50 protein-coding genes, 4 tRNA genes and 4 pseudogenes (2 of these 58 cut by a window edge) are annotated in these 55,507 nt (G+C 72.2%); 27 read left to right on the forward strand and 31 right to left on the reverse strand.

Annotated elements, in window-relative coordinates; translation table 11 throughout:
• Both ACH4PY_RS04535 and ACH4PY_RS04540 read right to left on the reverse strand, forming a co-directional pair.
• Positions 1-550: the 5' portion of a guanylate kinase gene (locus tag ACH4PY_RS04535; protein WP_398175794.1), read on the reverse strand. The gene continues 11 nt to the left of window position 1, outside the view; only the first 550 of its 561 coding nucleotides appear in the window; the start codon lies at positions 548-550; its stop codon lies off the left edge, out of view.
• A 27-nt stretch (positions 551-577) separates the two neighbouring features.
• Positions 578-1,045, reverse strand: a complete 468-nt coding sequence (locus ACH4PY_RS04540; protein WP_398175796.1) for an NUDIX domain-containing protein — start codon at positions 1,043-1,045, stop codon at positions 578-580.
• A gap of 111 nt (positions 1,046-1,156) precedes the next feature.
• Here ACH4PY_RS04540 and ACH4PY_RS04545 point away from each other — a divergent pair, with 111 nt between their 5' ends.
• Together ACH4PY_RS04545 and ACH4PY_RS04550 are read left to right on the forward strand one after the other, a co-directional pair.
• Positions 1,157-1,819 (forward strand): HAD family hydrolase, encoded by a 663-nt coding sequence (locus ACH4PY_RS04545; protein WP_398175798.1) that lies wholly within the window; start codon positions 1,157-1,159, stop codon positions 1,817-1,819.
• A gap of 104 nt (positions 1,820-1,923) precedes the next feature.
• Positions 1,924-2,784: pseudogene (locus tag ACH4PY_RS04550) on the forward strand (hypothetical protein).
• A gap of 18 nt (positions 2,785-2,802) precedes the next feature.
• Here the strand turns inward: ACH4PY_RS04550 and ACH4PY_RS04555 are convergent.
• From ACH4PY_RS04555 to ACH4PY_RS04590, 8 genes are read right to left on the reverse strand one after another with little or no spacing between them, the layout of a single operon-like run.
• Entirely contained in the window at positions 2,803-3,366 is a 564-nt protein-coding gene (locus ACH4PY_RS04555) for a histidine phosphatase family protein (protein ID WP_398175800.1), read from the reverse strand.
• Positions 3,359-4,120, reverse strand: a complete 762-nt coding sequence (locus ACH4PY_RS04560) for an SDR family NAD(P)-dependent oxidoreductase (protein WP_398175802.1) — start codon at positions 4,118-4,120, stop codon at positions 3,359-3,361. Before ACH4PY_RS04560 ends, ACH4PY_RS04555 begins: the two co-directional genes overlap by 8 nt.
• Positions 4,105-5,241, reverse strand: coding sequence for a hypothetical protein (locus ACH4PY_RS04565; protein WP_398175804.1), 1,137 nt, complete (start codon positions 5,239-5,241; stop codon positions 4,105-4,107). The genes ACH4PY_RS04560 and ACH4PY_RS04565 overlap by 16 nt, the downstream gene beginning before the upstream one ends.
• Positions 5,238-6,401, reverse strand: a complete 1,164-nt coding sequence (locus ACH4PY_RS04570; RefSeq protein ID WP_398175806.1) for a glycosyltransferase family 9 protein — start codon at positions 6,399-6,401, stop codon at positions 5,238-5,240. The genes ACH4PY_RS04565 and ACH4PY_RS04570 overlap by 4 nt, the downstream gene beginning before the upstream one ends.
• Entirely contained in the window at positions 6,398-6,973 is a 576-nt protein-coding gene (locus ACH4PY_RS04575) for a phosphoribosyltransferase family protein (protein ID WP_398175808.1), read from the reverse strand. Before ACH4PY_RS04575 ends, ACH4PY_RS04570 begins: the two co-directional genes overlap by 4 nt.
• Positions 6,974-7,020: 47 nt before the next feature.
• Entirely contained in the window at positions 7,021-8,832 is a 1,812-nt protein-coding gene (locus ACH4PY_RS04580) for a DUF4254 domain-containing protein (protein WP_398175810.1), read from the reverse strand.
• Positions 8,829-9,485, reverse strand: coding sequence for a hypothetical protein (locus ACH4PY_RS04585; protein WP_398175812.1), 657 nt, complete (start codon positions 9,483-9,485; stop codon positions 8,829-8,831). The genes ACH4PY_RS04580 and ACH4PY_RS04585 overlap by 4 nt, the downstream gene beginning before the upstream one ends.
• Positions 9,486-9,491: 6 nt before the next feature.
• A complete protein-coding gene (locus tag ACH4PY_RS04590) occupies positions 9,492-9,959 on the reverse strand; it encodes an NUDIX domain-containing protein (protein WP_398175814.1) in 468 nt (155 codons plus the stop codon).
• Between the two features lie 238 nt (positions 9,960-10,197).
• On the opposite strand from ACH4PY_RS04590, the gene ACH4PY_RS04595 reads away from it, so the two are divergent.
• The 4 genes from ACH4PY_RS04595 (at position 10,198) to ACH4PY_RS04610 (ending at position 13,730) form a co-directional block, all read left to right on the forward strand.
• A complete protein-coding gene (locus ACH4PY_RS04595) occupies positions 10,198-11,277 on the forward strand; it encodes a hypothetical protein (RefSeq protein ID WP_398175816.1) in 1,080 nt (359 codons plus the stop codon).
• Positions 11,278-11,295: 18 nt separating this feature from the next.
• A complete protein-coding gene (locus tag ACH4PY_RS04600) occupies positions 11,296-11,886 on the forward strand; it encodes an isochorismatase family cysteine hydrolase (protein ID WP_398175818.1) in 591 nt (196 codons plus the stop codon).
• A gap of 4 nt (positions 11,887-11,890) precedes the next feature.
• Positions 11,891-12,802 (forward strand): FAD-dependent oxidoreductase, encoded by a 912-nt coding sequence (locus ACH4PY_RS04605; RefSeq protein WP_398175820.1) that lies wholly within the window; start codon positions 11,891-11,893, stop codon positions 12,800-12,802.
• Positions 12,803-13,016: 214 nt separating this feature from the next.
• Positions 13,017-13,730 (forward strand): SDR family NAD(P)-dependent oxidoreductase, encoded by a 714-nt coding sequence (locus ACH4PY_RS04610; protein WP_398175822.1) that lies wholly within the window; start codon positions 13,017-13,019, stop codon positions 13,728-13,730.
• Positions 13,731-13,751: 21 nt separating this feature from the next.
• On the opposite strand, the gene ACH4PY_RS04615 is transcribed toward ACH4PY_RS04610, so the two are convergent.
• The 6 genes from ACH4PY_RS04615 to ACH4PY_RS04640 all read right to left on the reverse strand — a co-directional run bounded on the left by ACH4PY_RS04615 (position 13,752) and on the right by ACH4PY_RS04640 (position 19,836).
• Positions 13,752-13,985 (reverse strand): DUF397 domain-containing protein, encoded by a 234-nt coding sequence (locus ACH4PY_RS04615; RefSeq protein ID WP_398175824.1) that lies wholly within the window; start codon positions 13,983-13,985, stop codon positions 13,752-13,754.
• Between the two features lie 166 nt (positions 13,986-14,151).
• Positions 14,152-15,846, reverse strand: a complete 1,695-nt coding sequence (locus ACH4PY_RS04620) for a relaxase/mobilization nuclease domain-containing protein (RefSeq protein WP_398175826.1) — start codon at positions 15,844-15,846, stop codon at positions 14,152-14,154.
• A 7-nt stretch (positions 15,847-15,853) separates the two neighbouring features.
• The gene (locus tag ACH4PY_RS04625) at positions 15,854-16,822 is read right to left on the reverse strand and encodes a hypothetical protein (RefSeq protein WP_398175828.1); all 969 of its coding nucleotides are present in this window, start codon (positions 16,820-16,822) and stop codon (positions 15,854-15,856) included.
• A gap of 296 nt (positions 16,823-17,118) precedes the next feature.
• Complete coding sequence (locus ACH4PY_RS04630) at positions 17,119-17,964, reverse strand: DUF2637 domain-containing protein (RefSeq protein ID WP_398175830.1); 846 nt, start codon at positions 17,962-17,964, stop codon at positions 17,119-17,121.
• A 137-nt stretch (positions 17,965-18,101) separates the two neighbouring features.
• Positions 18,102-19,037, reverse strand: a complete 936-nt coding sequence (locus tag ACH4PY_RS04635) for a hypothetical protein (RefSeq protein ID WP_398175832.1) — start codon at positions 19,035-19,037, stop codon at positions 18,102-18,104.
• A gap of 325 nt (positions 19,038-19,362) precedes the next feature.
• Positions 19,363-19,836 (reverse strand): hypothetical protein, encoded by a 474-nt coding sequence (locus ACH4PY_RS04640; RefSeq protein ID WP_398175834.1) that lies wholly within the window; start codon positions 19,834-19,836, stop codon positions 19,363-19,365.
• Between the two features lie 346 nt (positions 19,837-20,182).
• Between ACH4PY_RS04640 and ACH4PY_RS04645 the strand changes: the two are divergent.
• Both ACH4PY_RS04645 and ACH4PY_RS04650 read left to right on the forward strand, forming a co-directional pair.
• Positions 20,183-20,384: pseudogene (locus ACH4PY_RS04645) on the forward strand (helix-turn-helix domain-containing protein); the annotation flags it as partial.
• A 405-nt stretch (positions 20,385-20,789) separates the two neighbouring features.
• A pseudogene (locus ACH4PY_RS04650) lies at positions 20,790-21,911 on the forward strand (LacI family DNA-binding transcriptional regulator); the annotation flags it as partial.
• A gap of 270 nt (positions 21,912-22,181) precedes the next feature.
• Here the strand turns inward: ACH4PY_RS04650 and ACH4PY_RS04655 are convergent.
• Positions 22,182-22,255 (reverse strand) — tRNA-Pro (locus tag ACH4PY_RS04655).
• Positions 22,256-22,272: 17 nt separating this feature from the next.
• Positions 22,273-23,238, reverse strand: a complete 966-nt coding sequence (locus ACH4PY_RS04660; RefSeq protein ID WP_398175836.1) for a metallophosphoesterase — start codon at positions 23,236-23,238, stop codon at positions 22,273-22,275.
• 74 nt (positions 23,239-23,312) lie between these two features.
• Here ACH4PY_RS04660 and ACH4PY_RS04665 point away from each other — a divergent pair, with 74 nt between their 5' ends.
• Positions 23,313-23,774: a GatB/YqeY domain-containing protein gene (locus tag ACH4PY_RS04665; protein ID WP_398175838.1), complete on the forward strand. Its 462-nt coding sequence runs from the start codon at positions 23,313-23,315 to the stop codon at positions 23,772-23,774.
• Positions 23,775-23,855: 81 nt separating this feature from the next.
• Here ACH4PY_RS04665 and ACH4PY_RS04670 read toward each other — a convergent pair whose 3' ends face one another.
• Positions 23,856-26,138, reverse strand: a complete 2,283-nt coding sequence (locus tag ACH4PY_RS04670) for a transglycosylase domain-containing protein (protein ID WP_398175840.1) — start codon at positions 26,136-26,138, stop codon at positions 23,856-23,858.
• 375 nt (positions 26,139-26,513) lie between these two features.
• Here ACH4PY_RS04670 and ACH4PY_RS04675 point away from each other — a divergent pair, with 375 nt between their 5' ends.
• Complete coding sequence (locus tag ACH4PY_RS04675) at positions 26,514-26,846, forward strand: WhiB family transcriptional regulator (protein WP_398175842.1); 333 nt, start codon at positions 26,514-26,516, stop codon at positions 26,844-26,846.
• A gap of 96 nt (positions 26,847-26,942) precedes the next feature.
• Here ACH4PY_RS04675 and ACH4PY_RS04680 read toward each other — a convergent pair whose 3' ends face one another.
• Positions 26,943-28,280, reverse strand: a complete 1,338-nt coding sequence (locus ACH4PY_RS04680; protein WP_398175844.1) for an ArsA family ATPase — start codon at positions 28,278-28,280, stop codon at positions 26,943-26,945.
• Positions 28,281-28,293: 13 nt separating this feature from the next.
• Positions 28,294-29,436 (reverse strand): ArsA-related P-loop ATPase, encoded by a 1,143-nt coding sequence (locus ACH4PY_RS04685; RefSeq protein ID WP_398175846.1) that lies wholly within the window; start codon positions 29,434-29,436, stop codon positions 28,294-28,296.
• 174 nt (positions 29,437-29,610) lie between these two features.
• Here ACH4PY_RS04685 and ACH4PY_RS04690 point away from each other — a divergent pair, with 174 nt between their 5' ends.
• From ACH4PY_RS04690 to ACH4PY_RS04710, 5 genes are all read left to right on the forward strand, one after another.
• Positions 29,611-29,775, forward strand: a complete 165-nt coding sequence (locus ACH4PY_RS04690; RefSeq protein ID WP_086020382.1) for a DUF4177 domain-containing protein — start codon at positions 29,611-29,613, stop codon at positions 29,773-29,775.
• Positions 29,772-30,239: a RidA family protein gene (locus tag ACH4PY_RS04695; RefSeq protein ID WP_398175848.1), complete on the forward strand. Its 468-nt coding sequence runs from the start codon at positions 29,772-29,774 to the stop codon at positions 30,237-30,239. The genes ACH4PY_RS04690 and ACH4PY_RS04695 overlap by 4 nt, the downstream gene beginning before the upstream one ends.
• A 72-nt stretch (positions 30,240-30,311) precedes the next feature.
• Positions 30,312-31,256 (forward strand): NUDIX hydrolase, encoded by a 945-nt coding sequence (locus ACH4PY_RS04700; RefSeq protein WP_398175850.1) that lies wholly within the window; start codon positions 30,312-30,314, stop codon positions 31,254-31,256.
• Positions 31,253-32,086 (forward strand): MBL fold metallo-hydrolase, encoded by an 834-nt coding sequence (locus ACH4PY_RS04705; protein ID WP_398175852.1) that lies wholly within the window; start codon positions 31,253-31,255, stop codon positions 32,084-32,086. Before ACH4PY_RS04700 ends, ACH4PY_RS04705 begins: the two co-directional genes overlap by 4 nt.
• A complete protein-coding gene (locus ACH4PY_RS04710) occupies positions 32,083-33,324 on the forward strand; it encodes a cytochrome P450 (protein WP_398175854.1) in 1,242 nt (413 codons plus the stop codon). The genes ACH4PY_RS04705 and ACH4PY_RS04710 overlap by 4 nt, the downstream gene beginning before the upstream one ends.
• A 69-nt stretch (positions 33,325-33,393) precedes the next feature.
• On the opposite strand, the gene ACH4PY_RS04715 is transcribed toward ACH4PY_RS04710, so the two are convergent.
• Together ACH4PY_RS04715 and ACH4PY_RS04720 are read right to left on the reverse strand one after the other, a co-directional pair.
• Positions 33,394-34,932, reverse strand: a complete 1,539-nt coding sequence (locus tag ACH4PY_RS04715) for an ABC transporter permease (RefSeq protein WP_398176090.1) — start codon at positions 34,930-34,932, stop codon at positions 33,394-33,396.
• Positions 34,933-34,994: 62 nt separating this feature from the next.
• Entirely contained in the window at positions 34,995-35,921 is a 927-nt protein-coding gene (locus tag ACH4PY_RS04720) for an ATP-binding cassette domain-containing protein (RefSeq protein ID WP_398175856.1), read from the reverse strand.
• A 154-nt stretch (positions 35,922-36,075) separates the two neighbouring features.
• On the opposite strand from ACH4PY_RS04720, the gene ACH4PY_RS04725 reads away from it, so the two are divergent.
• Positions 36,076-36,579, forward strand: a complete 504-nt coding sequence (locus ACH4PY_RS04725) for a GbsR/MarR family transcriptional regulator (RefSeq protein ID WP_398176092.1) — start codon at positions 36,076-36,078, stop codon at positions 36,577-36,579.
• Between the two features lie 12 nt (positions 36,580-36,591).
• Here the strand turns inward: ACH4PY_RS04725 and ACH4PY_RS04730 are convergent, their stop codons facing one another.
• On the reverse strand, positions 36,592-37,383 hold the full coding sequence (locus ACH4PY_RS04730) for a diacylglycerol kinase (RefSeq protein ID WP_398176094.1): 792 nt from the start codon (positions 37,381-37,383) through the stop codon (positions 36,592-36,594).
• Positions 37,384-37,576: 193 nt separating this feature from the next.
• On the opposite strand from ACH4PY_RS04730, the gene ACH4PY_RS04735 reads away from it, so the two are divergent.
• Positions 37,577-38,860, forward strand: a complete 1,284-nt coding sequence (locus ACH4PY_RS04735; RefSeq protein WP_398175858.1) for an adenylosuccinate synthase — start codon at positions 37,577-37,579, stop codon at positions 38,858-38,860.
• Positions 38,861-38,925: 65 nt separating this feature from the next.
• Here ACH4PY_RS04735 and ACH4PY_RS04740 read toward each other — a convergent pair whose 3' ends face one another.
• Complete coding sequence (locus ACH4PY_RS04740) at positions 38,926-40,629, reverse strand: protein kinase (RefSeq protein ID WP_398175860.1); 1,704 nt, start codon at positions 40,627-40,629, stop codon at positions 38,926-38,928.
• Positions 40,630-40,891: 262 nt separating this feature from the next.
• On the opposite strand from ACH4PY_RS04740, the gene ACH4PY_RS04745 reads away from it, so the two are divergent.
• Complete coding sequence (locus ACH4PY_RS04745; protein ID WP_398175862.1) at positions 40,892-41,590, forward strand: GntR family transcriptional regulator; 699 nt, start codon at positions 40,892-40,894, stop codon at positions 41,588-41,590.
• A gap of 55 nt (positions 41,591-41,645) precedes the next feature.
• On the forward strand, positions 41,646-42,299 hold the full coding sequence (locus ACH4PY_RS04750; RefSeq protein ID WP_398175864.1) for a hypothetical protein: 654 nt from the start codon (positions 41,646-41,648) through the stop codon (positions 42,297-42,299).
• A 39-nt stretch (positions 42,300-42,338) separates the two neighbouring features.
• Here the strand turns inward: ACH4PY_RS04750 and ACH4PY_RS04755 are convergent, their stop codons facing one another.
• Positions 42,339-43,217, reverse strand: a complete 879-nt coding sequence (locus ACH4PY_RS04755) for an SLATT domain-containing protein (protein ID WP_398175866.1) — start codon at positions 43,215-43,217, stop codon at positions 42,339-42,341.
• Positions 43,218-43,409: 192 nt separating this feature from the next.
• Here ACH4PY_RS04755 and purD point away from each other — a divergent pair, with 192 nt between their 5' ends.
• Together purD and ACH4PY_RS04765 are read left to right on the forward strand one after the other, a co-directional pair.
• Positions 43,410-44,669 carry a phosphoribosylamine--glycine ligase gene (gene purD, locus ACH4PY_RS04760; RefSeq protein ID WP_398175868.1) on the forward strand — a complete coding sequence of 420 codons (1,260 nt, stop codon included), beginning with the start codon at positions 43,410-43,412 and terminating at the stop codon, positions 44,667-44,669.
• 606 nt (positions 44,670-45,275) lie between these two features.
• Positions 45,276-46,907, forward strand: a complete 1,632-nt coding sequence (locus ACH4PY_RS04765; RefSeq protein WP_398176096.1) for a hypothetical protein — start codon at positions 45,276-45,278, stop codon at positions 46,905-46,907.
• On the opposite strand, the gene ACH4PY_RS04770 is transcribed toward ACH4PY_RS04765, so the two are convergent.
• Entirely contained in the window at positions 46,900-47,517 is a 618-nt protein-coding gene (locus tag ACH4PY_RS04770) for a TetR/AcrR family transcriptional regulator (protein WP_398175870.1), read from the reverse strand. The genes ACH4PY_RS04765 and ACH4PY_RS04770 overlap by 8 nt on opposite strands.
• A gap of 148 nt (positions 47,518-47,665) precedes the next feature.
• Here ACH4PY_RS04770 and ACH4PY_RS04775 point away from each other — a divergent pair.
• From ACH4PY_RS04775 to ACH4PY_RS04785, 3 genes and pseudogenes are all read left to right on the forward strand, one after another.
• Positions 47,666-49,202 (forward strand): annotated as a pseudogene (locus ACH4PY_RS04775) (MDR family MFS transporter).
• Between the two features lie 240 nt (positions 49,203-49,442).
• Positions 49,443-50,942 (forward strand): N,N-dimethylformamidase beta subunit family domain-containing protein, encoded by a 1,500-nt coding sequence (locus ACH4PY_RS04780; protein WP_398175872.1) that lies wholly within the window; start codon positions 49,443-49,445, stop codon positions 50,940-50,942.
• 85 nt (positions 50,943-51,027) lie between these two features.
• The gene (locus ACH4PY_RS04785) at positions 51,028-51,939 is read left to right on the forward strand and encodes a phosphoribosylaminoimidazolesuccinocarboxamide synthase (RefSeq protein WP_398175874.1); all 912 of its coding nucleotides are present in this window, start codon (positions 51,028-51,030) and stop codon (positions 51,937-51,939) included.
• Between the two features lie 58 nt (positions 51,940-51,997).
• Here ACH4PY_RS04785 and ACH4PY_RS04790 read toward each other — a convergent pair.
• From ACH4PY_RS04790 to ACH4PY_RS04805, 4 genes are all read right to left on the reverse strand, one after another.
• Positions 51,998-52,073, reverse strand: a tRNA-Gly gene (locus ACH4PY_RS04790).
• Positions 52,074-52,269: 196 nt separating this feature from the next.
• Positions 52,270-52,345: transfer RNA gene (locus ACH4PY_RS04795), tRNA-Gly, on the reverse strand.
• Positions 52,346-52,428: 83 nt separating this feature from the next.
• Positions 52,429-52,500: transfer RNA gene (locus tag ACH4PY_RS04800), tRNA-Gly, on the reverse strand.
• A 141-nt stretch (positions 52,501-52,641) separates the two neighbouring features.
• Positions 52,642-52,959: an Lsr2 family protein gene (locus ACH4PY_RS04805; RefSeq protein ID WP_398175876.1), complete on the reverse strand. Its 318-nt coding sequence runs from the start codon at positions 52,957-52,959 to the stop codon at positions 52,642-52,644.
• 424 nt (positions 52,960-53,383) lie between these two features.
• On the opposite strand from ACH4PY_RS04805, the gene purS reads away from it, so the two are divergent.
• The 3 genes in view from purS to purL are tightly spaced (each overlapping or abutting the next) and all read left to right on the forward strand, a layout consistent with a single transcriptional unit that may run on beyond the window.
• Complete coding sequence (purS, locus tag ACH4PY_RS04810; protein ID WP_031516589.1) at positions 53,384-53,629, forward strand: phosphoribosylformylglycinamidine synthase subunit PurS; 246 nt, start codon at positions 53,384-53,386, stop codon at positions 53,627-53,629.
• Positions 53,626-54,330 (forward strand): phosphoribosylformylglycinamidine synthase subunit PurQ, encoded by a 705-nt coding sequence (gene purQ, locus ACH4PY_RS04815; protein WP_398175878.1) that lies wholly within the window; start codon positions 53,626-53,628, stop codon positions 54,328-54,330. Before purS ends, purQ begins: the two co-directional genes overlap by 4 nt.
• Positions 54,327-55,507, forward strand: partial view of a phosphoribosylformylglycinamidine synthase subunit PurL gene (gene purL, locus ACH4PY_RS04820; protein ID WP_398175880.1) — the 5' portion only. It continues 1,078 nt past the right edge of the window; only the first 1,181 of its 2,259 coding nucleotides appear in the window; its start codon is at positions 54,327-54,329; its stop codon lies beyond the right edge, outside the window. The genes purQ and purL overlap by 4 nt, the downstream gene beginning before the upstream one ends.

A 55,507-nucleotide genomic window follows, 5' to 3' on the forward strand; every position in this document is an offset into this window, starting at 1 on the left:
GTGTGGCGCTGCGGACGAACGCATCGATCTTCTGGGCTGCCTCCCACGGCGTGACCAGATCCGTGTCCACCCGAACCTCCCACCCGGCCTGGGGATACGAAGCGAGGTCCTCCTGAGTGGCATCCCACGCTGCCAGCCGGGCCGCCGTGTCCGTATCGCCCCGACGCCGCGATCGCTCGGCAGTGGATGTCCGGGAGCACCACAGGAGTACGCGCACCCAGCGCACCGGGGAGAGGGCGGCCACCTGCTCCACGCCCGCCACCTGGCCGAGATGGACGATGGCAACCGTCCCGCCCTCCAACGCCTGGTCAAGCCCGGGCCGGTCGACGACGTAGACGTTGCCGTACCGCTCGTTACGGTAGATGACGTCGCCGCTCGCCTCCAGGTCGGCCAACTTCGCTGCTGTGCCCATGCGGTAACCCGCCGACTTCCCGCTGCCGACCTTGAGCCGCTGGAAGGGCACGTAGAGCGCGTCGAGTTCGGCCAAAGCCGTAGTGACCGTGTCCTTGCCCGCCGCCGGCGGCCCGTACAGCAGAATGCCCGACCTCATGGGAACAGTCTGCGGCGCCAACCGCCTTTACGCACCGGCCATCCCGTGTTCGAGGTACTGCGTCTCGCCGCATGCTCGTGCGGCAAACGCCGCGTGGATGCGCCGGGCGAGGCGGGGGATCAGCACCGTGTCGAGGTCGTCCTGAGCGTGGAAGGCGTAGGCGTCGATCTCCTTACCGTCAGGGCGGATCACCGCTTGGCCGTCCTCCCCGAGGGTGCCGCCGTCGAAGACGAAGAGCAGCTTGTCGCCCTCGGACGGGTGGGGCGCCCAGTCGGCGACGAGGAGGCGTCCGATGGGTGCGGCGAGGTCCAGCTCCTCCTTCAGCTCGCGGGCAGCGCCTTCCCTTGGCGTTTCCCCGGGGCGGAGATAGCCGCCGGGGATTTCCCAGCCGGGCTTGTAGGTGGGGTGAACGAGGAGCACGCGGCCCGCCTCGTCGAAGAGCAGCACGCCTGCTGCGGTGCGGGGCTGGGCCAACGCTTCTTGGGGCTCGTTCATGCGGACGACTGTAGTGGCCGAGCTGAAGGCGCCCCGTGTGCTCGATGGGGCGTGCATGGCCCGCAACTGGCGCCTGGGCGCAGGACGACCGCGGCGGTTACGCTGCCGCGCATGATTCGCGCAGTGGTGTTCGACGTCGGTGAGTGCCTGGTCGACGAGACCAGGGAGTACGGCACGTGGGCGGACTGGCTGAGGGTTCCCCGGCACACGTTCGCGGCGGTGTTCGGCGCGGTCATCGCTCAGGGGCGGGACTACCGTGAGACCTTCCAGGTCTTCCAGCCCGGGTTCGACCTGGCTGAGGAGCGGGACCGACGTGCGGAGGCGGGGAAGCCCGAGTGGTTCGGGGAGGACGACCTGTATCCGGATGTGCGACCGACCCTGTCTGCCCTGCGTGAAGCCGGGCTGTGGGTTGGCATCGCCGGCAATCAGACGGTCCGTGCCGGTGGGATTCTGCGGGCGCTCGATCTGCCCGCCGACCTCATCGCGACGAGTGACGACTGGGGAGCCGCGAAGCCGGACGTCGCCTTCTTCGAGCACGTCATCAAGGCCGCACCCGCTGCTCCCGGCGAGAGCCTCTACGTCGGCGACCGGCTGGACAACGACATCCTGCCGGCGGCGCAGGCGGGAATGCTGACCGCGCTCATCCGCCGGGGGCCATGGGGAGTCATCCAGCAGCACGACCCGGCCGCGGAGACGGTTGCGACGATGCGCATCGACTCTCTTGCCGAGCTGCCGGAGCTCATCGTGCGGTTCAACGCGACGGCCGGGAGCTGAGGCTCAGCCGGTTGATCGTCGGTGAGCGTGGCTGGCTCGCGCTTCCGTAGCCGGAAGCCGAGGGAGGTATCTGGGGTCGCGGCGGCGGCGCTACGTTCGCGGGTATGACTCCTTCGGCATCTTCGACCCGCGCGGTCGACTTGCGCCAGGAACCCGTGGACGAGGTCATGGAGCGGGTCGAACGCGCGCCTCGGACCTCTCTGGACCGGGACTCCGTGGTGTGCAAGCGGCGGACCGTCGGAGCGCGGTCGGACCGTGGTACGTGGGTGCGGATCGAGCGTCGGCCGTTCGCTCGGATCGGGGTGCAGGGGTGGAACGGGACGGAATCCGCCGCCCTGCTGGCGGGTGTAGTCCAGCCGACATGGCGGTCTGGGGTGTCGTGGCGGGATGACGCCGAGAGCGTCATGTGGCGTGCGGACGAGATGGACCTCCTGCCCGGTAAGCCGGTGAAATCGGGCGGCGTACTGACCGATGCTCCTGAGCTGCCCGGCGAGTGGTGGGTCGCGCTGAACTCCTCCCTGGACGCTCTGGCCGGCGTGCACACCACGAGGGTGGCGTCCCCCGACACCGTCGTGATCACTCAGACCCACGTCAGCGAAGTGACCCAGTCGGCATTTCCGGGCGCTCCATCGGCGACCGTGCAGGAGTGGCGTCCTGCACACGGCGATCTGAACTGGCCAACGTGACGGGACCGCGGTTCTGCCTGTTCGACTGGGAGGACTGGGGCATGGCCCCCCGTGGTCTGGATTCGGCGTCGCTGTGGACGCAGTCCCTCGCCGTACCGGAGCTGGCCGATCGTGTGTGGACGGAGCGTCGGCAGGATCTGGAAAGCCGGGAGGGCAAGGTGATGGCGCTGTTCGCGTGCGCGAAGATCGCCGGACCGTACGCCCACCCTGGGGGACCCTCGTCTTCTGCCTGCTCCGCTCGCGGCCGAGCAACTGGTGGAGGAGCTGCAACGCAACTGACGCCCGGTCCGTCGTCGTTCACGGCCTGGTGGCGGCCCTGATGGCGCGGGCAAACAGCCACTCCTGCCGGAAGACGGCTTCGGGGTTCTGCGCGCGGGTGTCGAGGCAGGTCAGGGCGCTCAGAAGCACGCTGTGGGAGACGGCCAGCACGTCGCCGTTCCGATCTCGGCGGACCTCGGCGAGGTACTCGGCGCAGCGGCTGGCACGGTCGTACAACTCGGCGAGGCTTTCGCCGTCTCCGCAGGCCAGAGAGGGGTGGGTGGCGCGTTGTGCACGCCAGGCGCGGTACTCGGCCGGGTACGTGTCGGGGGTGTGGCCGATCACCATGCTGGGGGCGTGCCATTCCGCGAGGAGCGGGGTCGTGTCGACGACGGGGATGCCGGTGAGCTGCGAGAGAAGGTGGGCGGTCTGGCTGGCGCGTAGGAGGGGGCTGGTGACGATGGCGGTGATCGCTGAGGGGAGGGGGAGGGCCCGGTGAACCTGGGTGCGGCCCTCGGCGGAGAGGGGCGCGTCGGGTGGGGCGTGGTGGCCAGGGCGGTGGTCTTCGTAGGCGGCGTGGCGCATGAGCCAGAGGTCAGCCAAGGATCCAGCCTCCGTCGACGCGCAGGGTCTGGCCGGTGATGAAGCCGGCGTCGGGGCTGGCGAGAAAGGCGACGGCGGCGGCCACGTCGGACGGTCGGCCGCGGCGCTGGACACACTGGCGGGCGAGCTGGCGGGTAGCCATGGCTTCCGGGTCGGGGACGACCGCGGCTTCGGCGGGAACGGCGATGGAGCCTGGGGCCACGCAGTTGGCGGTGATGTCGACGGGGCCGAGTTCGCGGGCAAGAGCGCGAGTGAGTCCTTCGAGGCCAGCTTTGGCGCTGATGTAGGCGGACAGATCGTGGCGGCCGGCGGTGGCGAGGACAGAGCCGATGGTGATGACGCGGCCCCAGCCACGCGCGGCCATGCCGGGGGTCAGCTCCTGGGCGAGCAGGTAGTGGGCGGTGAGGTTGGTGGCCAGCATCTCGTCCCAGACGGCCGGGGTGGTCTCGGCCCAGCTTGTACGGGGGTAGGCGCCGGCGTTGCTGACGAGGATGTCGACGGGGCCTGGCCGGGCGTGGGCCTGGCGGCACAAGGCGCGTATCGCGTCGGGGTCGCGGAGGTCGGCCTCCAGCGGCCGGGCGGTACCGCCGTCTGCCGAGATCTCCTCGGCAAGGGCGTTGGCGGCGTCCCAGCAGTCGAGGTGTGCGAGGACGACCGCGGCTCCTTCGGCGGCCAGGCGGCGGGCGACGGCTGTGCCGAGCCCGCCTGCCGCCCCGGTGACGAGTGCGGTGCGGCCTTTCAGCGAGCCGGGCATTGTGCCTCCTCGATGAAGAAGTACGTGGTGGGGTCGAAGGACGGGCTCATTGCCTCGGCGAGGCGGGCCAGGACGAGCAGTCGGTCGGAAGGTGCGAGGTCGGCCAGGTTGTAGACGGCAAGGATGCGCACGGCCAGGTAGGGGCGAAGGAGTTCGCCGAGGTCGGCATCCGGCCAGAGCTTGTCGGCGAGGGGCCGTACGAGGCGGCACCAGTACGCCGACGCGGCGGCCCGTCGGGGTGCCGAGAGGCGTGGTGTGTAGTCGATGTGGACGGTGCGGGCCGAGTGGTTGACCCGCGCCCCCTCCAGGCGAGGTCTGTTGGCGTCCACCTGAGAGAAGGTGGCCGGGTGGTCGGTGAAGGCCGCCGGGTTGTACGTGGGAACGAGCCAGCCGCCGAGGGCGGTGACGTACCAGAGGAAGTTGGCGAACTCGCCCAGAATGCTGTTGAGGCCGGCGGTGTCGTAGTCGAGCCAGGCCAGGGGATGGGCGAGGTTCACGTCGGTGGGGTCGCCCTGGGTGAGCGCGGCCCAGACGGGTTGGTCTCGCGTGAAATGGGTGCGCAGCTGTCGCAACACAGCTGTCCAGCCGAGCATGAGAGGTCGGCCGTTGGCCACGACGACGTACTCGGCGAGGCGGCTGACCGGCAGATCGATGATGCCTTCGGCCACGGGGAAGTCGGCGTCGGCGTAGTACATGTCGAGGCGCCCGCCGGGGGCGGCGCGGTCCCAGTACAGCTTGCGGACGACCTGCGCGGACGGCACCTCCTTCGCCGTCTCCAGAATGGCGTCGCGGTAGGCGCTGGTGAGTTCGTCCATGTACCGCAGGATTTCGGCCGCGGTTGCCTTCCCGTTGAGCAGATCGAGCAGCAGCCCGTGGTCGGGACCGCCGGGCAGCCGCTCGTACGCCAGCAGGTAGCCGCCCGGGACTCGTAGGTGGGCGTGAAGTGCAGGCACGCGGTAGTGCTCGCGCAGGCGGGCATGGCCGCGTATCTCCTGGCGGGCTTCGTCGCGATTCCGCGTGTACTTCACCAGCAGCGGACGGCCGCACCAGTCGACCGGCACGAGGAGGTTGCGGGTGGCGCGGCGAAGGGGGCCGATGCGCCAACGGCGGTGCGCGGTCACCGGTCGGCTCCGGTGAGGAGATCTCCGCAAACCCGCGCCAGAGCGGCCGGGGTGATGACGTCCAGGCCGACGTCTGTGGTCGGCGCGATCCGATCCCGCACCGGGCACAGGTCGCCTTGGTGCATGCGCTCGGAGAACGGTGTCGCGAGCGCATGGTGGTGGGGCAGACCGGTCCGCCACTTGCTGTGGGAATGGCGGGCATACAGGCCGATGACGGCCGGGCCGCCGCCCTCTGCGGTGCGGCTGAGGGCGGCGAGGTGGGTCAGCCCGGTGTCGTTGCCCATGACGAGGTCGCAATACGGGAAGACGTCGGCCAACTCGTCGGCAGGAACACCGTCGAGGTGGAGCGCCCTCACCCCGGGCCCGGCCTGCGCCGCGGCGATGCGTACGCATCCGTCCGTGCTGCCGCCGACCAGCAGCAGGCGCACCTGGGCCTGGCCGCCGTCGGCGAGTTTGACGGCGACCTCCGTGAACCGCTGTGCGGTGTAGTCCTTGCGCTCCGGCCAACTCGTCGCCGTGATCGCGGCCAGCGTGAGGCCGTTGAACCAGCCCGCCGAGTGGAGCTGCTGTGCGAGACGGTTGGGCGTCGTGCAGAGAACGGGGGCGAACGGGGCATCCGCCGTCAGGCGTATTCCGAGACGGCGTTCGACGGCGAGGTAGTAGCGGGCCGGCATGTCGGGAAGGGCCTGTCCGCCAGTGGCCCAGCACGGTGGCGCGGCAGGGTCGCAGACGACGCTCGCATACGCCTCGGTCTGGTGCCGTGCGACGGATTCGGGGTCTCCGATGACGGCGTACCTGCCGTGCGGGGGCTGTGTCAGCGGGCCCGTGACCAGGCCGCTCCGGGCGATCAGCGCCGCGTACGGCCCCTCTGCGTGGAACGGCCGGGACGCGTGCGGCCGTGACTGGTCGAACCAGTCGCGTACCGCGCGCACGGTCGCCAGCGCCAGAAGTGAGTCACCGAGCTTTCCCCCGAAGGAGACCAGGACCTCGTCGCACTCAGCGAGGCGGTCGGCGAGTTCGGCCGAAGCGGGCATTGGAAGGGGCGTACCCGGCGCGAGGCGCTGCCGGTCGTAGCCGAGCGGGGTCGTATGTACCGCGTCCTCGTCGAAGACCTCGGCTCCCGGGCAGAAGCGCACGCCGTTCGTCACCGGCGCGGTCACCGCGTGGGCTCCAAGCTCGTCAACGCCACCAGCGGCATGTCCAGGCCGGCGAGCAGTTCCCGGGCGCCCTGGGTGACGTCCTCCACGAGGCAGGCGGCGGCGAGCGGCTGGGCCCCGGCCTCGCGCAGGCGGCGTGTCAGGTCCGCGAGGGTCCGGCCCGTGGTGACCTCGTCGTCCACCAGGACCATGCGCTGGCCGGGCGCGATCCCGTACGCGAAGACGTCGGTGCGCATCGCGTGCGGCTCGCTGAAGCGCACTGCCCCCGCAAGGGGCAGCTGGAGCTTCCAGGCGATCTTGTACGGCAGTGCGGCGGCCGAGGCGAGCGAGACGGTGGGGAGGATGCCGCCTGCGTCCAGGCCGAGCAGGAAGTCCACGGCATCCAGCGTGGTCGGGACTTCGGCCAGGACGCGGTTCCAGAGCCGGGCTCCGGCAGCGGCGAGCGTGTCGGGGTGGACCGCGTCCTCCAGCCCGTCGAGCGAGTGGATGACGCGCTCGCGGCGGCTTGCAGGGCCGACGCCGAGGCGTTCGACGACGCGGGCCGAGAACGGGGGGACGGCGAGGGTTTCGGGCATGGCGAAGCTCCCGGTGAGAGGTTTCGAGTCGTTGGAAAAGGTGGTGGTCAGGCGGCGAGCTGGGCCGCGTACCACTCCAGGAGGGCGTCGATCGCCGGCAGAGTTCGTGCCAGGGCCTGGCCGCGTGTGCCCTCGCGCCAGGCGGAGACGGTCTCTACCAGCGTCGGAACGGGCACGACGGGCAGACCGGGCAGGCGGGTGGCGGCGGCCAGGATCTGGTCCGGTCCGGCTTCCCAGACGCCGTGCTCGCGCAGCAGGAGCCGGCTGGCGAGCACCAGGTGCCGGTAGAGCGGCCGCAGAAGGTCCGGGGTGGCGGTCGCGCGCAGCCTGCGCAGCGTCAGCATCACCTGCGGCAGCTCGTGCACCGCGGCCAGAGCGAGGGCGTCGGTCGTGATGTGCGGCAGCTCCAACTGCGGATCCGCGTACAGAACCGGTCCGTCGGACTGGAGCTGGTGCAGGACGAAGGCGACACGCGGTGTGAGCCGGCCGGCGAACAGCTCGTGCGGCGTCGCCAGGGTCAGTCCGACTGTTGCCGCGCCGTCCAGGTCCCGCTGGTAGGCGCGCAGCGCCTCCGCGACGGGTGCTGCTCCCGTGTGGTCGGCGACGACCAGGAGGTCGAGATCGGACCAGCCGGCCATCCAGGTTCCCTGCCCGGGACTGCCGGTGAGAGCGACCAGCTGCACGGCGGGTGCATGCGAACGCAGGCTGTCGACGAGGTCGGAGGTGGCTGCTGCCACGGGCTCCGGAAGACCGAGCCCGTACGGACTTCTCGTGCGCGGTCTCGCCGGGACGGGCGGTGTGACGATCTTGCGCAGTCGGGCGCGGAGTTCGACGATGCTGCCCGAGTTGTCGATGAGGTGGTCCGCGAGGGCCGCCACCTGGTGGGCGCCGCGGCTCATCTTGACCTCGTCCTTCGCGGCGACGGCGTGTGCCGCCATCCCGGACCGCCCCACCCGGACGGCGAAGGGGGCGTCCAGGTAGACGGTCTGGAGCCGGACGCCCATGAGCTTCTTCAGCTCGGCGATCGATGCCTCGTCGTGAACGGATTCGATGGTGACGAGCCGGATGTCGACGTGGGCGTCGGCAAAGCGGTTCAGCTCGTCCAGGAGCAGTTCCGCCTGCCGGCGCGGCGAGAGGGCGTACGGGTCGGCCAGGCCGTGGCGTGCCGCTGACTGCCGCAGCAGATAGCCGATCTTGAAACGCTGCGCCCCGCAGACTCGGCGGACGAACTCCGCACTGGTGCTCTTGCCGCATTCGCTGAGGCCGCCGAAGGCGATGACCTGGGCGAGGCGGGGGCTGGGGGTGACTTCGGAGGACGCCACATCGTCCGCGCCGTACAGCTTGTAGCGCGCGGGAGCCGGAAGGCGGCGTGCGCCGGCGATCACGTCGGCGGTGAGGGAGTCGAGCGCCGCGTGCAGGTCCTCACGCTGCCGATGCAATGCCGGCACACGGCGCTTGGCCAGGTCGTCACGGTCCGTGGCCTGCTCGCTGTGCCAGATGCGCAGCGTCAGTACGGAAAGGCGGTCGAGAACGGAGGCAAGGGTCTCCGTGTGCAGAGGCGTCTCGGCCGGTGCGGCTCCGGTGAGGACGCCCAGAACCTCGTCGGCGCGCTCGGCGAGGACGTTGCGCTCGGCGTTGAGCTGGTCGATCTCTCGCTTGAAGTCCGCGACTCGGTCGGCCGACAGACCGACCGTGCGTACCCGGTCCTCGGTCTGCCACAGGCGGGAGTTCACCGCGTGGAGACGGGCGAGGGCGTCGTCGAGGCGGCGCAGCTCCTTGTCGGGCAGGCCGGCGGCAGCGCGGGCGAAGCCGGGCGGAAGGAGTAACGGGGGCGGGCCCCCGGTGATGGCGGCAGTCATGCGTCGTCATCGTCCTTTCGTGGGTGAAGGAAGGGAAAGCCGAGGCCCGTGACGATCTGCCGATGGACTTCGACCAGGTCGTGGCCCTCGCAGTCCACGACCAGGCTGTAGACGCTCTGCTCCGCCTGGTGGCACAGGACCGCGTGCAAATGCCTCTGGTAGTCGGGGTAGACCCCCGTCCACGAGCCGGTCTCGCGAACGCTGGTGATCGCGTAACTGCGGTCCGCGTCGAGGGAGGGCAGCAGCAGGACCGAGGTCTCCCTCGGGGTGAGGAAAGACGCAGCGATCTGTCGTACGGTCCGGAGGGCCTCATCGGCGGAGAGGCCGTCCTTGACGATGCTGGTCGCCGCCGCCACCGCGGTGAGCATCGGCAGGCCGCGGTCGAGCAACCCCGTGCAGGAAGGCCTCCGCGCTGCGGCGCGCTTGAGGTGGCTGCCGAGCAGCATGGTGGTCAGCTCCACGGTCGTCGACTTCTCGAACCACCAACTCGCGTAGTCCTCTGCGGCGGCACGCTCCCAGGGCTCCGGGTCGTGCTCGTGGACGGCGCCGAGCAGCTGGAAGCCGTCCCAGCGGGCTGCGAGCCGCTGCAACTGGGTTGTCTTTCCGGCGTTGTCGGGCCCGTTGATGCTGACGAATTCAGGTAGGGCCGCCACGTCCTGTCACGCCTTCCGGACGGGCACGTCGAGGATGGAGACGATCGCCTCGATGTTGTCGGCGACGAATTCCGCCAGCTCGGGCGGCATGAGGTCGAGCTCGCTGACAGCCTCGGCGGTGAAGGGCACCCGGACGATGTCGTAGGAGCCGCGCTCCGGCTTGGAGAACTCGGCGCCCGTGCGCATGTTCAGGTCCATCCCGGCCAGGCGCGCCGCAAAGATGTGCTGAACGCCGATACCGCCCTCCAGACGGTCCGTGATCAGATGGATCAGCTCGGCCCTCTCCAGCGTGCCGCCCAGCTCCTCGAAGATCTCTCGGTGCAGCGCGGCCTCGATGCTGTCGTCGTCCTTCTCGACGCCGCCGCCGACGGTCACCCAGTACGGGTCCCGTCCGGGCTTGGTGCGCTTGATGAGCACCAACTCGTCCCCGTCGAGCAGAACGGCGCGGGCATTGCGCTTGACGATCTCGGGCATGCGGAGAACTCCTCGCTGTGGATGGGGCTTTCGAGGCCGACCGGCGCCGACCGCTGGAACAGCATGCTGCACACCGGTGACCGGAAGTGACGTACGGATGCCGCACAAACGCTGTACCGCTGCCGAACACGACTCGTTACGCTGGGTATTTCGCCGTGCGGGAGGGGACTGAGCGGCCATGGTCGCGGTGCAGACATGGACGGGACGGGAGACACGGCTGCTTCGTGCGGCCATGCGGATGAGCATTCGGGACTTCGCTGCGCATCTGGGGGTCAGCGATCGCGTCATCTCCAAGTGGGAGGCGGGTGGGGAGGGCTACACACCGCGCCCCGACTCGCAGGCGCTGCTCGACACCGCTCTGGCGCGGTCTTCGGACGAGGCCCAGGAACGATTCGCCGAAGCGCTGGGCACGCCGCCGGTCGTTGCATCCGAGGCGGCGCACATCTGCGTCGACTCCCACAAGTTCCTCCCCGTTTTCGTCGGGACGGAGCAGGCGCGATGCCTTCGGCAGGGAATGAACACAGCCTCGCAGGCCAGCTGGCTGGAGTCGTCCTGGGCTCGTGTGGATCACCCGGACGAAGGCACCGTCTGTACCCTGCACGCCTTCGCCTGTGGCGTCGTCGTTTTCCACCTCGTCCAGCAGCAGACACCGCAGTCGCTGACCGAACTGGCCGTGTGGCGGTACCGCTCCTACGCCTCCGACCTGCCCTGGGCCGGTTCCGTGACGCGCGACCTGCTGAACACCGGTCCCGGCGAGCAGCCGGACCCCGAGTACGTCCTCTCCCTGTACTGGGTGACGTCGGGCCCGTGGGCCCCCGGCCCGGAGTTCGATACCGCGCTGCGGCTGCTGTCCACACCTTCGGTGCTGGTCGACCGCGGCACGCCCAGCGGGTCCGAGGCGCTGCACCCGTCTGTCGAGCAGTCCTTGATGGCCACGGGATTCGACCACCCCGACATCGTCTCTTTCGGCATACGCGGTGTCTCCACGGGTTACGCGGGTTGGTCCGGCGTCGCCTACGCGGCTCACTCGCAGGAGCGCAGCCTCACGATCGACGAACTCGTCGCCTGCGAACTCACCGTCCAGGCACTGTGGTGCTTCTCCCGCCAGGTCCAGCAGCTTGTGGAGGACGGCCAGGACCCCTCGACCCACGACGACTTCGGCTGGCGCTTCCTGAGGGCTGCCTCCTCCCGTCTCACCACCGCCCGAGCGCGGGAGACCGCGCAGCATGTCCTCATGAGAGAGGCCATCATGAAGACGAGCGGGCTCGCGGAACGACTGCGCGCCGCGCAGGACGCTCTCCGGGACAGTGTGGGCTGACGACGGGAGAACAAGGCCATGGATGCCACGGATGCCGGGGTGAACATCGACGGCGCGGCCCTGATCGTTGTCGACGTGCAGAACGGCTTCAGCAACCACCACAGCCGGCACGTCGTCCCGGTGATCTCCGGCCTTGTGTCACAGTGGTCCGCCGCGGGCCGTCCGGTCGTCTTCACCCGTTATCGCAACTACCCCGGCAGCTCCTTCGAGCGGTTCTTCCGCTGGAGCCGGTTGCAGAGCCCACCGGAGACGGACATCGTCCCGGAGCTGACGGAGCAGGCTGCATCCGCCTTCGCCGTGCTCGACAAGGCCGGGTACTCCCTGTTCACCGACGAGGCGGTCGCCCTCCTCGCCGAGACGGACTGGACCGATCTCGTCTTCTGCGGCATCGCGACCGAGAGCTGTGTCCTGAAGTCTGCGGCGGACGCCTTCGAGCGCGGCTACGCACCCTGGGTCCTCGTCGATTCCTCCGCCAGCGACGCAGGCCTCCCGGTCCACGACGCCGGCCTCACCGTGGCCCGCCGCCTCATCGGCCCGCGCCAACTGATCACCACCGACGACCTCTTGGCCCAACTCACCCCGAGGCTCGAAGCCCCGGTGCTGGAATAGCTCCATGACAGCGATCACGGACCTGGTCATCGTCGGTGGCGGCCCCGCGGGCTGCGCGGCAGCGGTGATGGCCGCGAGCGTCGGGATGCGGTCGATGCTGATCGAGCCGGAGGCTCTATGTGCCAAGATTCGGCACATTGCCGCCGTCAACAACGTTGTCGGCGGCCACACCAGTGGCCCGGAACTCGCCACTGCCATTGCGGAGGACGTTGCTCGGACGGAGCTGTGTGAGGTGGATCTCGGAGCGCGGGTGAACGAGGTCCGCGCCTACGACGACCGAGTCGCCGTCACCACGGACACCGGCCGTACCGTCAATGCCAGTTACGCGGTCGTCGCCACTGGAGTAGGCCCGATTCCCGTCTCCGCTGTTGCGTGGGTGACGGTGGCCTCCGACATCGACCTGCCCACCCTCTGGGGTGCGAAGGCCCCCGATGCCGCAACCCGCTCTGTGCTTGTGCTCGGCGCTGACCGGCCGTTGGGCACGTTCCTGCGCGCTCACCCGGCAGTCGACGTGGCGGTGACGGTCGCCTACCCGCCGGAGGACGACTACAAGGTCGACGAAGTGCGTGGCGATCCCCGGGTCACGCTGCTGCCGGTCGCCGACGCGTCGGTGAGTGAGGGCGGCGGTGGGGCGTTCATCGCCGAGTGGGTCGACCGTGCAGGTCGCTCCGGCTCCCGGACGGTCGACGCGGTGTACGCGAACCTGGGCAGCGCACCCGTGGCTCCGCCGGGTGACCTCGCGCCGGAGGCGTCCGGCTACTGCCCTCCCGACCGCCAGCACCCCCGCGTCCTGGTCGCCGGGGATCTGCGCTCCGCCCGCTTCCAGCGCATCATGGCCGCCACCGGCTCCGGCAGCGAAGCGGCCCTGCGGGCGTACTACGGCCTACGAGGCGTGCTGTCCATCAGCGACATGTAGCGGCGCCACCATTTGCAGTCACCTCTTCCGCCGTGTGACGGAGGTACCTGAGAGGGCGAGCCCGCGATCAGCCTTCTCCTGTCGGCTGTCGAGCTCAACCGAGAAGCCCCCTCCCAGCGGAACATCGTGCGCGCGAAAGCCGTCCGGGGCTGCCTTCCGTTCGATCCGACCTTCGAGCCGAGCAACTCGACACCGGCCTCGCCACACTGGTCGCATGACCGATCGCACGCTACGCCGAGTCGCGCTGATATCCGGCGGCAACCGGGGCCTCGGCCTCGCCATCGCCCGCCGCCTCGCCGAGCAAGGGCTCCACGTCGTCATTGGCACCCGGGACGAACTCTCCGGACGGGACGCGCTGGAGGCGTTGTCCAAGGAAGGCCTCGACGCCCGTTCGCATCAACTCGACGTCACCGACCCCGCGAGTGTCGCCCGCGCCGTGGCCGACGTCGCGAACAGCGCGGGAAGACTCGACGTCCTGGTGAACAACGCGGCCGTGGCGATCGACCGAGGCCAGCCCGCCGCCGGGCCGGACTTCGAAAGGGTCCGGGCGACGCTCGATGCCAACCTCGTCGGTGCCTGGCGACTCAGCGCGGCCGCCGTGCCCGAGATGCGCAAGAACGGCTACGGCCGCATCGTCAACATCACGAGCCATCTCGGCTCGCTGAGCAACATGGGCGCGGGGAACGTGTCCTACCGGGTCTCCAAGGCAGGCCTCAACGCCCTGACAGGCGTCATCGCCGCGGAGCTCGAAGGAAGCGGGATCCTGGTCAACGCCGTCTCGCCGGGGCGCATGGACACGAGGATGGCCTACGGGGAGACCGACCGCTCGGCCGACGACGGCGCCGACACACCGGTGTGGCTGGCCACCCTCCCGGACGACGGCCCCACCGGCGGCCTGTTTCACGAGCGCGAGCCGCTGCCGTGGTAGTCCACCCGGCTGCTCCGCGTCTCAGTCCAGTGAGAAGTCGGCCTGGCCGCCCTTGACGCCGGACACGAACGCGGCCCACTCCTGGCGGTTGAAGATCAGCGCCGGTCCGCCGGGAGCGGTCGACTGGCGTACGGCGACCCCTCCGTCCGGCAGCGGTTTGCTTTCGACGCAGCCACCGCCGTTCGGACCGCTCCACTCCTTGCGCCAACCGTCCTCAGCCGGTGCAGAGCCGGGGGGGCCGTGGAGCAGGATCACGATGTCGAAGTCGGAGGTTGCGGTCCGGCGGACCGTGAAAACGCTGCCGCCGAGGAAGGTGGCTCGGGCATCGGGGTGACCTCGGCCATGGCGCGGGCTGCGTGGGTCTGCTGCACGATCACCAGTGTTCCGGTGGCCGGCTGTGGGAGATGGCCGGCGTTGGTGATCACCTCCTTCGAGTCGGTGCCTGGCTTGGGAGGGGAAGCGCGGGGGCGGTAGGTGGAGGGGGCGGGCGCTGGCTTTGGCGCTGAGGTGCGGGCGTCGGGGCTGCGGGGAGGCCAGCCTCGTGGCGGAGGCGCCAGAGGAGGACGTCGGTCAGGGAGCCGGCCGTTGTGAGTTCGCGGTTGTCCACAGCCCTGTGGAGGAGAGCGACGGGGTCGTGGCCGGTCTGGGCGGCTTCGGTGAGGGTGGCCGCCAGGGCTGGCCAGTTGGGTTCGGCCTGGATGCGGGCCGCTTCGTTGGGCAGCACCGTTTGGACGGTTGCCGCCGCCTGGTGGCGGGCGGGGGCTGGGAGCGTCTGGCCCGTGGCGCGCAGTGTGGTGAGGGGCGCGGTGGCTGCTGCCCCGTAGGCCGTACGGAGGTGGGTGGCCGTCTCGTGGGCGGCTGCTGCTTGTTGGGCGTGGCCGCGGGCGGCGTGCCAGTGGGCTGCCATCACGGCGGCCGTGATCAGGACGCCCACGAGCATGGCCGTTGCCGCGCCGTCTTCGCCCTTGCCGAGGGCCGGGCCGGACTGGATGAGGTCGCGGGCCGCCTTGCGTAGGGCCTGGTTGTGGGTGTTCGCCGCCTGGATGTGGGAGCGCGTGGCTCGTTCGAAGGTGCGAGCTGCCGCTTGGAGTTCGGTGCGAGTGTGGGCCGCGCTCGTCTGGGCGAGGGCGTCGAGGACTTCGCCGATGCCGGTGAGCTGGTCGGCTGCGGATCCGTCGCTGTCCTGGGCCAGGATACGGAGGGCGTCTGCTGTGGCTGTGGTTCCGGTACGGCGGGCGCGGGCTGGGTCGGTGATTCCTGCGACGGAGGCGTTATCGCTGGCGGCCAGGCGTTCGCGGATGCGGGGGAGGGACAGGTCGGGGGCGAGCTTCGAGCCGGAGAACCAGATGGGCTTGCCGTCGCGGTTGCGGTCGCCGGGGAGCGCGACTGTGAAGCCCGTGACGTTGCCGGAAGGGGCCACGCGCTTGGTGGTCCGTACGCCCTGCGCGGTGAGGCGGTGGAAGAACTCCTCCTCCGTCGTCGCTCCTGCCAGGGCGCGGCGGACGGCGTCGCGGAGCTGGTCGCGGGCGGGACGGTCGAGGCCGCGGCGGTCGGCCTTGTGGCGTTCTGCGCTGGTGGCGCGCTTTGCCGCGGTGCCGTCGCCCGGGTGGAGTTCGCGCAGGCCGTAGTCCTTCTCGATGGCTCGGGCCTCGGTCTGGACGGCGCGCTTGTCGAAGTTGCGGCGGGCGGTGCGGCCGTCCTCGCGGACTAGGGTGGCGGCGATGTGGATGTGGTCGGGCGCGTGGCGTACGGCGACCCAGCGGCAGGCCTTCGCGTCGCCTTCGGGCGCGATGCCGGCGGCGTGCACAATGCGGCGGGCGACGGTGGCCCACTCGGCGTCGGTCAGCGGGCGGTCGTCGACGGCGGTACGGACGGAGCAGTGCCAGATCGTCGTCTTCGGGCGCTGCTCGTGGGGGAGGGACTTGACCGGGAGGTCGAGCTGGCGGGCGAGCTTCGTGATGGCCTCGCGGACGGCGGTGGGGCCGGGGTCGGGCGCGAAGCCGTTCCAGGAGGCGACCATGTGCTGGTCGGTGTGCTCGTTGGCCTTGCCGGGGCCGTAGAGGTACGTGAGCAGGCCGTACGTGCCGCCCGTGCCTGTCGTGATCTTCGGGATCACCGGTTCGCTACTTCCCCGCCATGTCGGCTGCCGTGGTGTCGACGGCGTCGAGGGCGTCGCGGACTAGTGCGAGGGCGCGTTGAGCCTGAATGTGGAGGAGGTCGGGGGCGGTGAGGTGCGGGAGGAGCTGGGCGAGGTTGTTGCCGACGGCGGCGAGCTGGCGGTTGGCGTTCATCAGCTCTTCGAGCTGGCGGCGCGTGTCCGCGATGGCCGCCCGCGGGTTCGGGGTGCGTGCGGCCAGCAGTGCGGCAGCTGCGGCGTACCCGCCGGGCTTGAGGCCGCAGGCGCTCGCCGCGGTGGTGAGGTCGGCCCATTCGCTGTCGCTGAAACAGGGGTGGGTGCGGTTCCGGCGGGCGGTCTGAGATCGCTGTCGGTGGTGGTGGGTGATGTCGGCGGCTGGCCTCAGGGGGTGGGACGACTGTTTCGTTGCGGCCGTGGGGAGGGTGGTTACGGCCGAGGTGACGCGGGCGACGGCGAGGGCGACGCGTTCGAGGAGGCGGACGGCCGGTTCGGGGTTCGGGGAGCCGCCGGAATTGACGAAGTGGGCCAGGGAGTTGAGCTTGCCGCCGATCGCGTGGAGGGCGGTGTTGGCCTCCATGAGGGCTTCGAGGCGGCGGCGTTCGTCGCCGAGGCTGGTGCGCCGGTCGGCGCGGGAGTAGGCGACGGCTGCGGCGCTCGTGAAGCCGCCGGGCGTGAGTCGGCAGGCCCTGGCTGCCGCGGTGATCTCCGTCCATTCGTCGTCGCTGAAGCAGGGGTCGACGCGGTGGCGGCGCGGTACGGCGAGGCGTCGGCGGTGGTGCGCGATGGCTTCGGTGGAGTTGAAGGTCGAGGGGGCGGTGGGGTGCGGGGTGGGCGCGGTGTCGTCGTAGGTCCTGCTCGGCACCCCTGGGCCGAGAGCCGACGCCGCCCGCTTCGGGAGGGCGGCGTCGGGCGGGTCCGCCACCCCTGGGGCGGGCGCCTTCCCGGGATGACTCATCCCGGGACAACTTGCTCCGCCAGGAGCAGGGGTAGTAGTCGGCTCCTGGTGGCGACAGCGGGAGATTTCCGCAGGTGGGCAGACACGTCGGCTCGATTCGGCAAGCTGCGATGCAGCGTTGGGCAGGCAGCCCTGTCAGTGGCCGGGGCTACGGTGCGGGGTGTGTGGGCCGGACGGAGATCGTGAGGGACTCGCGGCCATAGGGGGTGGGTGGGAAGGTCCCCGGCAGCCAGCTCGGGACTGGATTGGGTATCCGTGACCCCACCCCCTTTCACTACCTCGGGGCCGATGCTGGGTCAGTCGGTTGGTGGGTGCGGCCGGGCTGCTTGGTCTTTCCGCAGGCCGGCGACCGCTTGGGCGACTCGGTCGTTGCCGGCCGAGAGACCGGCGGCCTGGATCGCCTCGCGAGCCTCGGCCCGGCTCACCTGGGCCGAATCGGGGTACGCGGTCGCGATGACGGTCGCCAGTTCGTCGATGCTGGCGTCGGCTCGTCGTCCGGGGCGTCCGGTGCCGGTCCGGGTGCGTGGACGGCTCGGCGCAGTACGGCGGGTGGGCGCCGCTTTCCGGCCGGAGGTTTCGGCCGGTGCCTTCCCGCTAGGCGCGGGCGAAGTGGCCGCCGGAAGCTGCTCCGTAACGGCCGGACCCGGGCTCGGGGTTCCAGTCGAAGCGGATTCCGGCGAGGGAGCGTGCCGCGTGACCAGGATGTGGAGGTGCGTGGCGCCGCCGAGGGCCAGCGGGGCGATCGTGGAGAGCACCCCGACGGGGGCGTTGCCCAGGACCAGGGTGTGGGTGCCGGGGGAGTTCAGGCGGATGGCGTGCAGGGCGTTGGCCCACAGGCTGGCGGTGCTCGCGGCGGCGAAGAGCGTCCAGGCGTAGCGGCGGGCGCTTGGCGGTGCGTCGCGCAGGAGGAGGATCGCGCGGACGCCGTAGCCGATGAAGCCGTCGATGATGATCGGGAAGAGGTAGGCGAGGACGGGCCGTACGTGGGCGGCCAGGGCGACCTGGCGCAGGGCATCGAAGGACAGCGTGCACGCGGAGCCGCCCAGCAGCAGGATCGCGAGGCTGTCGAGCGGTCGGGCGCGGCGCCGTCGGGTGCGCTCGGGTATCGGGGCGGAGGGCGTTGGCGACACGGACGTGGGCATGCGGGACTCCAGGCATGGCGGTGGGCGGCGCAGCGCGCGCGTCGGCGCGGGCAGGCGGCAGCGCCCGGCGGTTCGGGGGAGAGGCGCGCGTCAGGGCAGGGACGGGCGCGGGGCGGCGTCGGCCGCGAAGGAGGAGGTCAGGCTCTTGCGCCGGTCAGCGTGCCGGGACGGCTGGTGAGGGCGGCGCGGACCAGGGCTCGGCCCCGGGCGGTGGTGCGGGCGCGCTCGTCTACGGCGTCGGGCGGTGGGGCGTCCGCTGCGGCGCAGGTGCGGCAGGTGCCCTCGTACGGGATAGGGCGCGCGCAGCCGGCGCACTCGTGAGAGCGGGGCTTCGGCGGCGCGGTGGTCGGCTCTGGTGCCGGGGGCAGCTTGCGGGTGAGGCGGTCGCGCAGGAAGGCCGACGCGCTGTGGACCCGTTCGGGCAGGCCGCTGAGCAGGGCCGGGGAGAGGTCACGCGGGCCGAGGCCGCGCTCCAGCCAGGGCGTCACCAGGGGTGCGAGCGTCATGGCCTCTGCCGCGCCGAGGCGCAGGCGCGGCTCTGCTGCGGTCATGCGGTGGAGGAGAGCAGCCGCTTCGGTGCTCGTCGCGTTCGGCGGCTCGGCCTGGGCGAGGGGCGTGGACGGGATTTCCCGCCGCCCTCCCCGACCCGCGCCGGGTACGACGCCGGTCGGTGTCCGCTGCGCGGGGAGGGTGGGTTCTTTCCCACGGTCCTTTACGGGGTGGGCGCCACGGTCGGCGGTGGCCGGTCGACCGGAGCCCGGACGTACGGCCCCCGGTCCCACCTGCGGGGTGTCGTACACGTGGGTCTCGCTGGCGAAGGTGCCGTCCGGGCGGCGTACCCGTTCGACGCGGTAGTAGCCGAAGGCGGTCAGCTCGCGCAGGGCCTTTGCCACCGCGAGGCGGCCCTGGGGGCTGGTGTCGGCCATGTGGCGGCCGTCCTCGCGCCAGCCGTCGGGGCGGGAGAGGAGGTCGGCGAGCAGGCCGCGGGCGGTGTAGGACAGCCGCCGATCTTGTAGCAGCGTGTTGGGCAGGACCGTGAAGCCGCGCGCGTGGCGGATACGATGGATCTGCATGAGGAGGTACCACTCCTTGTGCCGGACCCCGGAGCGTTGGCGCGCTGCCGGGGTCACCCTATTAAGTTCACTGGTGACAGAACGTACCACGCGGTTCGCCCAAGATCGACTGCTCTTGGGCGTCTTGTTGCCCGGCGGAACGTTCCTCCCGTGAGCGAGGAAGACGCCGCGGGTCTGAAGCGTGCGCATGGCGTCCTCCCTCGGTGGGTGGCCGGGGCTCGGCCCGGCGGTGGGAGCGGCACGGTACACCCTTTTCCCGGACTGGTCTCAGCTGCCAGATCCGTGCATTGTCGTGGGCCCTGATGCACGTTCACGACCTGGTCGGTCAATCCGTGGTGAAGGGGGCGTATCCGATCGGGACCTGGGTGACCTGGAGGTCTGAGAAGACCAGGGTGAGGCTGTGCGCGTTGGTCTCCAGGCGTACCTCGTGGAAGTCGATGCCAACGGCCTGCCTCCAGCGACGGGTCGTCTCCGACTCGGGAAGGATCGTGGCACCCGGGTAGAGGCCGTGCCACTTCACGCCCCAGACATATCCGTCGAGGTCGACGCCTGTCTCGTGGTCGATGAGGCGCTCGTCCAGCGAGATCCGCCAGACGTCGGGCCGCACCGTGGTCTCACACCGGGCCTCGACGCAGTACCTGAAGAGGTATCGGAGGTGGGTCGGCTCGATGCCTGTGCTGGGATCCGCTGTCGCGTAAACGATCACCTCGTAGTCGCGCAAGTAGCTGGTGTAGCCGTGGTGCACGACGGCGGTGTCGAAGGCGTCGTCCAGCCGCTGTTCGAGCAGTACGGGATCCATGTCGCTGTTCTACTGCACGCGATCCCCTCCGCCAGGGGCGTGTCCGGGTTTTCGTGCTACCGTCCCGCGACGACCGCCCGACCAGGGCGAACTCGTACGCGAATCCGCTTCCGCACGGCCGTGACCGCGAGGTACAACAGCACCTCCGCCAACCGACCGCCCGTGCACGTAGCGCCGAGAAGGGAGGGCTCATGCGCTCGTCGGTCCCGTCGCGCCCGGCCCTCAATCGGCGTTCCAGAACGCTGGTCTGACCCGACTCAGTCGATGCCTCTCGGGTTCGGGGCGTCTTCGTCCGACCATCCCCTGACTGCTGACGGCACACGCCCGCGCCGTCATGAGGTTTGCCATGCCTCCTCCCCCTCCTGACGACCTGCCCGCGCTCTACCGGCCCGCCCAGATCGCCGACGTCCTCGGCTGCTCCGAGTGGTGGGTCAAGGAGCAGGCCCGACGTCGCCGGATTCCGTTCACCCGGCTCGGCGGTAGCTACCGCTTCACCGCCGAACACCTGGCCGAAATCATCCGCATCTTCGAGGAACGGCCGCTTGCCCCGCCCGACGCCGGCACCCTGCCCTCCGCCCGGGCGCCGTACCGACCGGCCCGCGCCGCGCCGGTTGCGGCCGAGCCCCGGCTCAACGCCCGGCCGCCGCGGCGACGGCGGGCACCCGCAGGACCCCAGACCACCACACCGGAAGGAGCCAGACATGGGATACGGCGAGAAGCGCGGCGACTACTGGCGCGCTCGATACAAGGTCGCGCCCGGCAAGTACCGTACCCTCGCCGACGGCAACGGCGAGCTGCTGCGCTTCCGAACCAAGCGGGCTGCCGAGCAAGCCGCCAACGAGGAAGAGGCGAAGGTACGCGGTGGGCGGTGGCATGACCCGGCCGCCGCGCGGATCACCTTCGGGGAGTACGCCAACCGGTGGTACGCCGCACAGGACCTGGCCCTCTCCACCATGCAGAACTACCGGCGGCACATCGAGGAGCACCTGCTGCCGTACTTCAACGACCTGGAGGTCGGCGAGATCAACCGGCACCACGTCGAACAGTGGGAGCGGCGGGAGCGGGGGCGGGGATACGCGGCCGCCACCCTGAAGACCTGGCGCAGCACCCTGCATCTGATCCTCGGGGACGCCGTGGACGACGGGCTGCGCGAGACGAACCCCGCCGCCAGGCGCCGAGGGCGCGGCAAGCGCGCCGGGCGTTCGCGCAACCGCGGGCCGGAGAAGGTGATCACCGACGCGCTCGGCATCGTGCTCATCGCCGAGCGCGCCGCGCTGCTCACCGGGCGGGACGACGAGTTCGTCGCCCTCGTCACCAAGGGCTACACCGGCATCCGGTGGGGCGAACTCATGGGTCTGGAGACGCAGTTCATCCGGCCCGGCTCCCTCCGCGTCGAGTGGCAGCTCTACGAGCTGGACGGGGGCGAGTTCCACCGGTGCCCGCCCAAGGACGACTCCTACCGGACCATCGACACCCCCGACTTCCTGACGGGGCTGCTCTCCCGGCACGTCGCTGCCAAGCGGCCCGAGCCCTGCGGCTGCCACGGGCTGCGGTACGCCTTCAACGGCTACAGCGCCGCCAACGGCGCCGAACGTCGGCCCGGCGCGAAGATCGTTGACGTGGCCCGCAAGGCCGGGGTCTCGGCCGGGACCGTCTCCAACGTCCTCAACTGGCCCGACAGCGTTTCGGAGGACAGGCGGGCGCGAGTGGAGGCCGCCATCACCGAGCTCGGGTACGTCCGCAACGCCAGCTCAGGGGAACTCGCGCCCCACTGGCGGCGCAGCGGCTTCGCCTCGTGGCTCTTCTATCCGGCCACCACGGGTGCCTACCCGACCCGAGCCCCCTACGACGCCCACCCCGTCCCCCTCCTCGCCGAGCCCTGGCCCGGCATCCCCGCCCGCGGCAGGGGCGCCGCCAACCGGGCACAAGCCTGCTGGGTCCCGATCGCCCCGGGCCTGACGCCGCACGGCCTCCGGCACACCCACCGGACGATCATGGAGGAGGCCGGCACCCCGCCCAAGCTCATGGACGAACGGCTCGGCCACGAGGACGGTTCCGTCCAGGCCCGCTACTCCCACGTCACCCCGCGCATGCGCGCCCGGCTCCTGGACGCGCTCACCGAGCAGTGGGAGGACGCGCTCCAAGCCCGTCGCGAGATGTGCCCCCGCTCACCCGTAGCGGCGCTCGACGCGCTCCTCAGAGCGAGGGAAAGACCAGGCCAGAGGGCGGAAGAAGAGAGCCCCCGACCAAGATCTTCTCCCAATTTTCTCCCAAGGCCCCCCGGAAACGCCGTGAGGGGCGGTCTCCCTCAACGGAAGACCGCCCCTCACCTGCGTGTTCACCAGTCGGGGTGGCGGGATTTGAACCCACGGCCTCTTCGTCCCGAACGAAGCGCGCTACCAAGCTGCGCCACACCCCGGTGCAACGGGGTTAACTTTAGCGGACGCGGGGCTGAGGGCGAAATCCGGTTTCCGGGGTGGGGGTCAGGGTCAGGAGGGTGGCCTCGGGGGGGCAGGCGAAGCGGAGGGGGGTGTAGCGGTTGGTGCCGCAGCCTGCGGAGACGTGGAGGTAGGAGGTGGAGCCGGTCGCGGTGTGGGTGGAGAGGCCCTTGACGCGGTCGGTGTCGAGGTCGCAGTTGGTGACCAGGGCGCCGTAGAAGGGGATGCAGAGCTGGCCGCCGTGGGTGTGGCCGGCCAGGATGAGGGGGTAGCGGTCGGCCGTGAAGGCGTCCAGGACGCGCAGGTAGGGGGCGTGGACCAGGGCGAGGGTGAAGTCGTCGGACGGGTCGGGGCCGCCGGCCACCGCGGAGTAGCGGTCGCGCTTGATGTGCGGGTCGTCCAGGCCGGTCAGGCCCAGGACGGGGCCGTTGTCGAGCTTGACCTGGCCGCGGCTGTTGCTCAGGCCCACCCAGCCCGCGGCGTCGAAGGCGTCGCGCAGGTCGCCCCAGGGGTTGCGGATCACGCCGTGCGCGCTGTGGCTCTTGCCGTTGAGGCCGTGCTGGCCGCGGGCCTTCTCGACGAGGTAGCGCCCGGGGTTGCGGAACTTCGGGCCGTAGTAGTCGTTCGAGCCGAAGACGTACGTGCCCGGGAAGCGCATCAGCGGGCCCAGCGCGTCCAGCACCTCGGGGACGGCGGTCGGGTCCGAGAGGTTGTCGCCGGTGTTCACGACCAGGTCGGGGCGCAGGCCCGCGAGGGACTGGAGCCAGCGGGCCTTCTTGCGCTGGCCGGACACCATGTGGATGTCGGACACCTGGAGGATGCGGATCGGCCGCATCCCCCGCGGGAGCACCGGGACCTCCACCCGGCGCAGCCGGTAGGACCTCGCTTCGAATCCCGCCGCATAGGCCAGGCAGGCCGCGCCTGCCGCCGTCACACCCAGGGGTACTCCGTATCGCGCGCGCATGCCTCCATCGTGTCAGAGTCGCCGTGACTCTTAATACGGGGCGGTGCCCGTCCCGGGGTGCGAAAATCGACGGCATGACCACGACCCTCAAGCAGCGGCTCAAGGACGACCTCACCTCGGCGATCAAGGGCCGGGACGAGCTGCGTTCCGCGACTCTCCGGCTCACCCTCACCGCCATCACCAAGGAGGAGGTCGCCGGCACCACCGCCCGGGAGCTGTCCGACGACGAGGTCCTGACGGTGATCGGCCGCGAGGCGAAGAAGCGGCGGGAGGCCGCGGAGGCGTTCGAGCAGGGCGGCCGCGCGGAGTCCGCGCAGCGCGAGCGGGACGAGGGCGAGGTGCTCGCCGCGTATCTGCCGCAGCAGCTCACGGACGAGGAGATCGCCGCCATCGTGCGGGACGCCATCGCCGAGACCGGCGCGCAGGGACCGAAGGGCATGGGCGCCGTGATGAAGGTTGTCAACCCGAAGGTCGCCAAGCGCGCGGAGGGCGGCCGTGTCGCCGCCGAGGTCAAGCGCCAGCTGGCCGCCGGCTGAGCCCCACCCCGTACGCAGAGCAAAGGTAAGGGGCGCCCCCCATGGGAGGGCGCCCCTTACCTGTGGCTCACCGACCCGCCGTTACGGGCCCTTCCCGCCGCGGCCGTTTCCGCCGCCGCCCTTGTTGTCGCCGCCCCCGCCGTTGAACGGCGGGAAGCTGAAGTCCGGAGGAGTCGGCACGCCGCCGCCGTTGGTCGGGGGCTGCTGGTTCTGGCCCTGGCCGGGGGCGTTGTTGCGGGGGACCGAGCCGGGCAGCTGCACCGTGATGAAGTGCTCGTTGTCCGTGCCGTCCAGGGCGCCGGACATCGCGTCCTTCCAGATCGGCGCGGGGCCGGTCGCGCCCTCGACCTTCGTGAAGGTCTCCGGGCCGATCTTGACCTTTATGCCGCCGTGGCCGTGGCCGTCGCCGCCGTTCTCCGTGGCGCCGTACTGCATCGACAGGCGCTTGCCGCCGGGGCCCGCGCCGAACGGATCGCCCAGCCAGACCGCGGAGGCGAGCTGCGGGGTGTAGCCGGCGAACCAGGCGTCCCTGCGGTCGTCGGTCGTACCGGTCTTGCCGGCCGTGTCGCGGCCCGGCAGGTCGGCCTTTGAACCCGTACCGTCGTCGACGACGCCCTTGAGCATGCTGTTGATCGTGTCCGCGGTGTTCTGCGACATCGCGCGGCTGCACAGGCTCTTCGGCACCTGCATCGCCTTGCCGTCCGGACCCTTGACCGCCTTGATCACGATCGGGGTGCAGTAGACGCCCCGGTTGGCGAAGGCGGCGTAGGCGGCGGCGACGGACAGCGGCGAGACCTCGTTGGTGCCCAGGGTCAGCGAGGCGCCCTGGACCATGGCCCTGCCGTCGGCCCGGACGATGCCGAGCTTGCCCGCCATGGTGACGACCGGGCACAGGCCGACGTCTGCTTCCAGCGCCACGAAGTAGGTGTTGATCGAGTGCTTGAGCGCGTCGGGCATCGAGTACGGCCCGACCTCGCTCGTGCTCTCGTTCTGCGTGCCCTCGTTGGGCCCGGCGTGGATGGTCTCGCCCGAGCAGTTGGTGACGTCCGGGTAGCGGTCCATGTGGTAGGGCGACTCGTACGCCTGGTCGGGCTTGAACCCGGCCTCCAGGGCCGCGGCGGCGGTTATCGGCTTGAAGGTCGAGCCCTGCTGGAAGCCGACGCTGCTGCCCATGGCCTTGTCGACCGAGAGGTTGATCTGCGTCTGGTTCTTGCCGAAGCCGTACGGCTTGCTCTGGCCCATGGCGACGACCTCGCCCGTGCCGGGGCGCACCATCGTGTCCGCGGCGACGAACTTGTCGCTCTGGTAGACGTGCTCGCTCAGGCCCTTGAGCAGCGACTTCTGCGCCTTGGGGTCGAGCGTCGTGGTGATCGTCAGACCGCCGGTGTCCCACGCCTTCTGCCGGTCGGCCTTGGTCTTGCCGAAGGCGGCGTTCGTCAGGAACGTGTTGCGCACGTAGTCGCAGAAGAAGCCGGCCCCGTTGACGGCGGTGATGCAGCCGTTCTTCGAGCCCTTGTAGTTCAGACCCAGCGGCTGCTTCTGCGCGGCGGCCGCCTGCGCCGGGGTGATGTCGCCGAGCTGGCCCATCCGCATGAGCACCGTGTTGCGCCGGGCGAGGGCGGCGTCCGGGCTGGTGACCGGGTCGTAGCGGCTGGGCGACTGCACCATGCCGGCCAGCATCGCGGCCTGGGGCAGGGTGAGCTTGCTCGCGGAGGTGCTGAAGTAGCGCTGCGAGGCGGCCTCGATGCCGTAGGCCTGCTCGCCGAAGAAGGTGATGTTGAGGTAGTTCTCCAGGATCTTCTTCTTGCCGAGCTCCTTCTCGACCTGGATCGCGTACTTCATCTCCTTGATCTTGCGCCCGATCGTCTGCTGGGTGGCCTGGGCGACCTTGTCGGGGTCGTCGCCGGCCTCCTCCACGAAGACGTTCTTGACGTACTGCTGCGTCAAGGTGGACGCGCCCTGGGTGCCGCCGTCGGAGGCGTTGTTGCTGAGGGCGCGCAGGATGCCCTTCAGGTCGAGGGCGCCGTGCTCGTAGTAGCGCGCGTCCTCGATGTCGACGATGGCGTTCAGGATGTTCGGGCTCATCTTCTCGATCGGGACGACCGTGCGGTCACGCGAGTAGACCGTGGCGATGAGGCCGCCGTTGCGGTCGAGGATCTTCGAGGCCTGGCTGAGCGGCGGGGCCTTCAGCTCACCCGGCAGGTCGTCGAAGCCCGAGGCGGTGCCCTTGGCGGACAGGCCTATCGCGCCGACCGCGGGCAGTGCGATGCCCGCCAGGACGGCGCCGGCCAGAACACTGACGCCGAGGAACTTGGCGGCCTGCTGGGCCGAGGACAGCCCCCCGCCAGAACGCTTGTGAGCCATGAAGGCAGCCTACGTGGCGAATCCCCGGACGTACGCCCAGGTGTTCGCCTAGTCTGTAACAGACAGGGTGCGAACGTCGGCGCGCCCGTGTCCACAGTCCGCCTTCGTCATCACTCGTGTGGGTGATGGCTGTTGGCGTGCGCGCGCATATGGCGCCCACATATGGCGTAGGGCGCCCCATATGCCCGACGCGCACCTGCGGTCACTCCGTTGGGTGATCTGCCGCGCACGCATAGTCCATTCGGGCCATGCAAGATTGGGCCTGAAAGGGCTGTTGCGCCGCGCCTACCTTCCGTAACGTCCTCATCTGGCAGCGGTGAATATGCCGCGTGCCGCCGTGGGGGAGCCTCGAATTCGGGAGAGGACGGCGCCAGCATGAGCAGCTGGGTTACCGACTGGAGCACGCAGGCGGCTTGCAGGACGACGGACCCGGACGAACTCTTCGTCCAGGGCGCGGCACAGAACCGGGCGAAGGCGGTGTGCACCGGATGCCCGGTACGCACCGAGTGCCTGGCGGACGCGCTCGACAACCGGGTCGAGTTCGGGGTGTGGGGGGGTATGACCGAGCGCGAGCGCCGGGCGCTGCTGCGCCGCCGCCCAACGGTCACATCCTGGCGCAGACTGCTGGAGACCGCGCGGACCGAGTACGAGCGCAGCACCGGCCTGCTGCCGCTCGGCGACGAGGACGACTACGCCGCGGCGGGCTGACCTCCCGTCTCCGGCTCAGTCCGGCTCCGCGCCTCCGGCAGCGCCCGGCTCCGCGTCCTCCTCGCGCCCTCGCCCGCGCTCCCGCTCGAACGAGGATCAGGCCGCGGTGGGCCCCTCCGCGAGTTCGTCCCCGATGGCCCGCAGGCCCTCCAGGTCGTGCACATCGCCCGGCAGGGCGGTGACCTCTACCATCGGCACCTCCGGGTGGACGGACACGAAGCGGTCGCGGGTGCGTCGTTCACGCGCGACCACCTGCATGCGTTCGGCATGGAGGCGCAGCAGACCCGCAGCGAGCCGCTCGGTGCCGGCCGTAGCGGTGTCGCCCGCGCCCTCGGTTGCGTCGGCCGTACCGGCGTCGTCCGGTCGGTCCTGCCGGGAATCAGCATGCCCGGCCCCGTGATCCACAATGCGGCGGTCCGGATTTTTTTCGGTGAGAGCCACGTCACGCTCACCGGTCCGCGCCGTGTGCGCGCTCTCCTCCGCAGCTTCCGCCGCCGCGTCCTCCAGCGCCTCCGCGGCCGCGAGCGCCCGTTCCGCCGTCAGCTGGGCCGCGCCGCTGCCGTGCACCCGGTTGAGGACGAGCCCGGCGAGCGGCATGTCCTCGTCGGCGAGCCGCTCCACGAAGTACGCCGCCTCGCGCAGCGCGTCCCGCTCCGGGGCCGCGACGACCAGGAAGGCCGTACCGGGCGCCTGGAGCAGCCGGTACGTGGCGTCGGCGCGGGTGCGGAAGCCGCCGAACATGGTGTCCATCGCGGCCACGAAGGTCTGGATGTCGCGCAGCAGGCCGGCGCCCATGACCTTGTTGAGGGTGCCGGTCATCATCGACATCCCGATGTTCAGGAACTTCACCCCGGCCCGGCCGCCGACCTTCGCGGGCGCCATCAGCAGTTTGATGAAGCGGCCGTCGAGGAAGGAGCCGAGCCGCTTGGGTGCGTCCAGGAAGTCCAGCGCGCTGCGGCTCGGCGGGGTGTCGACGATGATCAGGTCCCACGCGTCCTGTGCGCGCAGCTGGCCCAGTTTCTCCATCGCCATGTACTCCTGCGTACCGGCGAATCCGGCCGACAGCGACTGGTAGAACGGGTTCTCCAGGATGGCCCTGGCGCGCTCCGGGTCGGAGTGCTGGACCACGACCTCGTCGAACGTCCGTTTCATGTCCAGCATCATCGCGTGCAGTGAGCCGCCGGCCGACCGATCGATTCCAGCCACCTCACGCGGTGTGTTGTCCAGCTCGGTCAGTCCCATCGACTGTGCGAGCCGCCGCGCCGGGTCGATGGTCAGCACCACCGCGGTACGGCCGCGCTCGGCCGCGCGCACGCCCAGCGCCGCGGCGGTCGTGGTCTTGCCGACGCCGCCGGAGCCGCAGCACACGACGATCCGGGTCTTCGGGTCGTCGAGCAGCGGGTCGATCTCCAGCTCGGGGCTCTCCAGGCTCATGTCACCACTCGCTTCACGCGTCGTCGTCCTCGGCCGTGGCGTCGTCGTCCGGTTCGCCGCTCGGTTCGCCGTCCGGTACGTCCTCGAATACGTCGCCGGGTACGTCCGCCGGTACGCCGCCGGCCGCGGGGACGCCGGGTACGGCCTGCTTGCGCAGGCTGTCGGCCAGCCGGTAGAGGCCGCCGAGATCGACGCCGTCGCCCAGCAGCTCCAGCTCGCGTACCGGCAGGCCCAGCGCGGCGATCTCGGCGCGCTGCTCGCGCTCCAGCACCACCCGCTGGGCGTGCTCGTGGGCCTGCTCCAGCAGCGGGTCCACCAGCCGCTCGGCCACCCCGCCGCGCCGCGCGCCGCCCAGGCCCGCCTGCGACAGGGCCTTCGCCACCGCGGTACGCCGCTTGCCCGCCGCCACCGCGCCGCTGTCGGCGGCGGCCTTGGCGATGTCACCGTCGGCCAGCAGCACCGGCCGCACCATGTTGACGATCACCGCGCCGACCGGCAGCCCGGCGGACCGCAGCTCGGCGACACCGTCCATGGTCTCCTGGACCGGCATCTCCTCCAGCAGCGTCACCAGGTGGATCGCGGTCTGCGGGGACTTCAGCACCCGCATCACCGACTGCGCCTGGTTGTATATCGGGCCCATCCGGGCGAGCCCCGCGACCTCGTCGTTGACGTTCAGGAAGCGGGTGATGCGGCCGGTCGGCGGGGCGTCCAGCACCACCGCGTCGTAGACCGGCCAGCCCGCCTTGTCCTTGCGCCGCACCGCCTCGCACACCTTGCCGGTGAGCAGCACGTCCCGGATGCCGGGGGCGACGGTGGTGGCGAAGTCGATCGCGCCGAGCTTGCGCAGGGCCCGGCCCGCGCGGCCCAGCTTGTAGAACATGTCCAGGTAGTCGAGCATCGCCAGCTCGGCGTCGATGGCGAGCGCGTGCACCTCGCCGCCGCCGGACGCCGAGGCGATCCTGCGCTCCTCGTACGGCAGCGCCTCCGTCTCGAAGAGCTGTGCGATGCCCTGCCGCTCCTCGACCTCCACCAGCAGCACCCGGCGGCCCTCCGCCGCGAGGGCGAGCGCCAGCGAGGCGGCGACCGTGGTCTTACCCGTGCCGCCCTTGCCCGTCACGATGTGGAGCCTGACGGCGGATGACTGTTGAGCGCTCACCTGGCGAGCCTAATTCCTTCCCCGCGGCAGGGTGGTGCTGGGAGAGATGCTCGTGGCGGTTTCGCGTGCGACGGTCGTCACGTTTCCGGCCCCGGCTGCGGCCCGCGCCTCGCGGCTCCGGCCCGCCCCGCCGGGCGCCCGGTCCGGCGGCGGGCGAGGCGATAAGGTCGCGCCATGGCGAAGAAGTGGGAATACGCGACCGTGCCGCTGCTCGTGCACGCGACGAAGCAGATCCTCGACACCTGGGGCGAGGACGGCTGGGAGCTGGTCCAGGTCGTGCCCGGCCCCAACAACCCCGAGCAGCTGGTGGCCTACCTCAAGCGGGAGAAGGACGCGTGAGCGGCGCCGTCGCCACCCGGCTCGCCGAGCTGGGCCTGACACTGCCCGAGGTCGTCCCGCCGCTGGCCTCGTACCAGCCGGCCGTACGGTCCGGGGCGTACGTGTACACGTCGGGCCAGCTGCCCATGGTGGACGGCAAGCTGCCGGCCACCGGCAAGGTCGGGGCCGAGGTCACGCCCGAGGAGGCGAAGGAGCTGGCGCGGGTCTGCGCGCTGAACGCTCTCGCGGCGGTCAAGTCCGTCGCCGGCGACCTCGACCGCATCGCGCGTGTCGTCAAGGTCGTGGGCTTTGTCGCGTCCGCTCCCGACTTCACGGGGCAGCCGGCTGTCGTCAACGGGGCGAGCGAGCTTCTCGGGGAGGTCCTCGGGGAGAAGGGCGTGCACGCGCGCAGCGCGGTGGGGGTCGCGGTCCTTCCGCTGGACGCGCCGGTCGAGGTCGAGATCCAGGTCGAGCTCCTCCCCTGAGAACGCGCACCCCGCGCGGCAGCGCACAGCGCACCCTCGTACAAAACGGTCCCGCCACGTAGAGTCCGGCTCATGACGGTGACGAACGGCGCGGCGGGCCAGCCGCCGGGGTGGCCCGAGCGGGTGCGGGCCCTGGCCCGGGGGGAGCTGACCCCCGCGACACCGCGCCGCGCGGCCACCGTGCTGCTGCTCAGGGACGACGTGTCCGGCGGGCGCCCCGCCGTCCACCTGCTGCGGCGGCGCACGTCGATGGCCTTCGCCGGCGGGATGTACGCCTTCCCCGGCGGCGGGGTGGATCCGCGGGACGAGCGCCCGGTGCGCTGGGCCGGGCCCGGCCTCACGGAGTGGTCCGCGCTGCTCGGGGTGGAGCCGGCCGCGGCTCAGGCGATCGTGTGCGCGGCGGTGCGCGAGACGTTCGAGGAGTCCGGCGTGCTGCTGGCCGGTCCGGCGGACGGCGCGGGTCTGGTCGAGGACACGACCGGCGCCGACTGGGAGGCCGACCGCACCGCTCTGGTCCGTCACGACGTGTCCTTCGCGGAGGTCCTGGACCGCCGCGGCCTGGCCCTGCGCAGCGATCTGCTGCGGCCGTGCGCCCGCTGGGTGACCCCGGAGTTCGAGGAGCGGCGGTACGACACCTGGTTCTTCCTCGCCGCCCTGCCCGCGGGCCAGCGCACCCGGGACGTGTCCGGCGAGGCCGACCGTACGGTGTGGCTCACGGCCCCCGACGCGGTCGCCGCCTTCGACCGGGGTGAGCTGACGATGCTCCCGCCGACGATCACGATGCTGCGTGACCTGCTGCCGTACGGCCGCGCGGCGGACGCGCTCGCCGCGACAGAAAAGCGGGACCTCGCACCGGTCATGGCGACGGCCACCGTGGACGAGGCGGGCACGGTGCTGCTGAGCTGGCCCGACCCCGCGCAGCCCCGTCACGTACGGCCCGACCCCGTACGGCCCGACCCCGTAAAGCCCGACCCCGTACAGTCCGGCCTCATACGCGGACAGGCGGCGGACCGGTGAGCGCGGGGACGGCGCCGGGGGCGCCGCACGCGGCGGTCGGCGGGTGGGCGACGGCCCGCGCGCTGTGCGTGCTCGCCCCGAACCCCTCGCCGATGACGCTGGACGGCACCAACACCTGGATCCTCGCCGAGCCGGATTCCGACCTGGCCGTCGTCGTCGATCCGGGGCCGCTGCACGAGGGGCACCTGGCCGCGGTCGTCGCGGCCGCCGAGCACGCGGGCAAGCGCGTCGCGCTGACGCTGCTCACGCACGGGCATCCGGACCACGCCGAGGGCGCGGCCCGTTTCGCCGAGCTGACCGGCACCGCGGTGCGGGCACTGGACCCGGCGCTGCGGCTCGGCGACGAGGGCCTGGCCGAGGGCGACACGGTGACGACCGGCGGCCTGGAACTGCGGGTCGTCGCGACGCCCGGCCACACCTCGGACTCGCTGTCCTTCCTGCTGCCCGCCGACGCGGCCGTGCTCACCGGCGACACGGTGCTGGGCCGCGGCACGACGATGGTGGCCCACCCCGACGGGCGGCTCGGCGACTACCTGGCCTCGCTGCGCCGCCTCCAGGCCCTCACCGTCGCGGGCGAGGCGGACACCGTGCTGCCGGGCCACGGGCCGGTGCTGGGGGACGCGCGCGGCGCGGTCGAGTTCTACCTCGCGCACCGCGCCCACCGGCTCGCCCAGGTCGAGACCGCCGTCGAGGCGGGCCTGCGCACGCCCGCGGACGTCGTCGCCCACGTCTACGCCGACGTCGACCCCGTGCTGTGGCCGGCGGCCGAGCTGTCGGTGCGCGCCCAACTGGACTACCTGCGAGAGCACGGACTGATCGAACAGCCATGAGCACTTTCACCCTGAACGATGTCTTCACCCCCCGCGACCCCGCCTTCGTCGCCGATCCCTACCCCGCCTACCGGGAGCTGCGCGCGGCCGGCCGCGCGCTGTGGTCCGAGCCGACCCGGCAGTGGCTGATCCCGCACCACGACGACGTCAGCGCCCTGCTGCGGGACCGCCGCCTGGGCCGTACATATCTGCACCGCTACAGCCACGAGGACTTCGGCCGCACCCCGCCGCCGCCCGAGCTGGAGCCCTTCACCGTCCTCAACGACAACGGGCTGCTGGACCTGGAGGCGCCCGCGCACACCCGGATCCGGCGGCTCGTCGCCAAGGCCTTCACCCCGCGCCGGGTGGAGGAGCTGGCACCGGTCGTGCAGCGGCTCGCGGACGAGCTGGTCGGGGCGCTGTACGCGGAGGGCGGCGGCGATCTGCACGCCGCCGTGGCCGAGCCGCTGCCGGTGGCCGTCATCGCGGAGATGCTGGGCATACCGGCCGCCGACCGCCCGCTGCTGCGGCCCTGGTCGGCGGGCATGACGGCGATGTACGAGCTGAACCCGGGCCCGGACGCGGCGCGGGCGGCGGTGACGGCGAGCGAGGAGTTCTCCGCCTACCTGCGCGAGCTGATCGCGGCCCGCCGCACCGACCCCGGCGACGACCTGATCAGCGCGCTCATCGCGGTGCACGACGACGGCGACGTGCTGAGCGAGCAGGAGATGGTCTCCACCTGCGCGCTGCTGCTCAACGCCGGGCACGAGGCCACCGTCAACACCACCGCGCTGGGCTGGCTGCATCTCTTCCGGCACCCGGACCAGCTGCGGCTCATGGCGCAGGCCGCGGCCGCGCCCTCGCCGGACGCGCTCGCGGACGGCGTCGAGGAGGTCCTGCGTTACGACACGCCGCTCCAGCTCTTCGAGCGGTGGGTGCTGGAGGACATCGAGGTCGGCGGCACGGTGATCCCGCGCGGCTCCGAGGTGGCCCTGCTGTTCGGCTCGGCCAACCGCGACCCGGCCCGCTTCGACGACCCCGAGCGCTTCGACGTCACCCGCCCGGCGGCCGGCAACAAGCACGTCAGCTTCGGCGCCGGCATCCACTACTGCCTGGGCGCCCCGCTGGCCCGCCTGGAGCTGGCCGCCTCCTTCGGCGCGTTCCTGCGCGACGCCCCCGGGATGAAGCCGGTGGCCGAGCCGGCCTGGCGCCCCAACTACGTCATCCGCGGAATCCGCGAGCTGCTCGTCACCTGGTGAGCCGGTCGGCCCGGCGGGGCCGTGCCGTGAGCCCGCGCCGCCCGCCTGCCCGCTCGTTTCCCGGCCGCCTCAGCCCGTGAGGTCGCGGCGCCGCAGCCCCGTCAGGCCCGCCGCGACCGCCGCCGCGGCGGCGAGGAGCAGCCAGGCGTACGGGGCCGCGTCCGGGCGGGCGCCGGGCAGGTCGGGGAGGTGGGTGAACGGCGACAGGTCGCTCACCGCCCGCGGCAGCCGCAGCACCTGCCCGAACTGCCCGAGCAGCACGCACGCGCCCAGCAGCCCCCAGGCGGCGGCCGCCGCGCGCGGCAGCAGCCCGAAGAGCGCCAGGCCCAGGCCCCCGAGGACCCACACCGCGGGGGCCTGGGCGACGGCCGCGCCCGTCAGCCGCGGCAGCTGCGCGCCGACGTCGTGCACGCTCAGCCCGTACGCCAGGCCCGTCGCCGCGCCCGCGGCGGCCAGCAGCGCGACCGGGCCGAGCAGCGCGTGCAGCAGATGGCCCGCCGCCCAGCGGAGCCTGCCCACCGGGTGGGCGAGCAGCGCCTCGGCGCCGCCGCCGGTCTCCTCGGCGCGCAGCCGCAGCAGGCTCTGCACCGCGTAGGCGGCCGCCGCGACGCCGTACACCCCGACGACCGTGGACAGGAAGGCGTCGGTCAGGCCGCTGTGGCCGCCCATACGGTGCAGGATGTCGTCGACCTGGTGGTTGTCGCCCACGATGTCGCCGACGGAGTCGGTGACCGAGCCGTAGACCGCCCCAGCGACGACCAGGCCCGCACCCCAGCCGAGCAGGCTGCCGCGCTGGAGCCGCCAGGCGAGGGCGAGCGGCCCGCGCAGCGTCCCGGTGGCGCGGCCGGGCCTGCCGGGCAGCAGGCCCGCCCCGATGTCGCGCCGCTCCACCACGGCGTAGGCGAGAGCGCAGCACCCGGCGGCGAAGGCGGCGGGCAGCGCGAGCACCCACCAGGACTCGCCCGCGTACGGGTGCAGGTGCTCCAGCCAGCCCAGCGGGGAGGCCCACACCAGCGGCGAGGAGGCGTCCGGGCGGGCCGCGTCGCCCGCGGCCCGCAGCAGGAAGGCGGCGCCCAGCAGCGCCCCGGACAGGCCGCGGGCGGCCCGCGCGGTCCCGGTGAGCTGGGCGACGACGGCGGCGACGCCCGCGAAGGCGAGGCCCGCGGCGGCCAGTTGCAGGCCCAGCGCGACCGAGCCCGCGAGGCCCTGGCCGAGCACCGTCAGCCCGGCGGCGGCGGCCACGGCGACGCCGGTGTTCGCGGCCAGCGCCGCGGACAGGGCGGCGGTCAGCGGCGCGCGCCGGTCGACCATGGTGGAGCCGAGCATCTCCTGGCGCCCGGTCTCCTCCTCCTCGCGGGTGTGCCGGACGACCAGCAGGATGCTCATCAGCGCGGTCAGCGCGGCGCCGATGACACCGAGCCGCCACGCGGTCAGGGCACCGACGCTGTGGGCGTCGTGGACGGGGCCGTAGAAGGCGCGCAGCGGGCCGCTGGCGTTGGTGCTGCGGGCGAAGTCGGTGCGTTCGGCCTGGTCGGCGTAGAGCGAGCGGTAGGAGGCGCAGCTGCCGGCGACGGTCGCGGCCATGGCGTAGACCCAGCCGGGGATCATGATCCGGTCGCGGCGCAGCGCCAGCCGGGTCAGGGTCGCGGTGCCCGCGGGGGCGAGGGTGCTCACCGGGCGCCGCCGGGGGCGGCGAGCGGGGCGGGTGCGGGCGCGGCGGTGGTGTAGTGCCGCAGGAACAGCTCCTCCAGCGTCGGCGGGCGGCTGGTGAGGGCGCGTACACCGCAGTCGGCGAGGGTGCGCAGCAGGTCGGCGAGCCGGTCGTTGTCGGCGGTGAGGGTGACGCGGCAGCCGTCGACCGTCGTGTCGTGCACGCCGGGCAGGGCGTCGAGGCCGTCGGGGACGCGGTCCAGCTCGGCCGTCACCGTCGTCCGCGTGAGGTGGCGCAGCTCGCCGAGGGCGCCGCACTCCACCGTGCGGCCCGCGCGGACGATGCTCACCCGGTCGCACAGCGCCTCGACCTCGCCCAGGATGTGGCTGGACAGCAGCACGGTGGCGCCGCGGTCGCGCGCCTCGCGCACGCAGTCGCGGAAGACCTCCTCCATGAGCGGATCCAGGCCCGACGTCGGCTCGTCGAGGACGATCAGCTCGGCGTCGGAGGCGAAGGCGGCGACCAGGGCGACCTTCTGCCGGTTGCCCTTGGAGTACGCGCCGCCCTTCTTCGTCGGGTCCAGCTCGAAGCGCTCCAGCAGTTCGTTCCTGCGGGCGGCGGTGGCGCCGCCGCCGAGCCTGCCGAAGAGGTCGATGATCTCGCCGCCGCTGAGGTTGCGCCACAGCGTGACGTCCCCCGGCACGTAGGCCAGGCGCCGGTGCAGCGGGACCGCCTCGTGCCACGGGTCGCCGCCCAGCAGGCGGGCGGTGCCGCCGTCGGCCCGGATGAGGCCCAGCAGGACGCGGATGGTGGTGGACTTCCCGGCCCCGTTGGGCCCGAGGAAGCCGTGCACCTCGCCGGTGGCGACGGACAGGTCGAGCCCGTCGAGTGCGCGGGTGCGGCCGAACGTCTTGACCAGTCCGGCCACGTGAATTGCCCGGTTCATGCTTCGGAATCTACGCTATCTTCAGAAATTTGTGAAGTTCACGAAAGGGTTAAACTTTCGGAGCAGAGCCCGGAGCGGGAGGCGGACGGTGCAGCAGGAACCAGTACGGACTTTTGACGGCCCGCAGGGCGCCGCGGGCGACACGGCCGCGCCCGTGTCCTCGCAGGAGGAGGCGGCGGACGGCGGGGGGCTGGAGCCGGAGGCGGCGGCCTTCGTGGAGCGGTTCGCCGGGCAGCTCGCCGACGCCGGGATGCCGCGCATGCCCGCCCGGATCTTCGCCGCCCTGCTGGCCTCGCCGGACGGCGCGCTCAGCTCGGCCGAGCTGTCCGACCGGCTGCTGGTCAGCCCGGCGGCCGTGTCCGGCGCGGTGCGCTACCTCGCGCAGACCGGGCTGATCGGCCGCGAGCGGCACCCCGGCTCACGGCGCGAGCTGTACCGGCTGCACAGCGACCAGTGGTTCGAGACCTTCACCAGCCGCGAGCAGATGCTCGGCCGCTGGGAGGCCACGCTGCGCTCGGGCGTGCACAGCCTCGGCGAGGACAGCCCGGCCGGGCGGCGGCTCGCCGAGACCGCCGACTTCTTCGTCTTCCTCCAGCGTGAGCTGGTCGCCCTGCTCGACCGCTGGCACGAGCAGCACGGGCGGCGCGAGGAGGCCTGACGCCCCCGCGGCTCAGTGCCGCGGCACCGTCAGCCGCCAGGCCGCGGGCTCGACCGTCCAGGTGCGGGTGCGGACGGGGCCGGTCACGGCGGAGTCGGCCCGGTAGCGGAAGTCGCGGCCCGAGACGGTGACGGTGCGGGCCCGCGCCCGTACCGGCCCCGCGCCCTCCGGGCGGCGTACGCACACCTCGGCGAGACCGGCCGGCGCCGGGCGGACGGACACCTCCTGCACCGGCTGGTCCAGATCGGCCAGCAGCACCCCGTCGGCCTCCACGCGCAGCCGCTGCCGCGGCGGGTGGTGGCCGCCCGCGGGTATCGGCGCGGTCAGGGTGCGCACGAGCTGGCGGGCGGTCTTCTCGACGGGCGTCCACCAGTGCGCGGTGGTCTGCGGGAGCGGCGCCCCGCACGGGATGCTGAGGGCGCCCAGGACGATGCCGCCGCTCTCGTCGACCAGCAGGTCGAGCTCGCGGTGGGAGCCGTCCAGCACCGCGCGGGCCGCGGCCGGGACGTCGCCGGGCACGCCGAGGCCGCGGGCGAGCGCCGAGCGCTGGCCGATCGGCACCAGGGCGAGCGGCGCCTCGTGCAGGGTGCGGTCGCGGTGCAGGGCCCGTACGGTACGCAGCAGGGCCAGGTCGTCACCGAGCAGGACGGGGCGGCGCCGCCCGCGGTGGGCGAGGGCGCGCTCGGCCTCCTCGTCGGACTCCGGGAAGACGATCTTCACCGACGCGGCTCCCGCGAAAAGAACATCTCTCGCAATTCGGACGGACTCGCCATCGGCCGCCCGCGCTGCCGGATCGACGACCAGCAGCAGGTCCGACCTCCGGACGGAGTCCGGCGGGGGATGCCCAGGAGGGTGAGCCGACACCTTGGTCCTTCCTCAGGTAAAATCTCGGTGCAAGAGCCCCTTGCGCCTTTGCGTCAGGGGCTTCGTCTATTCCGGGGCAGGTTTCGACGGCTCTGCACGTTGGACATGCCCCGCCCGGAAGGGGTGTACGCCTGTGCCCGCACTTGTGCTGCTCGGTGCTCAGTGGGGTGACGAGGGCAAGGGGAAGGCCACCGACCTGCTCGGCGGCTCCGTCGACTACGTAGTCCGCTACCAGGGCGGCAACAACGCCGGACACACCGTCGTTGTCGGCGACCAGAAATACGCACTCCACCTCCTCCCCTCCGGGATCCTCTCGCCCAGTTGCACTCCGGTGATCGGCAACGGGGTGGTCGTCGACCCGGCCGTGCTGCTCTCCGAGCTGAGCGGGCTGGGTGAGCGCGGTGTCGACACCTCCAAACTGCTGATCAGCGGTAACGCCCATCTGATCACGCCCTATCACCAGACCATCGACAAGGTGACGGAGCGCTTCCTGGGCAAGCGCAAGATCGGCACCACCGGGCGCGGCATCGGCCCGGCGTACGCGGACAAGATCAACCGCGTCGGCATCCGCGTGCAGGACCTGTTCGACGAATCGATCCTCCAGCAGAAGGTCGACGCGGCGCTCCAGGACAAGAACCAGATCCTGGTGAAGATCTTCAACCGGCGCGCGATCAGCACCGAGCAGGTCGTCGAGGAGTACCTCGGCTACGCCGAACTGCTCAAGGACTACGTCGCGGACACCGCGCTGATCCTCAACCAGGCGCTGGACGAGGGCAAGGTCGTGCTCATGGAGGGCGGCCAGGGCACACTCCTGGACGTCGACCACGGCACCTACCCCTTCGTCACCTCGTCCAACCCGACGTCCGGCGGCGCCTGCACCGGCAGCGGTGTGGGCCCGACGAAGATCACCCGGGTCATCGGCATCCTCAAGGCCTACACAACGCGCGTGGGCTCGGGGCCGTTCCCCACCGAGCTGTTCGACGAGGACGGCGAGCGGCTGCGCACGGTGGGCCACGAGTTCGGCGTCACCACCGGACGCAACCGGCGCTGCGGCTGGTTCGACGCGGTGATCGCCCGCTACGCCACCCGCGTCAACGGCCTGACCGACTTCTTCCTGACCAAGCTCGACATCCTCACCGGCTGGGAGCAGATCCCGGTCTGCGTCGCCTACGAGATCGACGGCCGCCGCGTCGAGGAACTGCCCTACAGCCAGACCGACTTCCACCACGCCAAGCCGGTCTACGAGTACCTGCCGGGCTGGTCGGAGGACATCACCAAGGCGAAGACCTTCGCCGACCTGCCGAAGAACGCGCAGAGCTACGTCAAGGCGCTGGAGGAGATGTCCGGGGCGCCGATCTCCGCGATCGGCGTCGGTCCCGGCCGGACCGAGACGATCGAGATCAACTCGTTCCTGTGAGCCGTGTCTGACGGCCCTTCCGGTAAGCCCCGCGCACCAGGTGCGCGGGGCTTACCGCTGCCCGGCTACGCGTCCGGCTGCTTCTTGTAGACCGGCGGGTGCTTCTCGCCCGCCACACCGAGCCGCTTGAGGTGCGTGGCGTCCTGCAGCACGAGGGTCGTCGCGCTGCCCGGGGAGCAGGAGGCGGCGGGCTTGCCGGAGACCACCGACGACGGGCTCAGCCGGACCGGCGAGCCCGCGTCCGTCACCGTCATCAGCCACTGGCACTGGTAGAGGGTGTGGACGCCGTCCGTGCGGTCGCCGTTGAGGGTCACCGTGCCGTCCGGGCCGATGACCAGCGTGCGCGAGTCCGTCACGCCCGCCGCCGTGTCGTAGGACGTCTGCCAGGTGCCGACGAGGTCCGCGGGCGGCTCGACACGGGCGGTGCCGTCCCCGCCGTCCGTCGCCGCGGGCGACGGGTCCTGCGACGCGCTCGGCGTGCCGCCGGGCGCCGACGTCGCTACGGGCGCGGCCGACGAGGTCCCGGCGGTCGGCGCGCCGGTCGCGGGCGGCGACCCCTGCGTGCCGTGGCCCTTCCCCTGGACCAGGACGTACGCGGTGGCGCCGCCCGCCGCGACCGCGAGCAGCGCCAGGGCGGCCACCAGCGCGCCGCGCCGCCCGCGCCGCGGCTGCGGCGGGGGAGCAGGGGCCTGCACGGCGGTCGGGGCCACGGGAGCGGGCGGTGCGACCGCCTCCGGCGCGGGCGGCGGGGTGCGCTCCGGGGGCGGGGCCTCCGCACCCGTCCGGCCCGCCGCCGTGGTCGTCGCCCCGGGCTCCGCCCCCGACTCCGCCTCCAGTTCCAGCTCCAGCAGTTGGACGGCGTGCCGCCCGAGCTGCGCCACGATCGCGCTCGGCAGCCACGGCTCGGCCCTCCCCGCGTCGGGCTCCTGCGCCGCCGCCCCGCCCCGCGCGCCGTCGATGAGCTCCAGGACCCGGGTGAGGGAGGGGCGCTCCGCCGGGTCCTTGGTCAGGCACGCGGCGACCAGGGCGCGCAGGCCCTCCGGCACCGCGGTCAGGTCCGGCGGCTCCTGCACGATGCGGAACATCTGGGCGTGCACCCCGCTGCTCGCCGCCCCGAAGGGCTGCAGCCCGGTCGCCGCATAGGCCAGCACGGAGCCGAGGCAGAAGACGTCGCAGGCCGGGGTGACACGGTCGCCGCGCACCTGCTCGGGCGACATGAAGGCGGGGGAGCCGACCATGGCGCCGGTGTGGGTGATCGAGCCGCTGCCGTCGGCGACCGTCTCCAGGGCGCGGGCGATGCCGAAGTCGATGACCCGGGGGCCGTCGATCGTGATCATCACATTGGACGGCTTGAGGTCGCGGTGCACCAGACCCGCGGTGTGGATGTCGGTCAGCGCGTGCGCGAGCCCCGCGGCGAGCACCGCGACCGAGCGCTCCGGCAGCGGCCCGTAGTCCTTGATCACCTGGTGCAGCGAGGGTCCCGGCACGTAACCGGTGGCCACCCAGGGGATCTCCGCCTCGGTGTCCGCGTCCAGCACCGGCGCGGTCCATGTCCCGCCGACCCGCAGCGCCGCGCGCACCTCGCGGCGGAAACGGCCGCGGAATTCCTCCTGCGCCGCCAGTTCGGGGCGCACCAGCTTCACCGCGACCGTGCGGCCGCGCTCCGAACGCGCGAGGAAGACCCGGCCCATGCCGCCGGTGCCCAGCCTGCCGAGCAGCCGGTAGGCCCCGATCCGCTGCGGATCGTCCGCTCTGAGCTGGTCGACCATGCGTGTTCCCCCGTCTCCGCCCCGACGTGACGTGCGCGCGCCACCCCCCTGCCAGAGCGAAGAATATGCGTACGAAACTTCGTACGGAGGTGCGGAGGCCGCGCGCGGCACCGCCGGGCCTCGCCTAAGGTGTCCCCCTGCGGGACCGCGCGCCGCAGCGACCGCGGCCCGCGGGCAGGACGCGTCCGGCGAGCGCGAACAGGCACGGCGAGCGCGGACAAGTACGGCGAGTACGGCGAGCACGGCGAGTGAGGAGGCGGGGATGCCGGAGACCGGCGGCCCGGCCGCGGCGGTACGGCGCAGCAGCCTGCGCCAGCAGATCGCCGACGCCCTGCGCGACGAGGTGCTCACCGGCCGCCTCCAGGCAGGCCGGCACTTCACCGTCAAGGAGATCGCCGAGCTGTACGGGGTGTCCGCGACCCCGGTGCGCGAGGCGCTCGTCGACCTGGCCGCGCAGGGCCTGCTCGACGTCGAGCAGCACCGCGGCTTCCAGGTACGGCAGTTCAGCGCCGCCGACTTCCGCTCCCTCACCGAGGCCCGCGCCTTCGTCGTCGAGGCCTTCTTCCGCGAGCTGGCCGGCCGGGAACGCGGCATGGGCGAGGTCCCCGCCGACGTCCTGGCCTCCGTCCGCCGCCGCGCCGAGGCCGCCGCGCACGCCGCCCAGGCCGGCAGTCTCGACGTCCTCGCGGGCTGCGACCTGCGCTTCTGGCGCGAGCTGTCCGCGATCCGCGGAAACCCGCACATCTGCGACTTCCTCGACCGCATCCGCACCCAGACGTGGATCTACGCCGTCCCCCACCTGCGCGCCCTCGCCGACCCCGCGGGCGTCTGCTGGGCCGGGCACGTCGCCCTCGTCGACGCCGTCGCCCAGGGCGACACCGCCGCCGTCCACGCCCTCACCGCGGAGTCCAACGCGCACACCCGCGCCCTGCTCGAAAAGCTGGCGCCCGCACGCTCCTGACGCGACCGGCACGGGCGACTTACGCTGTACGCCCCCGACCGGATGGAGTTCGTACGTGGCCTGCGACCTGTGGCTGGTGCCGCTGGTGGACGTCCTCTGCCACAGCCCGGAAAACCCCTTCTCCGAGGAACTCGCCCGCTACGACAAGGCACTCGGCGACGCCGGACAGCCGCCCGTGCCCGTCTACGCGTACATGCCCGGACTGTCCGGAGACGTCGCCCCCATCGCCTGCTTCGACTACGACGCGCTGCACTTCCTGCGCCGCGCCTACCTCCTGAGCCTGCAAGGGCTCGAAGTGTCGCCCGTCGACGAACTCGGCGGGGACTACGAGCAGTTGCTGGAGATGTTCGAGAGCACCGCGCAGGCCTCCCACCTGGTGTGGCACTACGACCACGCGGGCGCCTACGTGCCGCTGGACTTCCCGCACCCGGTCGTCAACGACGAACTACTGGAGAGCGGCGGCCCGCTGGGCTCCAGCCACGGGCTGCTGCGCGAGCTGGAGTTCGTCGCGCCCGCGATCGGCATCGACCCCGCCAACCCGCCGCAGGCCCCCGCACCGCCCGAGCGCCACACCACGCTGGAGGAACCCGCCCTCACCGGCGCGGAACCGCCCGCCGGGCCCTTCGCGCGCGAGCACCACGTCTGGCTCGGCCTGCACGCGGCGGCGACCCGCTCGCTCGGCCAGGGCTCCATGATCGTCTTCAGCTGAGCGCACCCCCGTGGCCGGCCCGGCGGACCGCCGGGCCGGTCACGGCCGCGGATTCTCCGGCGGACGCTGGCGCGGCATGGTCGGCCGGGCACTGGGATGCGGCACGCGCGGCGGCGGAGGCTCGGTACGGGCCGGGGTCCACGCGGGCGACTGCGTCCGCAGCGGCGTCCCCGCCGACCCCGGGCCGAAGTCCACCATCCACTCCGCCGTCTCCATACGGACCAGGTCCGCCACGTCGTCGCAGAAGCGCCGCAGAATCGCCAGACAGCGCTCCGCGGCCTCCCCCGCGGTGCCCTCCGCCGGGCCCAGCACCTCCCGCACGCTCTCCGACGCCCAGTCGAAGCGCAACTGCTCCAGCCGCCGCTCCACGCCCTGCGCGGTGCCCACGTCCCGCATCCAGCCCGCCGTCAGCCCCAGCACACGGTCCGCGGCCACGCACACCGTCGCCAGCAGCAGCGCCAGATACCCCCACGCCACCGGCGACCCGCCCGCCCCCGCCAGCTCCGCGAGCGGCAGCGCCGCGCCCACCGCGGCGAACGCCGCCGCCCCGCAGCGCAGCAGACGCGCCCCGCGACGCTTCCACACCCGGTCCCGCAGATACCAGTCCGCGGTGCGCAGCGCCCCGCACTCCGCCCACCGGTACAGCTCGTCCAGGCGCTGCGCGGGCTCCCCCCAGTCCCCGCGCGGGAAGGGCAGCGCCCGCAGGTCCTCGCGGCGCACCCGGCCACCGCCCGGCGGCCCGTACGCCGGGCCCTCCACCGCGTCGCGCGGCTCCTCCGGCCGCTCGTCGTACGGCTCGCGCCGCTCGTCGTACGGCCCCTCGTACCGCTCGTCGTACGGGTCGTGCCGGGGGTGCAGCGCCCGCCGTTCAGGCTCCTCCCGAGGGGACTCCTCGGGATACATGTCCTGCTGCCCCACCGCACGCTCCCTCGCACCGCTCCGTGACCTGAAGTGACGAAGCTCTCTTCTTAGCGCCGAACGCCGGGGCCCGGCGGGGACGATCCCGGGTTTCCGCCCCGGCGGGCTGCGTGAGCAGGTGTGGGACCCGGACGGCGGTCGCCCGAAAGAGTGAGGTCGGCGGTGCCGGTGCGGGCCACTACCCTGGTGCGCGTGAAGGTCCTTGTCATCGGCGGCGGAGCCCGCGAACACGCCCTGTGCCGTTCCCTGTCCCTCGACCCGGACGTCACGTCCCTGCACTGCGCCCCGGGCAACGCGGGCATCGCGGACGTGGCCGAACTGCACCCGGTCGACATCCTCGACGGCGCCGCCGTCGCCGCGCTCGCCGCCGACCTCGGCGCCGACTTCGTCATCGTCGGCCCGGAGGCCCCGCTCGTCGCCGGAGTCGCCGACGCGGTCCGCGCCCGCGGCATCGACTGCTTCGGCCCCTCCGGGGAAGCCGCCCAGCTCGAAGGGTCCAAGGCCTTCGCCAAGGACGTCATGGCCGCAGCCGGTGTGCCCACCGCGCGCTCCTACGTCTGCGCCACCGCCGACGAGATCGACCGCGCGCTCGACGCCTTCGGCGCGCCCTACGTCGTCAAGGACGACGGGCTCGCCGCGGGCAAGGGCGTCGTCGTCACCGACGACGCCGCCGCGGCCCGCGAGCACGCGCTCGCCTGCGTCGCCGCGCCCTCCGGCCGGGTCGTCATCGAGGAATACCTCGACGGACCCGAGGTCTCGCTCTTCGCCGTCACCGACGGCCACACCGTCGTCCCCCTCCAGCCCGCCCAGGACTTCAAACGCGCCCTCGACGGCGACGAGGGCCCCAACACGGGTGGCATGGGTGCGTACTCGCCGCTCCCGTGGGCCGACCCCAAACTCGTCGACGAGGTCGAGCGGACCGTCCTGCAGCCCACCGTCGACGAGATGCGCCGCCGCGGCACGCCCTTCGCGGGCCTCCTCTACGCCGGGCTCGCCATCACCTCCCGCGGCGTCCGCGTCATCGAGTTCAACGCGCGCTTCGGCGACCCCGAGACGCAGGTCGTCCTCGCGCGGCTGCGCAGCCCCCTCGCCGGGCTGCTGCGCGCCGCCGCGACCGGGCAGCTCGCCGCGTACCCCGCGCTGCGGTGGAGCGACGACGCGGCCGTCACCGTCGTGATCGCCTCCCACAACTACCCCGGCACGCCCCGCGTCGGCGACCCCATCACCGGGCTCGCCGAGGCGGAGTCCGACGCCGCGTACGTCCTGCACGCGGGGACGCGGTTCGACGCGGAGGGGGGTGTGGTCAGTGCGGGCGGTCGCGTTCTGTCGGTGACCGCGACCGGGGCGGATCTGGGCGCCGCGCGCGCCTCGGCGTATGCGGCGGTTGCCGCGGTGCGGCTCGACGGGGCGCACCACCGGTCCGACATCGCGGAGTCCGCGGCTGCGGGGTGAGGTGGGGGGCGCTCCGTTCTGCGTGGCGCGGCTCGCCGCGCGACCTTCCCTGCGGTGGGGGCTGGTCGCGCATTTCTTCGCCCCGCTTTACGCGGCGCGACGCTGGGTGGGTCGGGGGCCGCCACGGGGCACCTCCTCGGAATGCGCCTTCGGCCTCTTGCCGTGTTGGTGAGCTACTCCCAGCGCATTCCTGCGGGGGCACCCCGCACCGTCCCCCTCCAGGCCGGTTCAGCGGCTGCCTGCCGGTGGGGGTGAGCGCTTTTGGGGCACGTCCGCGAGGGAGAGTCCCCGTTTTTCAGGGGCGCGTGGGGGTACCTCCCAGGCGAAGCTCTGGGGGAGAACTGCGCGCTCAGCCCCCACCGGCGGACGGTCGCGAACGTCACCGCAAGGCGCAGCCGGGGGAAGTTGGGGGGGAAGCCACTCCAAGGAGTGATGGGTCGGCCGTATGGCTGACCCGCTCGGGAGGGGCGAACTAGGGTGCCGGAGGCGCACCGCAGGACATTGCGGCAAACAGCCGTACGGCCATTGCGATGTCGGTGGGCGGTGCGACAGTGGGGGGAGGCCGTCACCGGGGCGGTCGCCGACGCGCAGGGGGTGAGCCGCCCGATGGCCGGAGAAGCAGGCGAGGCATTCGCGCGGGCCCGCGCCCTCGCGGTCCTGCGGGTGCGCGGCGCCGCGCTCACCGCGGCCCTGCTGCCCGCGGCCGCCGCCGTGCTGCTGCACGCCGCCGCCGCGACCGGCCGTCTTTCCGGTGCCGGGTGGGAGGGGGTCCGCTGGGGCGTGACGGGCGTGGCGCTCGTCGTGCTGGCGGTGTCCGCGGCTGTGGCCGCGGTGATCGTGCGGGCCCGCCCCGCGGTGAGCCCGGCGGTGCCCGTGTCGGAGACCGCCGCCCCTGACCTGCACCGGATGGTCGCCGACCTGGCGGAGACGCTTCAGGTGCCGGCCCCGTCGGGCATAGAGCTGACGCCGGACTGCGACAGCTGGCTGGAGGACCGCAGGCCGGTTTCGGGCGCGGTGGAGCGGCGGCCCGCTCCCGTGCTGGTGATCGGTTCGCCGTTCTTGTGGTGGATGCGGGTCGCGGAGTTGCGCGCGCTGCTCGCGCCGGTGGTCGCGGGTACGGGTGCGGCGGCCGATCCGGAGATATTCGCCGCCCGCCGCTTCGTCCGCGGGCTGGACGCCGCCGTGGCGGTCGCCGGGCAGGGCCGGCGCGAGCGGTCGGTGCTGCTGCGGCCCGCGTACGGGGTGCTGGGCTGGTCGGCGCGGCTGCTGTTGCGCGGGTGCCGCGCGCATGTCGCGGAAATGGAGCGCGGGGTGGCCGCGGGCGCGTCCGAGCGGGCGCAGGCCGTGGACTACGGGCTGCGGATCGTCGCCCAGGAACAGGTCGGGCTCGCGTACGCGGGCTGGGACCGGCTGCTGACCCGGGTCGCACTGCCCGCGTGGCGGATGGGCCGCTGGCCCTCCCGGCTGGACGCCGGGGTGGTCGCCGCCCTCACCGAGCTGTCCCGCCGGGACCGGCTGGCCGACGGTTTCGAGAGCAGGCTCGGCGAGCGGCCCGCGTGCGATCTGCTGGAGGAGCCCGGTGTGGTGGACGAGGCGGTGTCGCTGCTCGCGGCACGGCTCTTCCACGGCGGCGCCCGGTGCGCCGGGCCCGACTGGGCGCCGGTGAGCTGGGCCCGCTATCCCGACGAGGTCGTCGACCGCATCTGGCGGATGGAGGCCGCGCGGCTGATACGCGTGCTGGACGAGGTGCGGCCGGGGCGGCGGACGGCCCCGGCGGGCGCCGCCTCCGAGTACGGGCCCTCGGCCCGCGGCCGCGGGGTGCTTCTCGACTCCGAGCCCGGCAGCGCGACGCTGGCCCGCGTCATCGACCGGCTCGCCGCCGGGGGCAGCGAGGAGCTGGCCGCGCGCATCGGGGCACTCGTCGCCGCGGACGAGACGGCGGGGTCGGTCCCGGCGTCCGGGGACACGCCCGTGTACGAGCTGCTGCCGCCGCGGACGGGGCGCGAGCTGCTGACCGAGCATGTCACGGCGATCGTGTGCTGTGCCGCGGTGGACACGGCGGGTGCGGGTGCGGGGCTCGACTGGCTCGACGGTCCCGCCCTGGTGGTCGACGGTGCCCGTCGCGGCGACCTCGGATGGCCCGTCCTCCGCCTCGTCGAGAACGGCGACGCCGCCCCTCTCCGGGCCTGGCTCTCCGCGCTCGGCGTCCGCCCGGAGGAATCCCTCCGCCTCACCTAGGCTCTCGTCCGCCGACACCGAGCCAGCCGCGTTCGAGGAGCTCGAAGGCGCGGACGACGGCCGCACGCGGGTCGTCGTGGCCGCGGGCGGCGCGCGGGGCCTCCAGGGCGAAGTGGGCCAGCGCGGTGCAGGCGGGATCGTCCGCGGGCAGGCCGCAGTCCTCGGCGACGGCCGCGGCCAGGGCCGCCGTGTGGCGCAGCCACATGGCCTGGACGTAGTCGCGCAGGGCCGGGGTGTTGTCGACCAGGTCGAAGAAGGCGGTGAAGCGGTCGTCGCTGCCGGCTGCCGCCATGCGGTAGTGCAGCGCGTGCTCGCACAGGGCCCCGGGGACCGACTGTCCGGCGGGGCGGTCGCGTACGGCGGCGAGCAGGCGGGCCTCCTGCTCCTCGTCCTCGTCGAAGACCAGGGCTTCCTTGACCGGGAAGTGCTTGAACAGCGTGGTGGTGGACACGTCGGCGGCGTCCGCGATCTCGCGGATGCCCACGTCGTCGTAGCCGCGCTCCAGGAACAGGCGCAGTGCCGCGTCCGCGATGGCCTGGCGGGTGGCGGCCTTCTTGCGCTCGCGGCGGCCCGGGGGCGTCGTCGCTGTGCCGGTCTCGGGGCTGCTCATGGGGTCGATCGTACCGTTCGGTTGCCCGAGTGCAAAAGTGGAACGGTTGCACTTGTTGTGTCGGTGTGCTTTTCTGGTGAGGCGGGTCGAGGCACCGCCCGACCGCCCCCACCTCCCGAATCCCGACCCCCGAAAGGGGTGATCCACCATGTCCGCGACCGCGTCCCCCACCCCCGCGCAGCCCGGCACCGTGCCGAGGAACGTGCGCTGGGTACTGCTCGGCGTCATGCTCGCGATGTTGCTCTCGATGCTCGACAACATGGTCGTCAGCACCGCGATGCCGACGATCGTCGGCGATCTGGGCGGCCTGGAGCACATCTCCTGGGTCGTCACCGGCTACACGCTCGTCACCGCCGTCACCACCCCGATCTGGGGCAAGCTCGGCGACCTGTTCGGGCGCAAGCCCCTGTACCTGGCGTCCATCGCCGTGTTCGTCGCCGGATCGGCGCTGTGCGGCGCGGCCGGATCCATGACCGAGCTGATCGCCTTCCGGGTCGTGCAGGGCATCGGCGCCGGGGGCATCGGCGCGGGCGCCTTCGCGCTGATCGGCGCCCTCGTGCCGCCGCGCGAGCGCGGCAGGTACCAGGGCATGACCGCCTCCGTCATGGCGATCGGCACGGTCGGCGGCCCGCTGCTCGGCGGCTTCGTCACCGGCCACTTCGACTGGCGCTGGGCCTTCTACATCAACCTGCCGCTCGGCCTGGTGGCCCTGGGATGGCTGTGGCGGGACCCTGCACGTTCCCGCCCGGCGCATCGAGGCACGGATGGACTGGGCGGGCATCGCCCTGCTGACCGGTGCCGTCACCGCGATCGTGCTGGCCGCCACCTGGGCGGGCACGACCTACGCGTGGGGGTCCTGGCAGGTCGTCGGCCTCGGCGTGGCCGCCGTGCTCGGACTCGTCGCGTTCGTCGCCGTGGAGAAGCGCGCCGGTGAGCCGCTGCTGCCGCTGAGCGTGTTCACCAACCACCGCAACTACCCGCTGGCGATGGTGATGATCCTCGTCGCCGGTGTCGTCATGTTCGGTGCGGGCCTGTACCTGCCGCTGTTCCAGCAGACCGTGCAGGGCGCCTCCGCCACCGACTCCGGGCTGCTGATGCTGCCGATGATGATCCCCGTGGTGATCGTCTCCACCGTCGCGGGCAAGATCATGTCCGCGACCGGCAGGTACAAGGTCTTCCCCGTCCTCGGGGCCGTGTTCCTCACTACGGGCCTGGGGCTGCTGGCCACCATGGGCACCGGTACGTCCTCCTGGCTGACCTGCGCCTACATGGTCCTCGTCGGGATCGGCCTCGGCTTCACCCTGCAGATGGCGGGCACCATCGCGCAGAACAGCGTGCCGCTGCGCGACATGGGCGCCGCCATGAGTTCGGTCAACCTCTTCCGCACGCTCGGCGGATCCCTCGGTGTCGCCGTCTTCGGCTCGCTGTTCACCCGCGCCGTCGGGCCCGCGGTGCCCGCGGGTGCCGGGGCCGACCCCGCCGCCCTGCGGCACCTGCCGGCCGGAGCGCACGACGCCTACCTGGACGCGGTCACCACCGGCACCGGCCACATCTTCGCGACCGCCGCGATCCTGTGCGCGCTCGCTTTCGTCGCGGCCGTCCTCGTCGTCGAGGTTCCGCTGAAGAAGGCCGGTCCGCGGCCCGCCGCCGACCAGGGCAAGGCCCCGGCCGTCACGGCCGGTTGACCCCTGCCGCACCCAGCGCCCCGGAGCGCACCCGCCCGCCCGGCGCAGCCGAAAGCCCACCCCCCAGGGCGAAATTCAGCACGAAACGTAACCACGGCACCGCATCCTGTGATGTGCTGGTCAGAGCACACCGCACCATTGCCCCGGTCTCCGCCCGGGACGGGGACCGCGGGGAGTACGCGAGGGACGGGGCGTCCGGCGGAGGAGGAGAGGGCGACCGGCGGGGACGGAGGCTGGGCTGTGGGGGCGGATCGGATCAGACGGTGGGAGTCCGGGGCGCTGGCGCACGGGGTGTCGGACCCGTTCGGGCAGGGGCCGTTGCCGTGGCTGCGCGGGGAGTCGGAGTACGCGGACCGCGAGGAGGGCGGCGAGCCGGCCGTGCCGTGGTACGTCGATCTCGCCGCGAGCAGCGGTGAGGCGCCGAGGCGGCCGCATCTGCCGGGGCCGCGGATGGCGGACGACGTACGGCGGCAGATCAAGGGGTTCGCGTCGGCGGGCGGTGTCGCGCCGGGCGGTGCGCTCGACTTCCGGATCACGGTGGATCCGCCGCAGGAGTTCACCGTGGACGTCTACCGGATCGGGCACTACGGCGGTGACGGCGCGGCGCTGGTGAGCGCGAGCCCGCGGTTGTCGGGGATCGTGCAGCCGGCGCCGCTCGCCGCGGGCCGTACGGTCTCGTGCCACCACTGGTGGCAGTCGTGGCGGCTCCAGGTGCCGCCGAACTGGCGGACGGGCGCGTACGTCGCGGTGCTGACGACGGCCGACGGCTACCGCAGCCATGTGCCGTTCACGGTGCGCGATCCCGCGGCCTCCGCGGATCTGCTGCTGCTGCTCCCGGACGTGACGTGGCAGGCGTACAACCTGTATCCGGAGGACGGCCGGACGGGCGCGAGCCTGTATCACGCGTGGGACGGCGAGGGCCGGCTGCTGGGCGAGGCGGACGCGGCCGGGACGGTGTCGTTCGACCGCCCGTACGCGGGCGCGGGCCTGCCGCTGCACATCGGGCACGCCTACGACTTCGTGCGGTTCGCGGAGCGGCACGGCTACGACCTGGCGTACGCGGACGCCCGCGACCTGCACGCGGGGCGGGTGGATCCGGCGCTCTACCGGGGGCTGGTCTTCCCCGGGCACGACGAGTACTGGTCGGCGCCGATGCGGCGGGCGGTGGAGCGGGCCCGGGACCTGGGCACCTCGCTGGTCTTCCTCTCGGCGAACACCATGTACTGGCAGGTGGAGCTGTCCGCGTCGGCGTCGGGGGAGCCGGACCGGCTGCTGAGCTGCCGCAAGCACCGCGGGGAGGGGCGCGGCGGCAAGGTGAGCCTGTGGCGGGAGCTGGGGGAGCCGGAGCAGCTGGTGATGGGCGTGCAGTACGCGGGCCGGGTGCCGCAGCCGTCGCCGCTGGTGGTGCGGAACGCCTCGCACTGGCTGTGGGAGGCGACGGGCGCGGGGGAGGGGGACGAGATCGAGGACCTGGTGGCGGGTGAGGCGGACCGCTACTTCCCGCGGGTCCCGCTGCCGGAGTCGACCGAGCGCATCCTGCTCGCGCACTCCCCGTACGAGGCGGCGGACGGGCGGCGGCGGCACCAGGAGACGTCGCTGTACCGGGCGCCGAGCGGGGCGTACGTCTTCGCGTCGGGCACCTTCGCGTGGTCGCCTGCGCTGGACCGGCCGGGGCACGTGGACGCGCGGGTCCAGCGGGCGACGGCCAATCTGCTGGACCGTATCTGCAAACGGGACTGACCCCGGGCGGTGAGCCCCCGCGCGCCGCATCCCCTCCCGTACGCGAGAATCGGGGGCTGAACCACCTATTTGGGGAGGACGACCCATGCCCGGATTCGTCGACAAGCCGGAGCCCGCGCAGGTACCCGGACTGGTCCATCTGCACACCGGCAAGGTGCGTGAGCTGTACCGGGACGCCGACGGGAATCTGGTGATGGTCGCCAGCGACCGCATCTCGGCCTACGACTGGGTGCTGCCCACCGACATCCCGGACAAGGGGCGGGTGCTGACCCAGCTGTCCCTGTGGTGGTTCGAGCAGCTCGCGGACCTGGTGCCCAACCATGTCCTGTCCACCGACCTGCCCGCGGGCGCGCCCGCGGAGTGGGAGGGGCGGACGATGGTGTGCCGTGCGCTGGACATGGTGCCGGTCGAGGCGGTGGCCCGCGGGTATCTGACGGGCTCGGGCCTGCTGGAGTACGCCGAGCACCGCACGGTGTGCGGACTGGCCCTGCCCGAGGGCCTGGTGGACGGTTCGGAGCTGCCCGCGCCGATCTTCACCCCGGCGACGAAGGCCGCGGTCGGCGAGCACGACGAGAACGTGTCGTACGAGGAGGTCGCCCGTCAGGTCGGCGCGGAGACGGCGGCCCGGCTGCGGCAGACCACCCTCGCCGTCTACGGCCGCGCGCGCGACATCGCCAGGGAGCGCGGGCTGATCCTGGCCGACACGAAGTTCGAGTTCGGCTACGTGCCGGGCGCGGACCCGCACGACCTGGTCATCGGCGACGAGGTGCTGACCCCGGACTCCTCCCGCTACTGGCCGGCCGACCAGTGGGAGCCGGGCCACGCGCAGCCGTCCTTCGACAAGCAGTTCATCCGCGACTGGCTGACCTCGCCCGCGTCCGGCTGGGACCGCACCGGCCACACCCCGCCCCCGCAGCTGCCGGCCGAGATCGTCGAGCAGTCCCGGGCCCGTTACATCGAGGCCTACGAGTGGCTCACCGGGACCCCCTGGACGTGACCCCCGCGCCACGGCGTGCGAAAGGCCCCGGTCGTGACGACCGGGGCCTTCGCTTCACTGGAGCGGACGACGAGATTCGAACTCGCGACCCTCACCTTGGCAAGGTGATGCTCTACCAACTGAGCCACGTCCGCAGGTGGTGCCGTTACTCTACCCGATCGGCTCAGCGGACCGGAAACGCCTTTCCGGCCGCGGCACGGGGCACCGGGCGACGGACGCCGGACCCCGGGTGACGGACCCCGGACGCCGGACCCCGAGTGACGGACCCCGAGTGACGGACCCCGGGTACGTCGAAGGCCCCGGTCGTGATGACCGGGGCCTTCGCCTGACTGGAGCGGACGACGAGATTCGAACTCGCGACCCTCACCTTGGCAAGGTGATGCTCTACCAACTGAGCCACGTCCGCAGGTCGTGCAGAACACTCTACCCGATGGCCCGATCGCTCCGGCCGGGAGGCCGGTGACCAGGACGCCTTGGATAGGCGATCCGAGCGGGCGACAGGAATTGCACACTGCCCCTCCCCCCTGGAAGGGGGGCGCTCTGCTACTGAGCTACACCCGCATGATGTCCGCTGACCTGGGCTTTTCGGCCCCCGCCCTCGGCGTGATCCCCACACTAGCGGAAGAGTGGGGGTGGATGTCCAATCAGCGGTGCCCGGCCGCGTCGTTGCCGCGGACCGGGCTCCGCCTGCCCGGTGGGCCCTCAGCCCGCCTTGCTGAAGGCCTCGTAGACCTTCTTCGGGATGCGCCCGCGCGCCGGCACCTCGAAACCGTTCGACTGCGCCCAGGCCCGGACGGTGGCCGGGGTGGGCGCGATCGGCGTGCGCTTGTAGGCGCGGCCGGAGAGCGTACGGCGGCGGCCGGCCTCCACGTAGGGGGCGAGGTCGCTGCGCAGTTTGTCGGCGTTCGCCGCCGAAAGGTCGATCTCGTACCACTGCCCGTCGACGCCGAATGCGATCGTTTCCGCGGCCTCGCCTCCGTCGAGATCGTCGGCGAGGGTGACCAGTACGCGTTGCGCCATAGGAATCGGTCCTTTCGTGCGTCGTCGGCGTACGGCAACGAGGCCGCGCCGCTGGGGCCTTGGGCGGTCCGCCCGGCGGCGGGCCGCCGACCGGCCCTGCCGGTGCGGGCACACCGACGCGCAGGGTGTCGACAAATGTGCATTCAGGGCGGTGCTGTGCGGTGTCACAGAATGTGCGGTGCTGGGACGGCAGATGTTACTGATAATTCCCGGCCCTGTGTCATCCCAAGCCTGTTCGTCATCGGGGACCCTATGATTTTCCGCCGCGTTTCCCCAGGCATTTCGGCAGCCGATACATAAACGTGATGCATGATCAGCGGCTCATCCGAAGGCGGCGGAGTCCGGACTCTCATATCTACTCGCGTAGAATTTCTCACCGGGTACGCTGGGGGACACCTCACGTACCACACCACCGGGAGTGCCAGTGGCACGCGTCGTAGTCGACGTCATGCTCAAGCCGGAGATCCTCGACCCGCAGGGCCAGGCTGTGCAGCGCGCGCTGCCCAGGCTGGGCTTCGCCGGGATCTCCGACGTCCGCCAGGGAAAGCGCTTTGAACTCGAGGTGGAGGGCCCGGTCGACGACGCCGCGCTCGCCCGCATTCGGGAGATGGCGGAAACCTTTCTCGCCAACACCGTGATCGAGGACTTCGACGTAAAGGTCGAGTCGTGACTGCCCGCATTGGCGTCGTCACATTCCCCGGCACGCTCGACGACCGCGACACCCAGCGCGCGGTCACCCTCGCGGGCGCCGAAGCCGTACCGCTGTGGCACCGCGACAAGGATGTCAAGCAGGTCGACGCGGTCGTTCTGCCGGGCGGCTTCTCGTACGGCGACTATCTGCGGGCTGGGGCGATCTCCCGCTTCTCGCCGGTGATGGCGACCGTTATCGAACAAGCGCACGCGGGAATGCCGGTGCTGGGCATCTGCAACGGTTTCCAGGTGCTGTGCGAGGCCCACCTGCTGCCGGGCGCGATGCTGCGCAACACCGGGCTGCACTTCGTGTGCCGCGACCAGAAGCTGCGCGTCGAGACCCCCGCGACCGCCTGGACGGCCGACTACGCCGCCGGCGAGGAGATCTCGATCCCGCTCAAGAACATCGACGGCCGCTACACCGCCGACGAGCGCACCCTCGACGAGCTGGAGGCCGAGGGCCGGGTGGTCTTCCGCTACCTCGCCCGCGGCGAAGCCGCTGAGGGATACGGCAATCCGAACGGCTCGCTGCGCGACATCGCCGGCATCAGCAACGCCGCCGGGAACGTCGTCGGCCTCATGCCGCACCCCGAGCACGCCGTCGAACCGCTCATCGGCACCGGGCGCACCGACGGTCTGGCGTTCTTCACCTCGGTCATCAAGAAGTTGGTCAGCGCATGAGCGTCAAGAACCTCGACACCGTCCAGCACGCGGCCGAGACGCCGGACGCGGCGCAGCCCTGGAAGGAACTCGGCCTCAAGGAGGACGAGTACGAGCGCATCCGGGAGATCCTGGACCGCCGCCCGACCGGCGCCGAGCTGGCCATGTACTCGGTCATGTGGTCCGAGCACTGCTCGTACAAGTCGAGCAAGGTGCATCTGAAGCAGTTCGGCGAGAAGGCCCCGCAGACGGACGCGCTGCTCGTCGGCATCGGTGAGAACGCCGGTGTGGTGGACGTCGGGCAGGGCTACGCCGTGACGTTCAAGATCGAGTCGCACAACCACCCGTCGTACATCGAGCCCTACCAGGGCGCGGCCACCGGCGTGGGCGGCATCGTCCGCGACATCCTCGCGATGGGCGCGCGGCCGGTCGCCGTCATGGACCCCCTGCGGTTCGGCGCCGCCGACCACCCCGACACCAAGCGCGTGCTCCCGGGCGTCGTCGCGGGCGTCGGCGGCTACGGCAACTGCCTGGGCCTGCCCAACATCGGCGGCGAGGTCGTCTTCGACCCCTGCTACCAGGGCAACCCGCTGGTCAACGCGCTGTGCGTGGGCGTCATGAAGCACGAGGACATCCACCTCGCCAAGGCGTCCGGCGCCGGCAACAAGGTCATCCTGTACGGCGCCCGGACCGGCGGCGACGGCATCGGCGGCGTGTCCGTGCTGGCCAGCGAGACCTTCGACTCCACCGGCCCGTCCCGGCGGCCCGCCGTGCAGGTCGGCGACCCCTTCCAGGAGAAGCTGCTCATCGAGTGCACCCTGGAGCTGTTCGCGGAGAAGCTGGTCGCGGGCATCCAGGACCTCGGCGGCGCGGGCCTGTCCTGCGCGACCTCCGAGCTGGCCTCGGCCGGTTCCGGCGGTATGCGCGTCGAGCTGGACACCGTGCCGCTGCGCGACGCGACGCTCTCGCCGGAGGAGATCCTCATGAGCGAGTCGCAGGAGCGCATGTGCGCGATCGTCGAGCCGGACAAGGTCGGGCGCTTCCTGGAGATCTGCGAGAAGTGGGACGTCATCGCCACCGTCATCGGTGAGGTGACGGAGGGCTCGCGGCTGGAGATCTTCTGGCACGGCGAGCAGATCGTGGACGTCCCCCCGCGGTCGGTCGCGCACGAGGGCCCCACGTACCACCGCCCGTACGC

Origin of the sequence: Streptomyces sp. NPDC021224 (genome assembly GCF_044332905.1) — a bacterium.
In the GTDB taxonomy this organism is placed as follows: domain Bacteria; phylum Actinomycetota; class Actinomycetes; order Streptomycetales; family Streptomycetaceae; genus Actinacidiphila.

Coding starts and splice junctions, on each gene's coding strand:
- ACH4PY_RS04595 (WP_398175816.1), top strand. CDS start 10,198: ATGAGCATTCGGGACTTCGCTGCGCATCTGGGGGTCAGCGATCGCGTC.
- ACH4PY_RS04720 (WP_398175856.1), bottom strand. CDS start 35,921: ATGAACCGGGCAATTCACGTGGCCGGACTGGTCAAGACGTTCGGCCGC.
- ACH4PY_RS04745 (WP_398175862.1), top strand. CDS start 40,892: ATGCCGGAGACCGGCGGCCCGGCCGCGGCGGTACGGCGCAGCAGCCTG.
- ACH4PY_RS04630 (WP_398175830.1), bottom strand. CDS start 17,964: ATGCCCACGTCCGTGTCGCCAACGCCCTCCGCCCCGATACCCGAGCGC.
- ACH4PY_RS04690 (WP_086020382.1), top strand. CDS start 29,611: ATGGCGAAGAAGTGGGAATACGCGACCGTGCCGCTGCTCGTGCACGCG.
- ACH4PY_RS04740 (WP_398175860.1), bottom strand. CDS start 40,629: ATGGTCGACCAGCTCAGAGCGGACGATCCGCAGCGGATCGGGGCCTAC.
- ACH4PY_RS04675 (WP_398175842.1), top strand. CDS start 26,514: ATGAGCAGCTGGGTTACCGACTGGAGCACGCAGGCGGCTTGCAGGACG.
- ACH4PY_RS04600 (WP_398175818.1), top strand. CDS start 11,296: ATGGATGCCACGGATGCCGGGGTGAACATCGACGGCGCGGCCCTGATC.
- ACH4PY_RS04605 (WP_398175820.1), top strand. CDS start 11,891: ATGACAGCGATCACGGACCTGGTCATCGTCGGTGGCGGCCCCGCGGGC.
- ACH4PY_RS04715 (WP_398176090.1), bottom strand. CDS start 34,932: ATGATCCCCGGCTGGGTCTACGCCATGGCCGCGACCGTCGCCGGCAGC.
- ACH4PY_RS04575 (WP_398175808.1), bottom strand. CDS start 6,973: ATGCCCGAAACCCTCGCCGTCCCCCCGTTCTCGGCCCGCGTCGTCGAA.
- ACH4PY_RS04580 (WP_398175810.1), bottom strand. CDS start 8,832: ATGACTGCCGCCATCACCGGGGGCCCGCCCCCGTTACTCCTTCCGCCC.
- ACH4PY_RS04660 (WP_398175836.1), bottom strand. CDS start 23,238: ATGCGCGCGCGATACGGAGTACCCCTGGGTGTGACGGCGGCAGGCGCG.
- ACH4PY_RS04700 (WP_398175850.1), top strand. CDS start 30,312: ATGACGGTGACGAACGGCGCGGCGGGCCAGCCGCCGGGGTGGCCCGAG.
- ACH4PY_RS04635 (WP_398175832.1), bottom strand. CDS start 19,037: ATGCAGATCCATCGTATCCGCCACGCGCGCGGCTTCACGGTCCTGCCC.
- ACH4PY_RS04590 (WP_398175814.1), bottom strand. CDS start 9,959: ATGCCCGAGATCGTCAAGCGCAATGCCCGCGCCGTTCTGCTCGACGGG.
- ACH4PY_RS04545 (WP_398175798.1), top strand. CDS start 1,157: ATGATTCGCGCAGTGGTGTTCGACGTCGGTGAGTGCCTGGTCGACGAG.
- ACH4PY_RS04785 (WP_398175874.1), top strand. CDS start 51,028: ATGCCCGGATTCGTCGACAAGCCGGAGCCCGCGCAGGTACCCGGACTG.
- ACH4PY_RS04805 (WP_398175876.1), bottom strand. CDS start 52,959: ATGGCGCAACGCGTACTGGTCACCCTCGCCGACGATCTCGACGGAGGC.
- ACH4PY_RS04765 (WP_398176096.1), top strand. CDS start 45,276: ATGGCCGGAGAAGCAGGCGAGGCATTCGCGCGGGCCCGCGCCCTCGCG.
- ACH4PY_RS04625 (WP_398175828.1), bottom strand. CDS start 16,822: ATGAGTCATCCCGGGAAGGCGCCCGCCCCAGGGGTGGCGGACCCGCCC.
- ACH4PY_RS04560 (WP_398175802.1), bottom strand. CDS start 4,120: ATGCCCGGCTCGCTGAAAGGCCGCACCGCACTCGTCACCGGGGCGGCA.
- ACH4PY_RS04680 (WP_398175844.1), bottom strand. CDS start 28,280: ATGAGCCTGGAGAGCCCCGAGCTGGAGATCGACCCGCTGCTCGACGAC.
- ACH4PY_RS04710 (WP_398175854.1), top strand. CDS start 32,083: ATGAGCACTTTCACCCTGAACGATGTCTTCACCCCCCGCGACCCCGCC.
- ACH4PY_RS04610 (WP_398175822.1), top strand. CDS start 13,017: ATGACCGATCGCACGCTACGCCGAGTCGCGCTGATATCCGGCGGCAAC.
- ACH4PY_RS04540 (WP_398175796.1), bottom strand. CDS start 1,045: ATGAACGAGCCCCAAGAAGCGTTGGCCCAGCCCCGCACCGCAGCAGGC.
- ACH4PY_RS04640 (WP_398175834.1), bottom strand. CDS start 19,836: ATGGATCCCGTACTGCTCGAACAGCGGCTGGACGACGCCTTCGACACC.
- ACH4PY_RS04670 (WP_398175840.1), bottom strand. CDS start 26,138: ATGGCTCACAAGCGTTCTGGCGGGGGGCTGTCCTCGGCCCAGCAGGCC.
- ACH4PY_RS04770 (WP_398175870.1), bottom strand. CDS start 47,517: ATGAGCAGCCCCGAGACCGGCACAGCGACGACGCCCCCGGGCCGCCGC.
- ACH4PY_RS04665 (WP_398175838.1), top strand. CDS start 23,313: ATGACCACGACCCTCAAGCAGCGGCTCAAGGACGACCTCACCTCGGCG.